The organism is Phocaeicola sp. RTP21359st1_B8_RTP21360_211022, from assembly GCF_040911965.1.
GTDB classification, from domain to species: domain Bacteria; phylum Bacteroidota; class Bacteroidia; order Bacteroidales; family Bacteroidaceae; genus Phocaeicola; species Phocaeicola vulgatus.
Genome location: NZ_JBDFXP010000029.1, coordinates 1 through 57,671 on the forward strand (window position 1 = coordinate 1; position 57,671 = coordinate 57,671).

44 protein-coding genes and 6 pseudogenes (1 of these 50 running past the window's edge) are annotated in these 57,671 nt (G+C 36.6%); 26 read left to right on the top strand and 24 right to left on the bottom strand.

All coding sequences use genetic code 11. The features are described from left to right. Window positions 1-434 (top strand): annotated as a pseudogene (locus tag AB5062_RS14785) (hypothetical protein); the annotation flags it as partial. Window positions 435-571: 137 nt separating this feature from the next. On the opposite strand, the gene AB5062_RS14790 reads toward AB5062_RS14785, so the two are convergent. The 6 genes and pseudogenes from AB5062_RS14790 to AB5062_RS14815 all read right to left on the bottom strand — a co-directional run bounded on the left by AB5062_RS14790 (window position 572) and on the right by AB5062_RS14815 (window position 5,292). Further along, window positions 572-976: a hypothetical protein gene (locus AB5062_RS14790; protein WP_044655277.1), complete on the bottom strand. Its 405-nt coding sequence runs from the start codon at window positions 974-976 to the stop codon at window positions 572-574. A 35-nt stretch (window positions 977-1,011) separates the two neighbouring features. Then, window positions 1,012-1,950 carry a relaxase/mobilization nuclease domain-containing protein gene (locus AB5062_RS14795; RefSeq protein ID WP_057280809.1) on the bottom strand — a complete coding sequence of 313 codons (939 nt, stop codon included), beginning with the start codon at window positions 1,948-1,950 and terminating at the stop codon, window positions 1,012-1,014. After that, entirely contained in the window at window positions 1,940-2,248 is a 309-nt protein-coding gene (locus tag AB5062_RS14800) for a MobC family plasmid mobilization relaxosome protein (RefSeq protein WP_057280808.1), read from the bottom strand. The genes AB5062_RS14795 and AB5062_RS14800 overlap by 11 nt, the downstream gene beginning before the upstream one ends. 139 nt (window positions 2,249-2,387) lie before the next feature. Continuing rightward, a complete protein-coding gene (locus AB5062_RS14805) occupies window positions 2,388-3,461 on the bottom strand; it encodes a DUF6371 domain-containing protein (protein ID WP_057280814.1) in 1,074 nt (357 codons plus the stop codon). Between the two features lie 83 nt (window positions 3,462-3,544). Continuing rightward, window positions 3,545-4,912 (bottom strand): annotated as a pseudogene (locus tag AB5062_RS14810) (DUF3987 domain-containing protein). A gap of 11 nt (window positions 4,913-4,923) precedes the next feature. After that, complete coding sequence (locus AB5062_RS14815) at window positions 4,924-5,292, bottom strand: helix-turn-helix domain-containing protein (protein ID WP_057280807.1); 369 nt, start codon at window positions 5,290-5,292, stop codon at window positions 4,924-4,926. A 251-nt stretch (window positions 5,293-5,543) separates the two neighbouring features. Here AB5062_RS14815 and AB5062_RS14820 point away from each other — a divergent pair, with 251 nt between their 5' ends. Then, complete coding sequence (locus tag AB5062_RS14820) at window positions 5,544-7,316, top strand: hypothetical protein (protein WP_057280806.1); 1,773 nt, start codon at window positions 5,544-5,546, stop codon at window positions 7,314-7,316. 19 nt (window positions 7,317-7,335) lie between these two features. On the opposite strand, the gene AB5062_RS14825 is transcribed toward AB5062_RS14820, so the two are convergent. Beyond that, window positions 7,336-8,112: a hypothetical protein gene (locus AB5062_RS14825; RefSeq protein ID WP_057280805.1), complete on the bottom strand. Its 777-nt coding sequence runs from the start codon at window positions 8,110-8,112 to the stop codon at window positions 7,336-7,338. 282 nt (window positions 8,113-8,394) lie between these two features. On the opposite strand from AB5062_RS14825, the gene AB5062_RS14830 reads away from it, so the two are divergent. Further along, complete coding sequence (locus AB5062_RS14830) at window positions 8,395-9,693, top strand: hypothetical protein (RefSeq protein ID WP_032952913.1); 1,299 nt, start codon at window positions 8,395-8,397, stop codon at window positions 9,691-9,693. Window positions 9,694-9,833: 140 nt separating this feature from the next. Beyond that, on the top strand, window positions 9,834-10,877 hold the full coding sequence (locus tag AB5062_RS14835; RefSeq protein WP_172685081.1) for a reverse transcriptase family protein: 1,044 nt from the start codon (window positions 9,834-9,836) through the stop codon (window positions 10,875-10,877). Between the two features lie 108 nt (window positions 10,878-10,985). Here AB5062_RS14835 and AB5062_RS14840 read toward each other — a convergent pair whose 3' ends face one another. Next, complete coding sequence (locus AB5062_RS14840; protein ID WP_032952915.1) at window positions 10,986-12,092, bottom strand: site-specific integrase; 1,107 nt, start codon at window positions 12,090-12,092, stop codon at window positions 10,986-10,988. A gap of 92 nt (window positions 12,093-12,184) precedes the next feature. Beyond that, the gene (locus AB5062_RS14845; RefSeq protein ID WP_032952926.1) at window positions 12,185-13,081 is read right to left on the bottom strand and encodes a helix-turn-helix domain-containing protein; all 897 of its coding nucleotides are present in this window, start codon (window positions 13,079-13,081) and stop codon (window positions 12,185-12,187) included. Between the two features lie 244 nt (window positions 13,082-13,325). Here AB5062_RS14845 and AB5062_RS14850 point away from each other — a divergent pair. From AB5062_RS14850 to AB5062_RS14945, 20 genes and pseudogenes are all read left to right on the top strand, one after another. Next, window positions 13,326-14,267: pseudogene (locus AB5062_RS14850) on the top strand (ATP/GTP-binding protein); the annotation flags it as partial. Window positions 14,268-14,314: 47 nt separating this feature from the next. Beyond that, window positions 14,315-14,734, top strand: coding sequence for a hypothetical protein (locus AB5062_RS14855; RefSeq protein ID WP_032952916.1), 420 nt, complete (start codon window positions 14,315-14,317; stop codon window positions 14,732-14,734). Next, window positions 14,727-15,632 carry a hypothetical protein gene (locus tag AB5062_RS14860; RefSeq protein WP_032952917.1) on the top strand — a complete coding sequence of 302 codons (906 nt, stop codon included), beginning with the start codon at window positions 14,727-14,729 and terminating at the stop codon, window positions 15,630-15,632. The genes AB5062_RS14855 and AB5062_RS14860 overlap by 8 nt, the downstream gene beginning before the upstream one ends. Window positions 15,633-15,669: 37 nt before the next feature. After that, window positions 15,670-16,644: a hypothetical protein gene (locus AB5062_RS14865; protein WP_227195579.1), complete on the top strand. Its 975-nt coding sequence runs from the start codon at window positions 15,670-15,672 to the stop codon at window positions 16,642-16,644. 4 nt (window positions 16,645-16,648) lie between these two features. After that, window positions 16,649-19,105 carry a hypothetical protein gene (locus tag AB5062_RS14870; protein WP_368326909.1) on the top strand — a complete coding sequence of 819 codons (2,457 nt, stop codon included), beginning with the start codon at window positions 16,649-16,651 and terminating at the stop codon, window positions 19,103-19,105. Then, on the top strand, window positions 19,032-20,177 hold the full coding sequence (locus AB5062_RS14875) for a hypothetical protein (RefSeq protein ID WP_368326910.1): 1,146 nt from the start codon (window positions 19,032-19,034) through the stop codon (window positions 20,175-20,177). Before AB5062_RS14870 ends, AB5062_RS14875 begins: the two co-directional genes overlap by 74 nt. Window positions 20,178-20,181: 4 nt before the next feature. Next, entirely contained in the window at window positions 20,182-21,708 is a 1,527-nt protein-coding gene (locus AB5062_RS14880; RefSeq protein ID WP_032952919.1) for a hypothetical protein, read from the top strand. A gap of 2 nt (window positions 21,709-21,710) precedes the next feature. Beyond that, window positions 21,711-23,456, top strand: a complete 1,746-nt coding sequence (locus AB5062_RS14885) for an AAA family ATPase (RefSeq protein ID WP_368326911.1) — start codon at window positions 21,711-21,713, stop codon at window positions 23,454-23,456. Next, on the top strand, window positions 23,446-25,191 hold the full coding sequence (locus AB5062_RS14890; protein WP_032952921.1) for a VWA domain-containing protein: 1,746 nt from the start codon (window positions 23,446-23,448) through the stop codon (window positions 25,189-25,191). The genes AB5062_RS14885 and AB5062_RS14890 overlap by 11 nt, the downstream gene beginning before the upstream one ends. Before the next feature lie 11 nt (window positions 25,192-25,202). Beyond that, window positions 25,203-25,680, top strand: a pseudogene (locus AB5062_RS14895) (O-acetyl-ADP-ribose deacetylase). A gap of 70 nt (window positions 25,681-25,750) precedes the next feature. Beyond that, window positions 25,751-25,927, top strand: coding sequence for a helix-turn-helix domain-containing protein (locus AB5062_RS14900; protein WP_227195545.1), 177 nt, complete (start codon window positions 25,751-25,753; stop codon window positions 25,925-25,927). 256 nt (window positions 25,928-26,183) lie between these two features. Continuing rightward, on the top strand, window positions 26,184-26,432 hold the full coding sequence (locus AB5062_RS14905) for a hypothetical protein (RefSeq protein ID WP_227195544.1): 249 nt from the start codon (window positions 26,184-26,186) through the stop codon (window positions 26,430-26,432). Between the two features lie 104 nt (window positions 26,433-26,536). Then, the gene (locus AB5062_RS14910; protein ID WP_007844365.1) at window positions 26,537-26,749 is read left to right on the top strand and encodes a helix-turn-helix transcriptional regulator; all 213 of its coding nucleotides are present in this window, start codon (window positions 26,537-26,539) and stop codon (window positions 26,747-26,749) included. 12 nt (window positions 26,750-26,761) lie between these two features. Beyond that, entirely contained in the window at window positions 26,762-28,321 is a 1,560-nt protein-coding gene (locus AB5062_RS14915) for an RNA-binding domain-containing protein (RefSeq protein ID WP_032952922.1), read from the top strand. Continuing rightward, the gene (locus AB5062_RS14920; RefSeq protein ID WP_080705347.1) at window positions 28,314-29,717 is read left to right on the top strand and encodes a hypothetical protein; all 1,404 of its coding nucleotides are present in this window, start codon (window positions 28,314-28,316) and stop codon (window positions 29,715-29,717) included. The genes AB5062_RS14915 and AB5062_RS14920 overlap by 8 nt, the downstream gene beginning before the upstream one ends. 26 nt (window positions 29,718-29,743) lie before the next feature. Beyond that, window positions 29,744-31,489, top strand: coding sequence for a nuclease-related domain-containing DEAD/DEAH box helicase (locus tag AB5062_RS14925; protein WP_032952923.1), 1,746 nt, complete (start codon window positions 29,744-29,746; stop codon window positions 31,487-31,489). Between the two features lies 1 nt (window position 31,490). Continuing rightward, window positions 31,491-33,917: a hypothetical protein gene (locus tag AB5062_RS14930; protein WP_057280802.1), complete on the top strand. Its 2,427-nt coding sequence runs from the start codon at window positions 31,491-31,493 to the stop codon at window positions 33,915-33,917. After that, the gene (locus AB5062_RS14935; protein ID WP_032952429.1) at window positions 33,904-37,986 is read left to right on the top strand and encodes a helicase-related protein; all 4,083 of its coding nucleotides are present in this window, start codon (window positions 33,904-33,906) and stop codon (window positions 37,984-37,986) included. The genes AB5062_RS14930 and AB5062_RS14935 overlap by 14 nt, the downstream gene beginning before the upstream one ends. A gap of 4 nt (window positions 37,987-37,990) precedes the next feature. Then, window positions 37,991-40,147 (top strand): DUF1998 domain-containing protein, encoded by a 2,157-nt coding sequence (gene drmB, locus AB5062_RS14940; RefSeq protein ID WP_057280801.1) that lies wholly within the window; start codon window positions 37,991-37,993, stop codon window positions 40,145-40,147. Window positions 40,148-40,636: 489 nt separating this feature from the next. Continuing rightward, window positions 40,637-41,743, top strand: a complete 1,107-nt coding sequence (locus AB5062_RS14945; RefSeq protein WP_032952428.1) for a competence protein CoiA family protein — start codon at window positions 40,637-40,639, stop codon at window positions 41,741-41,743. Window positions 41,744-42,021: 278 nt separating this feature from the next. On the opposite strand, the gene AB5062_RS14950 is transcribed toward AB5062_RS14945, so the two are convergent. The 14 genes and pseudogenes from AB5062_RS14950 to AB5062_RS15015 all read right to left on the bottom strand — a co-directional run bounded on the left by AB5062_RS14950 (window position 42,022) and on the right by AB5062_RS15015 (window position 55,934). Continuing rightward, on the bottom strand, window positions 42,022-42,549 hold the full coding sequence (locus AB5062_RS14950; protein WP_182431288.1) for a hypothetical protein: 528 nt from the start codon (window positions 42,547-42,549) through the stop codon (window positions 42,022-42,024). A 4-nt stretch (window positions 42,550-42,553) separates the two neighbouring features. Further along, window positions 42,554-43,762 (bottom strand): annotated as a pseudogene (locus AB5062_RS14955) (relaxase). Next, window positions 43,759-44,121 (bottom strand): annotated as a pseudogene (locus tag AB5062_RS14960) (metalloproteinase). The pseudogenes AB5062_RS14955 and AB5062_RS14960 overlap by 4 nt, the downstream one beginning before the upstream one ends. A 387-nt stretch (window positions 44,122-44,508) precedes the next feature. Beyond that, window positions 44,509-45,579, bottom strand: a complete 1,071-nt coding sequence (locus AB5062_RS14965; RefSeq protein WP_032952426.1) for an AAA family ATPase — start codon at window positions 45,577-45,579, stop codon at window positions 44,509-44,511. A 5-nt stretch (window positions 45,580-45,584) separates the two neighbouring features. Then, window positions 45,585-45,959 (bottom strand): helix-turn-helix domain-containing protein, encoded by a 375-nt coding sequence (locus AB5062_RS14970; protein ID WP_032952425.1) that lies wholly within the window; start codon window positions 45,957-45,959, stop codon window positions 45,585-45,587. A 93-nt stretch (window positions 45,960-46,052) separates the two neighbouring features. Then, window positions 46,053-46,775 carry a hypothetical protein gene (locus AB5062_RS14975; RefSeq protein ID WP_227238689.1) on the bottom strand — a complete coding sequence of 241 codons (723 nt, stop codon included), beginning with the start codon at window positions 46,773-46,775 and terminating at the stop codon, window positions 46,053-46,055. 455 nt (window positions 46,776-47,230) lie between these two features. Then, on the bottom strand, window positions 47,231-48,346 hold the full coding sequence (locus AB5062_RS14980) for a site-specific integrase (RefSeq protein ID WP_032952422.1): 1,116 nt from the start codon (window positions 48,344-48,346) through the stop codon (window positions 47,231-47,233). Between the two features lie 117 nt (window positions 48,347-48,463). Beyond that, on the bottom strand, window positions 48,464-49,339 hold the full coding sequence (locus tag AB5062_RS14985; protein WP_032952420.1) for a helix-turn-helix domain-containing protein: 876 nt from the start codon (window positions 49,337-49,339) through the stop codon (window positions 48,464-48,466). A 284-nt stretch (window positions 49,340-49,623) separates the two neighbouring features. Continuing rightward, entirely contained in the window at window positions 49,624-51,117 is a 1,494-nt protein-coding gene (gene mnmE / locus AB5062_RS14990; RefSeq protein WP_057280501.1) for a tRNA uridine-5-carboxymethylaminomethyl(34) synthesis GTPase MnmE, read from the bottom strand. A gap of 13 nt (window positions 51,118-51,130) precedes the next feature. Next, window positions 51,131-51,616 (bottom strand): GAF domain-containing protein, encoded by a 486-nt coding sequence (locus AB5062_RS14995; protein WP_012055800.1) that lies wholly within the window; start codon window positions 51,614-51,616, stop codon window positions 51,131-51,133. A 208-nt stretch (window positions 51,617-51,824) separates the two neighbouring features. Continuing rightward, window positions 51,825-52,703 (bottom strand): nucleoside phosphorylase, encoded by an 879-nt coding sequence (locus tag AB5062_RS15000; RefSeq protein ID WP_005839407.1) that lies wholly within the window; start codon window positions 52,701-52,703, stop codon window positions 51,825-51,827. A gap of 193 nt (window positions 52,704-52,896) precedes the next feature. Further along, on the bottom strand, window positions 52,897-53,895 hold the full coding sequence (gene floA / locus AB5062_RS15005; protein WP_005839405.1) for a flotillin-like protein FloA: 999 nt from the start codon (window positions 53,893-53,895) through the stop codon (window positions 52,897-52,899). Window positions 53,896-54,040: 145 nt separating this feature from the next. Beyond that, window positions 54,041-54,511, bottom strand: coding sequence for an NfeD family protein (locus tag AB5062_RS15010; RefSeq protein WP_005839403.1), 471 nt, complete (start codon window positions 54,509-54,511; stop codon window positions 54,041-54,043). 13 nt (window positions 54,512-54,524) lie between these two features. Then, the gene (locus AB5062_RS15015; RefSeq protein ID WP_012055799.1) at window positions 54,525-55,934 is read right to left on the bottom strand and encodes a tetratricopeptide repeat protein; all 1,410 of its coding nucleotides are present in this window, start codon (window positions 55,932-55,934) and stop codon (window positions 54,525-54,527) included. A gap of 143 nt (window positions 55,935-56,077) precedes the next feature. On the opposite strand from AB5062_RS15015, the gene AB5062_RS15020 reads away from it, so the two are divergent. Then, on the top strand, window positions 56,078-56,833 hold the full coding sequence (locus tag AB5062_RS15020; RefSeq protein ID WP_005839398.1) for an ATP-binding protein: 756 nt from the start codon (window positions 56,078-56,080) through the stop codon (window positions 56,831-56,833). Window positions 56,834-57,177: 344 nt separating this feature from the next. Further along, window positions 57,178-57,354, top strand: coding sequence for a hypothetical protein (locus tag AB5062_RS15025; RefSeq protein WP_005851777.1), 177 nt, complete (start codon window positions 57,178-57,180; stop codon window positions 57,352-57,354). Window positions 57,355-57,526: 172 nt separating this feature from the next. Here the strand turns inward: AB5062_RS15025 and AB5062_RS15030 are convergent, their stop codons facing one another. Next, on the bottom strand, window positions 57,527-57,671 hold the 3' portion of the coding sequence (locus AB5062_RS15030; protein ID WP_016270538.1) for a hypothetical protein. It continues 77 nt past the right edge of the window; the window shows 145 of its 222 coding nt (coding positions 78-222); its start codon lies off the right edge, out of view — the gene reads right to left on this strand; the stop codon is at window positions 57,527-57,529.

Genomic DNA, 57,671 nt, shown 5'->3' on the forward strand with positions numbered 1-57,671 from the left:
CAAAGGTCATTATACTTATCCTATGGTGGCGCAATTTTCAACTGGAATATTGGCGCACTTTTCAATTAGTATCTACACCTAGTAGCAACAAATGGATTAATTCAACCCATATTCCTTTAACAACTAAAGAAAATAAGATTAGAAATGCAAAAGATGAGATTATTGCAGATATACAGAAATTAGAAGAAGAATTACCTGAAAATTGTCAACAAAATAAAGACTATATATTTCCATTTGACGATGCTTTTATAAAAACAGATTGCGGAAATATCAAGATTAAAGAAATCAAGTTTGAATACGAGAATCATACAGAAATGAAACAATTTAAAATTGATGCACAAAACATAACCAAGGCAATACTTAAAAATACGATCAGTAAGGAGGTACAGTTAATAGGGAAGACATATATGGACTATAAGTCCCAAATGAAGTAGTTTGTTCTTTACTTTATGTAAAAATTCGGACTGGATAATATCGAATAACAACGATATTTTATCCCTCTATTAACGATAAGTAAAGGTTTACAAAATAAAAGGAGAGGATTTCCCTCTCCTCCATAAAAAAATCAATATTACACCTCCAACTCCTTCAACGGCAACCCATAATTATATTGTCTGAAAAATCCTCTGTGGATAAGTTTCAGACCAAGAGTCTGATAATACTTGTAGTCGTCATCTTCGGTGCAGAGGTATTTGTAACCATAGCGTGGGGCGTACTCCTTGAAGAATCTGGCAAGGTCCTTCAGATTTTCCTGTTGGTTTCGTTTGAAATTGCTGCGTACAATGATAATACTCCAGTCGGGGATGCTGCCAACACCACAACTGTATTCCCAGAAACGGATGTATAAATCCATTTCGCCTACATGGACAGAAACACAAATTCCGTTGGCGTTGTGCATAACGGAACAACAGTTTCTGTAACCGAATCTCTCACACAAATAGAGATTGAAATCGTAAATAAAATCGGAATAGTTCATAATAATTTGAATTTTGATGGTTAATAAAAAATTGATTATAGACTGAAACCTCGCTTGCGTTTCGGTTTCTTTTTCTTCTTTTTAAGCCGGTTGGCCTGTATTGCTTCCTCCGTATCATAATCCGTAGGAGAGGGCGTGAACAACCCCAGACTAACACCGGAATGATTCTCCTGCTGATATTCATGCCGAGGTTCCTCGCGTATGGTTTCTGCCTGTGGCTGACGCTGGTTCATGGTAGCAGAAAGAGCGTTATATCTCAATTCCTGGTCGATGTTCAGGAAACTGAACTGACGATCAATCTTGGAACCGCTAAAGGTCAGTTGGTTGCATGTGAACTTGACACCTTGCATCTCTCCGGTCGTGCGACTTAGCTTCCATTGCGTATCAATTCCATATCTCCGTAAAGCCAGTCGCAGTTCACTCCAGCTTCGGGCATTCGGAACTTTTCGTTTCAAGGCATGATAGATAAAGTACTTTACCTTGTCGTAACGACGCAACCGCATGAAATTGACATGCTCTTTTCCTTCGGCAAAATGCAAACGGTAACGGGCTGTCAGCATCTTGCAGACCTTTTCGTTCCGGTAACGGTCGTTCTTGTCGCTGATGGTGCGGCCGTCATTATCCACCCGGTTGTAAACGATGTGACAATGCGGATGGTCACGGTCGGTATGCCGGGCGATGATGAACTGCGTGTTCTCGATTCCCATCAGCTTCATATAGTCGTGGGCGATCTTCAGCATCAGCCCATCATCGTCACGGATACGGTCTCCGTCTTCTGCGGAGAAGCTCAATGATATATGACCGACCGTGTTCTTGACCTTGTCGTTCAGTAAAGTCTGCAACTCGAATTGCTCCGCTATTTCTTCGGGCGAGCCGTAGACACCAACCGCTTTCAGCAGGCGCGATTTATCTTCTTTCAGCACATAGTTTACGCATCCGGAAAACGACGTGCCCTTTACAATTTTACCTATCATCCTTGAGCTGTTTTATGAGTTGCGAAATCTCTTGGGCGACTGTCCGGCATTCATCGGCCACACGATAAAAACCGTAAGCGTTGGCTCGTTTGGCAAGCTGGTTCAGGTTTGTGCTTTCTCCAATCAGTTTTCGGATGATGTCAAGATTTTCTCTCGTAATCCGTTCGCGCACCGTACCGTGTTCGATGAGTGAACGCACTACTTCGCTTTGACTGCGTTTACTGCGTCGGCTGAGTGCTCTGAGCCAGCCGAACTGCTCGTCTGTAAGACGGATTGTTACTGTATTTTTCTTGTCCATAATATTTGCTTTTGAGATTAATAATTGTGACCATCGGGAGCTGTCTCACCTTCTTTTGAAGTGAGCAAGTGGCCGGGAAATGTAATACATCGGCATAAACTTGCTCCAGTGAAAAAGAAGTGAATCAGACATCTGAAAGTCATCGTTTGAAAAGTCCTTCCCGTGCATGTTGAACCGTTGCTGAAAACGGTGCTTTCTTCACATCGACGAGCTGCAAATCGAAAGTTTCGACCAGCGTTTTTAGGGCCGGATTCAACGTGATAAGACGATTAAGAATAGCTTCCTTTGTCTCTTCTCTCAGCAGAAAATCGGCAATGTCATAACCTGCATCCCGTTCTTCTTTTGTTGCGTTTCTTTCCATAAAATCGAAGAGAGAAACCTCTATTCCCAAGCTTCGGATCATCTCCATTTTACTGTTCCAATAGTCGGTTGCACCCAGATCGGGGAAGAGCAGAATACGTCGGTTTCTTAATACGCTCATGGCATCCCGATTGAACGCTCCGTTCTTTCCGCCCGAAGCAATCCATAGATATTGCGGCAGATAGAAGCTGGAAATCAAAGCGCTTTTCTCACTCTCCACAAGGGCAACCGGACGCTGCTGGTCGGAGGTCAAAAGATGCTCGCCAAACAAACATTGCCGGAGGTTGAAATTCTCTTTTTTCAAAAGGGAATGTACCCACGTGATGTAGTTGTGCGGCTCTTTAATCCGTCTCCCGTTTTCAGGATTGTAGAGCATCACTTTTCCGGTGCGTACCCGTCCGGAGATATCTACCTGCCAGAAGACCGTAGCTCCCGGCCAATGCTTCGATGTTCCCACATGGTAGCGCAACATCAGTTCTTCGGTAGCCTCCTGCCCGAAATGGAAACTCAGGAACTGAAACAGCTTGTTCGTGTGATACAGCTTCAGGGACTGCCTCATGATTTCCGGCTCAATGAAGGATGGTGCAGGAGGCAGACTGATGCGAGGCTTTGACACCGGCACAAACTCTTCGCTCAGTCGTTCCTTGGCCATCGGGTTCTCGTCAAAATACATTTTGGGCGTATAGTTGTAGCCGCACTTCTGTTCATGGTTGCATCGTCCTACATAATCGGGAAAGCTGATTTGCTTTTCCGTATCGATGTATTTGGCGAAACAACTTTTGCGGTGGCAGTTCGGGCATGTGTGCCGGGTGCTGACACCTTTGTATGGTTCTAATGTGAATCTGTAGTTCATTTTTCTTTCTGTTTGGATGTTACTATGCACATTTTCGCAACTTCACAAACCCCTCGGTTGCGAAAATGTGCATAGTAACAAGGTTATTTACTGTACTCTCCATGATTCTCTTTTCTGAATAATGTTCCGATGTGGCGTTTTAGAAACATCTTGAAAGCATGCTCCTTCATCCCGTAACTTTCAGCAATGCCAATACCTTCTGCCGTTGTAAATCTCTGAGGCAGATTCAGGTAGATGTTGCGGTGCAATTCACTCAACTGTTCCTGACTGACGGCAGTCTGCACTTTTACAGCTGTTGTCCGAAAATACTCGGCCAGCAGGATGGCACGGTTCACGCTTTCAAGGTCAATCGTATGCTTATCGCACTCTCCGCAAGTCCATCGGGCAAGCTGGATAATCAGACAAAACCGGATAATGTAGATTTCCAGTTTGCAGTAAATACCTACCAACGCATCGTTGGTTTCCATATCACATTGACGGGCATTTTCATGCTGCCAACCGTAAAGCCGTTACTTGGCGTCTTCATCAAATGGTAGGCATTGGGGCTGCAACTCATTCTTCTCATCGCGCGGACAATCCTGTGCGATGAGCTTGTCGATAATCTGTTGCCACTGGATTTCCAGTTCTTCAGGAGTTTCCCGGTCGTTCCATCTGCTTTTCAAGACAGATTCAGGCATCACGAAAAGAATACGGTCTATGAAACCGTTACTCGAACGCTCGCCCTTGACCAGTTCGCCCAGAATCTTCTTTTGGATGGTACCGATAACGGAGATGTAAGGACGTCTGATAAAAATGGAACTTTGCGTACTCTTGCGGTCGGAAATCGTGGGCTTGGCATTGAACACCGAAAGCCAGAACTGTTCTTCCGAACCATTATTATAGCGGTTGAAATTCTTGAACCAGGCAGACAGCTCGTCCGACCAAAGGCAGAGTCCTCTGGGATTCTGGGCATGTATCAGGCTCAATCCTTCGGGGGTAATATCCGAAACAAGAAAGCGTCTGCGCACGGGAGCTTTTGGAAACTCATCCAAACCGGCTTCCATGCGTTCCTTTTTGCTCATGGACATAGTACGTTCATACTCGGCATACAGTTTCTGATATTCCTGATTCTGACAATAGTCGTGCTCAATAAACGGCTGGAAAGCGAAACTCAACGGATGACTCTTATTAGCTCCGGGGCGACCAATCAATGCCATGTACAGAATGGGACTTTCCAACCAGTTGCGTTTCACCTGCACTAGATGGGAGTTGCCAATCCCCACGGCAATGGCCGCAAGGATAGCCGCAGCAACATAATCCACGGGATAGCCCTGACAATCGTGCAAACTGCTGATGATACGCTGAATCCTGATAGGAAAGACCTCTATCGGGAACTCACCGCCGGACATCCTGGCTCCGATGCGCACAGCCTCGCCGATAATACCTTCTGCTGTTAATTGGGAGGTTTCCATAGCCGTGCAGATCAAAAGTTATAGCCTCCCTTTGGTTTGCGTTTCGCCCCATGTACTATCTCCGCAGCCTGTTCTTGAAGCGACATGGCCTGCATCTGCTTGCGACCGGACTCAATCCATTGCAGCAACTCATCTTCATAGAAGTAGAGCTTCTTACCCCGTTTGTAAGCCGGAATCAGTCCTTTACGCGCAAGCGTGTAAATGGTAGGCTTTGCCTTTCGTGTGATTTTACAGGCTTCGTCAATTTCAACAAGACGATGCTTGTCAGAAGAAGTCTGCGGTTGCAGTGCCGCCACCATTTGACGGATTTGTTCCATCTGTTCTGTGAGATAACCTACCGCCTGCGGCAGCTTATCAAAAGTGATTTGTTCGTTTGCCATACGTACTCGTTTTTAATTGTTCGCTGGCAAAGGAAATTGGTGTTTTGATGGTGGAAAACATCACCGGAATATAACTGTGAGATAACTTTTGATGGTGGTTGAAGGTGAAAATATTTGACTTTATATATCTTTGCATAGTAATATCTTAACATATGTATTTGTCCAATACTTCAGTTAAATATTTCTATGTGTTTAGCAGTTTGTATGTGAATTTAATATGTTTTTATACTAAGATTTCGATATAATAATTTATGACAGATACTCTACTTAATAAGATTTCAAAATCTTCAAACAATACAATTATCACCGACGCCTGGAAAACAGGTCAGACTGGAGAAATCGTAGACATTAAAGGCGATTATGTTTTTCGATTCATTGACTTTATTGATAATGGAGAACTGCGTCATAAACATACGACAGAAGAGAGTAAACTCACTTGTCCTATTGTTGCTACTGGTTTAGTTGGTTTTTGGTTACATCGTAAAGATGATATTGGAATAAAAGACATATTTGAAGCTTATTTCAAATTTAGATTAGAACAATATGTGAGTGCACACAAAAATGATGATGATGCTTGGGAAAGGGATTTACAAAAAGAATTCATATGTCATCATCATATCCCTTCAGAAAAGAATTTGATTAAAGAGTCTAAAGCATTATTTGCATACATTACAGAAAGTGACCAGAAGAAATTAATGAGTGTTTCTTCTAACTATCTTAAGTTTGCACGTGCTAAGCGTAAGGAGCTATATCCTCCTAATCATCCTTCGAATAGAATCATTGAGGATACCTTTCTAGATGCATATCGTATGGGTGGTCCAGCATACGAGTGTATGGAATGGATGCGTATTGAGTACGACATGCCTAATATGGGACCGCATTGGCATAAAAGCGGTAAAACACGGAAGGAACTTCTAACTGGTAAATGGAAAAACCATCATGATAGTTTTATTCCTGAATATGTCGCAGAAGAATATGAGGACTTCAATGATGGAGTACTTATGTATACCGATGGTGGACTTATGGATGAAATTAATGAAAATCTTAAGAATTATTCGACTTATGACGATAGAGTTCGCTACATAATATCGCTACTTCAACCATTCAAGGAATTTGCTGCAGCATTTAATTCAAAAGAACAGACTGATGAAAGAAAACGTGCCATTGAGCGATGCAGAAATGAAATGAAATCATGGGAGAATGTTGCAGATGATGCTGTCAATGAACTTACTGGAGAACCATTAGAGGCATCTAAACAGATTGAAGCATGTAAAAGTTTCATAGATAAATACGAACAGGATATCAAATATTGGAAAACGGTTGAAGATGATTTCTTTTGGCTTGCGCAACATGGTCTTGGAGCTGGCAAATATAGGACTTTTAGATGCGAAGTAAATGACAAAATGTGTAAATGCCTTGGTAGATGGTGGAGTCTGATGATAACTTTTTCACGTCGTTTGGCAGCTGTAATTCTAACCTACGGTATAAAACTAATGGATATACAAGAGCAATGTGGAATATATCTTAATTGGCATTTTATGATTACAGACTACGTAGATCATAAATTTATAACATCAATCGATCATGCAAAAAAACTACTTACTGATATTGAGAATAATAAAAGGAAAGAAATAGGAGAAAAACTATTCAAATCTAATGAAGAATTTGATGCATGGAATTATACCTGTAGTTTGATTAGAAATGCGCAGAAACGAATTGTTCTTGTTGATGGATATATCGATGAACGTATTTTATCGCTCTTAACAAAAAGGGAAGCCAATGTCACTGCAACGATTTATTCTAGATATAATGAAACAATAAAAACAGATATTGAAAAGTATAATAAACAATATTCTCCTATCGAATATATTCAATTCTCGAAAGCGGTTCATGATCGTTTTCTAATTATTGATGATGTTGTTTATCATATGGGAGCAAGTGTGAAAGATATGGGAAAAAGCTTATGTGCAGTGACAAAGATGAATATAACACCCCAAGAAATCATAGATAATGTAACCAAGTAAAATCTATTTTCAAAATTAATTATATAATACTCCCTATTTCACCATTCAACTTAATCCTGCACTCGGATTCGGTATGTGACATTTTACGCTCAATAGTTGAAATTTCCAAGTTACGGAGGGCATGGGCAAAAACATTCTTGATGAATGTGGCTGTGTGAATACGCTTTTTGCCGAACGCTTTACCAATATTCCATCCAAAGTGCATAATATCAATGCTTTTAAGTTGTGAATCCACTTTTACGGGCGATATCTTTTGTAAGGTATCGCCTGAACTATATTCTACAATATATGCACATATACGATTGAGATCTTCTTCACTCATATAGGCAACCATTGTTTGCTTAGTATAATTGAGCACCTTTTCTAATTTGGTTTGAATAGCACGATTATTTTCTGTAATAGCATTGGTGCGCATAACTTCATATTCTGAAAGTTCGGAGATTGTTTCTTCAGTGGTAGAAGCAGGCTCAATGACATCGGGCGTAACCTGATTTGAATCCTCGACAGTTAGGGCTTCCGAAACAGAAACGGTGTAATTGTTATCTCTCATCTTTTGAAAAGCAGAGAAACGAAATAGAAAAGCTTCTATGCGTGGCAGCAGAAACTGATTGAAAGTTGTCTGTAAACTGGCATAGATCGCCATCAAGACAATTACTGTTGCAAAAAATACAACACTACTACTGAAATCATCAATACCTTTGGATAAAACAAACTGCCGAGCTAAAACGCCAACGACAAGAGTACCTACCAATACAAGGGAATAGAGTGCTATATGTTCTATACTTTTCTGACTCATAGTGATATTTGCTAATTGTTTGTGCGCAAATATATGTCATTTCATAGATACCATATTATAAATCCAAGAAAGTGGCAGCATTTGTCCTCGATATGGTATTTATTTCTATGCCACAATAGGATGTAAGTTGTACTTTAGGTAGATTAATATATGTGGAAATATTCAAATTCGAGAAAAAGTAGTACTTTTACAAATGAAACAAGACTTCGTGAATATTTAAGGATTAAGTTGAAATCATTAAGCTGTTTATAAGATAGGTGTAACCATAAAGTTATCAAGTGAATGAGAATACCATCAGAGGATTTGCAGAAAAGAATAGTAGATACTATTAGGTACAGATTTTACGATAGGTTAGACTTGTATGATGTGTACCGATGGCTCGACAACTTTCAAGATGACGAACAGGAAATGGCTGTATCTGTATTGGAAAAGTTGGAGTATTATCGTGAAGAAGATCTGTTGGGAATGTTATTGTCAAAACTTAATACTATCTTTAATGATCTGTGGGGCGAGATTCAAAAATCATTTCGTGTTTTGTTTATGCCACTGGGTAAACCTGGGAAAAGTGGACATGTCATTATGTATTTGGTAAAAAATCTGTTCAAAAATCAAACGCCTAAGAACATAAAAGGTATAATGTATTATAATCACCCCAAGGATATAGACGTTCAATCTTTGACAGATGAAGATGTTATAATATTCCTTGATGACATAATTGGCTCTGGAGATTCATTTGCAACAGACTGTAAACTAACGTTTGAGAAAGAAAAGAACGGAAAGATACTGCAAATAAATAATGAATGGACAATAGGTAATGTTGTAAAAGAAAATGCACCATATAAGATTGTTCTTTTGAGCTGTATCCTAATGGATAAAGGAAAGACTAGGTTAGAACGTGATTTCCCATACGTAAAACTGTATGGAGATGTCAGAGTTCATGCGTTTAGTAAAAATAAATCGCCTTTTGGAGGATATCTTAAGATGAAAAAAATCAGGGAGTTCTGCTATAAATATGGTCAACAGATATGTAGAGGGCGAGAATTAGGCTATTCCAATTCACAAGCTTTGGTTTTGTTCGCCCATGCTGTTCCTAACAATACACTACCAATAATATGGGTTGATAAGTATGAAGACAATGGTGTAAAATATTGGCAGCCTTTGATTGCACGGAATCAGCTGAAAAAACAAAACATGGCTTTTATTCAAAGGATGGACAATAATAGATGGGTTTTTAAATTGTCTCAGTTCTTTAGAGTTGATTTGGATAATCCGGACTGGAAGGGTATTATCCAAGATAAAAATGTAAAATTAACATATCTGTTGAGATGCTTAGAGAGAAAAATGCCAGAAGTGGTTATAGCCAATGAGATGGGATTGACTAATGATGATATGGCTTCTATATTTGAGGAAGGGGAGAAAATTGGCATGTGGGATAAAGACCATAAAGTTACATATGAGGCCCAGAAAGTACTAGCTGAAGCATCTAAGATATTTAGAATTGAGAATAAGGAAAAGGGATTTTTCTATGTGGATGATAGAGACTATATGTATATACCAGAGACTTTCAGGGGGAAGTCATAGAATTTTAGCTTTAAGTAAAGATGTAATACTCTTTACCTGTATGTCCCGGGGGCGTACAGAAATTAAAAAACAATTACACTGATAGTGCTGAACAAAGCTTGTCCAGCACTGTCACTAAAGTGACAATTACGTAAATGACTATGACAGATACTTGGGAGTCTCTTTTTAAAGAATGTGCCGTAGAAAACAACCATACGGAAAAATATTTGAAGGAATGTTTTGAATATGCAGGGAGTTTGCACCAGCGAAATCTCCCTGTGATATTTGATTTTGTTCATCTTGCCATGTATTTTGAATGTTGCGCAGAAACCCTCAAAGGAATGGTTGCCAATGTTGAGAAACATTATACAGAATACAAGATCAGGAAAAAGTCTGGTGGTAATAGATTAATAGAAGCACCTGATTATATGCTGAAAAATATGCAGCGATGGATTTATATAAATATACTTTGTAAAGATTTATCAATAAATGATTGCGTACATGGCTTTATACCTGCATTTAAGAATAGGGACAAAGTACGTGGTATTTTGACAAATGCTATACCTCATGCGGGGCATGACTGGTTGATTAATGTTGATTTGAAAGATTTTTTTCATACAATAAAACTAGATAGTGTGAATAATTATTTTCGTTCTCTAGGATACGAAGAAGAAGTTGTTAAAACATTAACTGCCTTATGTACATATAAATCACGACTACCACAAGGGGCGCCAACGAGTCCAATGTTATCAAATATCATAGCATCGAAAATGGATGAAATGATGTTAGAATATTGTAAAAAACGAGGAATAATTTATACACGTTATGCTGATGATCTAACATTTTCGGCTGATTCTGATGTTAAAGTTCCACCTATTGAAGACATCTATAAAATCGTATATTTGAATGGATTTAAAGTAAATCGGATGAAAACAAAAGTACGTTATAAAGGATGCAAGCAAGAGGTTACAGGTTTGACTGTAACAAATGGAGTACATGTATCGCAAAAGTATAAAAAGGAAATATTACGTGAATTGCATTTTTGTAAGAAGTTTGGAGTATATGAACATTATCAACATTTGAAAACGACAAAGGGATTGTACAAAGACTGGTTAAGGGGAAAGATAATGTTTGTAAGACAGATTGACCCTGCATGCGGAAATAAGATGTTAGAACAGTTTAATGAACTTAATTGGTTGGTATAATTTCGACTTGGCAATCAATAACCGCTTCCATTAATAATATTATTATATACAGGCCATATCCGGCAGATTTACCAGATATGGCCTGTTACAGATAAAAAAATGACTCTATTATTTCAGCGAAATCTTATTCGCCGTCTCGCGTTTCTTAGAATTAACCAAATCAGCATATATCTGTGTCGTGGTGACATTCTTATGCGTCAGCATCTTCGATACCGTGTAAATGTCTGTACCTAAAGAGATTTGGATGACGGCGTATGAATGACGAAAGCAGTGGAAGGTTATGTGTTTTCTGATTCCGGCTTCGGCGATCCACTGTTTCAAGGGATGATGAGTCATGGAGCGGGTTAAGCCTTTAAAGACTTTTCCGGTGCCCCATTCGCCACACAACTCCAGTGCTTCCTGACTGATGGGAAGGGTGGCCTCGGTTTCTGTCTTTTCGGTACAGATACGAATATAGTAGCCTTGATCTGGCCCGACTTCAAAATCACGCCAGTCCAGCTTCAGAATATCACTGATACGGAAACCGGTCATGCAAGCAAACAGGGATGCCTGTTTCAAGACAGGAATCTTGCAGGGCGTAGCTGCCAGTTTCTTGACTTCATCAAGTGTCAGATACTCTTTCTTAACCTCTTTCCATTCTATCTTTTCCAGAAAGTCGTTCAAGTTCTCACGCAGCATCTTCTCTTTATAGGCTATTTTCAATAAGGCACGGAACGTCGAATAATAACCGGCTGCCGAATTGCGTGAGATGTAAGCATTGGGATGATTGATCTGTTTACATTTGAGCAGGTAATCCCTGAACTTCTCGCACAATTCTACGGTGACATCACCAAAGGTGCATTTGCCACCGACAAATTTCTCGAAGTGATTGTAAACGCAATCCCATTTCTCATATTTTTCCCGTGCCTTTGTCCGGAAGTAGGCGAGGAAATCTACCTTTTGCTTGTTCTTGTCAAGGAACCCGAATTCTTCATTGATAAGCGACTGGACACGGATACAGCGGATTGCCTCTGCTTTGTTCAGCATGTCCTGATTGAACATTCTTTGCTGCTCGTTCTTGGGCTTGGCATATATGTAGATACCAAGGAATTCCCGGCGACTCATCTTCATCGTATAAGGATTGCGGATGGCCGGATAATAATCCAGATAAAGAGATATACGGTCGTTACGCAATGGCTTTTGTCTCAAAGTTACGTTGGTGCATGTAAGTGTCATAGCTATATTGTTTTTTGATTAATACTTGTTTTTGTTGCAAATAAAATAGGTGTTCTAATGGTGGTATTTATCACCGGAAAATAACTTTCAGCTTATTCTATCTTTGGAGGCTCAAAAAACTTGTCCAGCTCTGCCCGCAGGATCTTGGTATATTTACCGACCTTGATGCGGGGAATATTATGGTATTTCACATAATGGTAGAGTTGATCCCGTGTCAGATTGAATCGCTCCATCGCTTCGGCAATGGTGTAGTATTTAGGTTCTTTGGGAGCTATAAGGCCTTTGGCAATGTCCACATGTTTCTTGGAGTAGTACACCATGATGCCAACCTTCTTCTTGGGAATGGCATTCTTTGATACAAAAGAATAAATGGCCGTTAGCGTCATGCCGAACTTCTCCTGCATGTCTTGTGTGCTGTACCATTCCTTGATTTCAGGATCGGGAGCTTTCTTTGCAAAGTAATCATCAATATGCTTTTTGCTCCAATAGGTTTTTCCACGGTGAAAGGTTCGTGGAATATTATGTTCCTTAGCGATGTGAAATATCCAGGAATCCTTTACTCCATACTTTTCCTTTACTTCAGCTGTGGTGTAGAAATCTGATATTGGATTTTTCTCTTTGGGCTTATTCTCATTATTGGAAGCAATAATGTAATCAAACATCTTATCAATATCCGAACGCCGTACAAGAGTTTTCCCATCAAATCTGACCGCTTTGATTTCCGCGTTTTTAATATACCGATAAATTGAGGTACGGCCTACACCTAAAAATGCGGCAACTTCAGTAGGAGTTAAGAACTCTTTTTCAGAATTAGGTTTTAATTCTACATCATGTTTCAAGTGGAATTCTTGAATTCGTTTTTTTCTAACTCGATCTTTGTATGCGAGGTTTGCGCACCTGTGTGCACAGTATGCTGTAGTAATCTTGTGGGCGGTAAAAATGGTGCCACACCACTCGCATTTCTTTTGAATTTCAATGTTACTAGCCATTTTAATTATCTTTTTAGTTCGCCAAATCTGTTTCATTGCGTACCACAGCGTTCCAAGGCGTTCCAGGTTGTCCACCATCTGGCAGGCAGTAAACCCGACTTTGGGCTTGTGAGGTACACAGGAGGTACAAAAAATGGCGTAAAAAGGCTTAGCAACGATTATCAACGATACTTGAGCAACAAAAAAGGCGCCCGTAAAGAGCGCCATATTAATCGATTGTAATCAATTTAACTATTTGATAATCAGATACTTACTTTCCGATGCATTAACTGTGTATGAATCCATACGCCCTACAAAACTTTATAGCCGTAGCTATGATCCTTATACAGATTCTTCAGTTATAGAATTTGGAACAAACCTGAAAATGGCAAAGAAAAATCAGGATACCATAGCAGGAAACACAATAAATAACTGCAGTGTGCTTGCTGCTTTTGGAAACTGCAATGTAGGGAAGACCAAGCTAAATGATGTCTATGACTATTTTGCAAAGCAAGTAAAAGATGTTCTTGCTCCTGGAATGCTTTTGTTGGGATATGTGAAACGTCATTTGGATAAGGACAAGGATGGAAATCTGAAGAAATTTATTTTGAACTTTTTAAAGGATTCGGATTTTAATATTGAAGATGTTACTCTTCATGAAGAAGAAGAACTTATAACGCCTGAACTAGAACAACTGATTCAGAAAGCTCCAATTGCTGATGATGCAAAATCAGAAATGTTGAAAAAAGGTAAAATAACAAATACGGAATTGACATTCACTCATAGGACAGGGAATAGTTTATATGAATTATCTGAAGAGTATGAATCAAACGGTACTATGAGATTTTTAGGAATGGGCATAATACTGAATTTCCTTCTGAAAAATAACCAGTTTGTACCCATAGATGAAGTTGAAACAAGCATTCATTATGAATTGCTATCCTATTTTATAAAAGTATTCTTGGCTAATAGCAATCAGACTTCACAAATGCTATTGACTACTCACGACATTAACCTATTAAATGAGGAGTTTATACGACGTGATACAATATGGTTTACGGATAAAGATGAACAGGGAGAAACAAATGTGGTTCGTCTTTCAGCTTTAGGGCTACATAAGAATCTCTCGCCTTATAATGCATATAAACAAGGTAAATTAGTGAAACTGCCATTCTTGGGTAGCCAGTATTTTGATTTAAATGATTGATGCAAAGGAACGAACGGTAACAAAAAGTTTATAGATAGAACATTAAAATGATTAATTTACAATTATCCAATTGGAAGAGCATACTACAGGATATTTATTGTTCTGTAATAGGCTCTATATGGGTTGCTCCTAATGGTATTTGGGATAATCATTTTGCTCACAACAAGGACAAAGATGATTTTCATCCGTCTGTTGTTGGAAGAGTATTTGATGAAAACAAAAAATGCTGGATAATTCCAGGAACGTCCAAAGACTATAATAAGGGCACAAATGTCTTTAGGGTAAAGATCAATCCAAATGATCCCGATTGTCCTTACTCTTACTTCTTGATAAAACTTAGAATGACATATAATTCTAAGGATTTAACTAATTTGCAACGAGGTTGGAATGGAATAGACTCCTTAAGTGACAGCCAAATAGAAGAACTCAAATTACAAATCAAATTTAGCCTAGGAATCAATGTTTAAGGAAGAATATCTATTAGAGTTGCTCTCTGGAAAACTAACATCCAGAGGCTACGCAAACATACTTGGTACGATTACTTCGATGGTGAGGAAATACCAGTGGAAGAAAAGTATCATAGTATCGGATCATAATGACAATGATTGGCAAAGTGATGATATTAAGGAATTGAGTCACCAGTTCTTTGAGTGGATTATATCCAAAAATAAGATTAAGTATTTGTCAAAAGTGCCATTTGAATATTTGTCTTATTATTTTACACAAATGTTCATTTCTTTTGTTTCAAACAGAATTAAGGAAGAACAACAAAAGGTCGGTCTGAGTTTTCAAAAGTGTCAGGAACTTGTTCAAGAAATATGCCAAGAAGACTATGATGAAGAAACTCACGAACATAGTGCTTATGTTAAAAGTTCAATGTCCGATGGTAATAATTGGATAGATAAGTTAGATGATGTCGTTAAGTATCTTGCTCATTATCCAATAAATGAAGATACTAAACATTTTAAGCCAATTGTTAAACTGGCAATAGAAGATATTCTTTTGTCGGCTGATGGTTATGTATCGGTTTCTTCTTTGGCTAAAGCTGTCTTTGAATTATTAGATCAGTCAGTCTTCAAGACAAATATGTCAGAAAATCAAATTGTTTATAATCAACTTGACGATGAGCAAACCAAAGCAATAAAGACAATAATCGAAGACGTAGGTCAAGTAGATTCACGTATATTCTTAGAGTACATATTTCAGAATACAGGTGGTATATCATTATCATCCATCGCTGATAAGTATAACCTTCCGAAAAGCTCTGTCCATCGCAAGATAGAAGATTTTAAGAAAAAATTTTCTCTACTTATGTGCCTAATAATGAAGAGGAAGGTATTTCTTTCTTGCAAAATATTGCTTTAGCTTTGGACAAAATATCAGAAACGGGAGTATTACCATTATGACAAACGTAGAATATATGAACATCATAAATGATTTCCTCAAGAACCCGATAATTCCTGAGGTGAAAGAAGACATTATAGTATCAGATAAAGAATTGGCCAGCATTAACGACTTATTCGCTTCGAATGATGTGCCTGTCAATTATTTGCATCTACGTCCTAAAATCAAAGAGAATCAGATATGGACAATTAAAAGAAGTTATATGGATTACGAAGGAATACTCCAGTCGGCTGCTGCTCCTATTATGGTTTTATTGGTTTCTCAAGAAGAAATGATAGGAGAAGATGGAATGTTTGTTAGAGTATGTCCTATATCTCCATTTGTTGAAATGGCTTCTGAGAATGATCAAATTTGTGAAGAGGAATCAATAACAGGTTTTCCTTTCTTTATAGAGAGATGGAATGAGCAGCCAATTCTTACTGAAATTCTGGATAAATACGTAGGTGATTATTATTGGGATAGCTCTTCCAAAGACTGTAAGTTGACAAATGACCAAGAAGAATTCAGAGAAATAGAAATATCAAATGCTCGATTCTTAAACCATTCTGTGATTGCGTTTATGAATAATCTTGAAAGGTCTGAGAATTTTTCATTCTCTGTAGATGTTAACTATGAGGATTATTCTAAGACAAAACACATGCCTCAAATGAATGTCCTTAAGCCAAGATTGATTCCTCTTAATGGACATGAAGAATATGCGATGGCTGCCAGAACCAATAATATTGTTTCTGAGAATGATTGCATTGAGTTCAATTATGAGCATATGCCTTTCTTTATTGAGGTCAGGAAAAAGAAAGCAGAGTTCATTTTAACTATTATTCCAAAAGTAGAAGTAGTACTGCGGAATCTAGAAAACAAACAAATAGAAGGTACCTCAAATTCTGAGAGAATAGTATATGGAGGTTTGCGAAAAGGTTTATACCAAATAGAATCTCCACTTCTGAATAAAACGATAACAATTAGATTAAAGTAATAATATGGCAGGAACTTACATCCCACTCATAAAAAGAACTAAATGGGTTGATCTTAGTAACGAACATAAAAAACTAAGAGAAACTGTAGAGTCTGATCTAAAAGAAGGCTGTAACAAAGGCAATATCCAACCAATAATGTTACAGGGGGCTTTTGGTATTGGTAAATCAACAACATTATACTATCTATTCCATTACGGTTGGGAAGTGCTAAAAACGCCTACCTTCTACATGCCTTTGGCTAAGATTGTTGATGCTGTAAAGAAGGAAGCAGAGTCATTGGAATCTGGTAAGGTTCAAAATAACCAACTTAGCAGAATTATCAATAGTATCATTAAAGAGCAGATCGACAAATTGAGAAACTCTAATTGGAATGATATAAGCGATATTGATTTCCCTGATTTTAAGTCTGGTGATGATTCTGAGAATCCAAGCTTAAACCAGTATTTGGAAGATTTCATTCCTGTCACATTGGATTCAAATAATACCAAAGAATCAGAAATTAGCAAACTTGTTTTTTCCGAAGAAGTTATCCGCCAAGCATTAGAAAGCACTACACCTCCTATACTCCTTGTGGATGAATTTGAGTCAAAATTCTATGAACTCAAACGTTATGTTGAATCATCTGGGGGTGGTATCCTTCGTGAATTGTTTGATCAAGTTGTTCAGACAAAACCTTTCTTATTAGTTATTGGCAATGGACCAGCTTCTGGCTATGAAGTAGCAAAAGAAAAGGGAACAGATGGAAATAATGATAGCGAAACAGCTGCTAATAGAAGACTGAAGACAATTCAGATTCCATTTCCAACGGTAGCCTTACTTAAACGTAAGTTTATGAAGGAGTGCGCTAATGGATATGTGAATTTTATATGGTGGATGTCTCGTTGTCGTCCAGGTCATATACAGAAATTGTGGGATGCCATTGATTATAGTATTTATAAGGAATATGATGCAACAGAATTCCTTGTAAAGGACATTTTCAATGAGCCAATAGATGAAAGTGGTGAAGAAGTAAAATACCTAAAGGTTTCTTATTTCAATCAAATGAATAGTTACATTCGTCCGATTGTTGGTAGACTTTTACTAGATTTTGAACCACAATCCATTAAGATTGAGGATTCATACAGAGAGGCAATGAAGGATAGTGCAGAAGATTTCTTCTGTACAGATGAGTTAGTATCTGTAGTAAAAGAACTCAATCCTGCAATTAGTGATGATTTTTCTGCATATCTTGAAAAGTGTAAAGAACAAGGGAAATACACAAGCGTTGATTATATAAGAAATGTTGGTAAGTATTTTAGCTATATTCTCTCTGCTTGTTCTAATTCTGACGGTAAAATTGCTTTTTCAACTGCATGCAGAAATAACAAAGAGAAAGCACTTGCTACAACTTTCTTGATTCCATTACTAGAGTTAACATACGACTTTATTAGTCAGTATGAGGATAATGAGGACCAAGTAACACGAGAGACAAAAGATTTTATCTTAGATTCTATCAAATTTATTGAATCTTCTGTCGAAGAGGAAACAATTGATGATAACTTTGAGAATCTTAATAGTATTTTTGAAACTTGCAAAATTAAATCAGGAAATGAGATTTATATGCAGTATTCATTACGTGCCATTAGGGAAATCATTGAACAGCCTATTGGCTCTCCGAAGTTGAAATATAAGGATATGAGTTTGGATAAAAAACTTGAATCCTCAAATTTCAGACAGAGTGTCCTTTTGACTTCTCGTAGTAGTGACAATACAATTATCTTTGTACCTATTTTAGAGGATGAACCTTTAAAAAAGTATATCCTCAGGCTTAAAGACTATATCAAATCACAAAAGAATGACTTGCATACCAATGCAAGTAAAACTATTAGAATAGTATATCTCCAAGAACATGAATATATAAGCCAACTGAAAGAAGAAGTATGTAAGGATGGTTCAGGTAACCTTCTGCCAATCTGTAAAATGAAAAAGTTGGTTTTTGAGGATTACAATCACTATCAGTTCAATTTTGGGGGACAAATAGCAGATTTTATTGACTCTGTGGCAAAAATTGTCATAGTAGCTGGATCTTGCAATGATATTGTTTTGATTGACGACAATCGTACATACGACTTCCATACAGCCATTGACGTTATTAAAAATAGAGAATGGACAAAGCAAAAGGAGGCTATTAGAACAATTGAACACTATTCCAGACTTGTATTGGAAGGGGATAGTTGTGTTATTAACACAATTTCTCTTGCGCAGAAAAAAGACCATGAGTCAGCAATGGAAAACCTAATCTGCGAAAAGAGGGATTATGAAGACAATATTCTTTGGGATTTTACCAGTCTTGAATCTGCAGATATAACTGATACAAAAAGTAAGTATCTTGCAATGTACTATATACTTGGAGAATGCAAAGAAGCCTACATCAAGTTATCAATCATTATTAAAGATCCTTCAAGAAGTAGGAAACTTTAGAAATGCTTTGTATCTGCCCCCAATTGAAGATAGGATTAACGAATCCTTATTCTTTGATCAAATATTAAATATTTTATCAAGAGAAACTGCCAGTAAATTGATGAGTTCTTATGATAATGAAGACTACATCATTAAACATCTGTGTTCTTTCACAGCTATGATGAATAATGAGAGATCTGTAAGTAAGTTGGACGAACTGCTGACTTTTATGAAGGATTCTCTAAATGATCATTGGATAGCTTCATATAATAATGATATGTCTTATGGATTTAGCAAGGGGCGTACATTGATAAAATTGCTATATCTTAAAGCGTATATCGAAAAGATTGATTTCTCTTTGTTGCGTAGTCAGTTGAATACAAGAATTGAAGAAAAGCAAACAGAGCTTGTTTCAACAATATCGAATTCAACTCAACACATAGCAGCTATAACAGATTTGTTGTATTCTAAGAATTATGCGAAAGCGAATCCAGAGAAAATGCCTTTCCAAGGATATGTATCTGAATTACAATTGGTATCTAGATTACTGTCAAACTGTAAGAGAATCGTATTAGAAGACAAGGATGGTGTATCAATATTTGCAATAATTTCATCAATCGTATGGAGAATCTCAAATATAGTTTCACAAGCCAAAGTTGTTGAACATCAAATTAATGGTATTTTGATATCCTTAAAGAATAAGAAGGAACTTATCGAGAAAGAATATCAGTTACCTATCAATACAATATATCAGGATTCATTGACATCAAAACTTATTAACCTTTCTGATCTTAAGCCTAATGGTCAGCCACAAAGATATGATGGTGATTGGTGTTGGACACAGTATGCTAGATATTTGACGCCAAGATCAGAAGTTCAAAATGTCATTGATGCAAAATTGCATCCTGCAAAAGAAACTTCAATTGACGAGTCTGATATTCATAAGTTCAAGGCCTTGCTTCAAACAAGTTTGACTAATTCTACATATAAAGTTCGAATGGACGAAACCTTAAAGTTCTGTAGAGATTGTCAGGCAGAAGCATTGAGTTATACCAAGGTTTATGAATATATCAAAGATTTATTAAAAGAGTAACCATATGAATATTGATAAAATTACAAAGCAATACAATAAGGCTCTTGAGATAAAAAAAGGTGATAAATATGCCGAAACTCTTAAATTAGAGCTTAGCAAGCAAGAGTGGCAAGATGAGCTTAACGCAATTGAGGAAAGGATTTCAAACATCCTTACCAAAAAAGATTTTGAAAAATGCACAAAGCAACTTGAACAGTTATTTGATTCTTTGTATGAAAAAATGACAGCTCCAGGGTTAGATGCATTTGTGTCATGGGTTGAGGAACATACAAAGAATAACGAAAATAATATTGCTAAATTGCGAGATTTCCTAAAAGGTAATTATGAAACATATTCTTCTAGAATTGATTCAATATTAAGTACACTTGCAAACATTTCTTTTGATGATGACAAGTGTATATTTAATAAAATCATCTCTGAATTTAATAAAAAGTTGAAATCAGATGTCTCAGCATTTGTTAATAAGCCAGATGAATTTGAGAATAATATTGATGGATTCTTGACAGATTTAGAGGATGAATTTGTTGGTTTAGCAGACATTTCTGAATTGGCTTATACAAAGGTAGAAGATCTATATACGGAAGAACAAAAGAATGATGAGACAATATCATTCTATTCCGAAATAATTAAGCAGTCTATAAAAAATGGACAGAATCTTACAGCACTTAATGAGTCCGAAAATAAGTCAAAACTATACTTGCGAGTAAGAAACAGAATCGCGTCTATTAAGAAAGTAATAACCATACTTTCTGATACTGGCATCTCAAGTAATTCGGATGATACACTTAAGCAACTTTTCAAGAAGTTCGATGACACCATGTTGGCAACAAAAGGAGATGTAGCTGAATGCTTGAATAATTTTATTAAGAATACTTGGAATGATATTGAAGCCAAGTACATTGACATAAAAGAATTCTATGCAGAAGATGAATTGTCGTTTAATAAAACTTGGGATGGATTCGAAAAAGAAGGTGAGATAGATCTGCTCATAAAGAATTACAAGACAGTAAGAAACGCTAATGTACTACCACAGATACTTACTGTGAAATTTGAGGAAATCGTTCCAAAACTAAACAAATGTCATAATGAAATTGCAAAGCTCCATAGTTCAGGAATAAAGATTTTTGACGAAGTAAAAGACTGCTTTGATGAATTCTTGGCAAACTATAACAAGACCAAAAAAGCTATGTTGGAAAAGATTGCAAAAACTCATCCAGAATTACAAAATGATATTGACTCAATATATGATTCTGAAAATGGAACTCTGGCAACAATTGTGAATGGTTTAGGGCCACTCTCTGATTTTATGAATTCTATTTCTGATGAAACTTTAGATACAATGCTTGAGGATAAGAATAAAACTCAGCAGATATTTGAAGACATCATGAAAAAATCTGGATTGGAAACAGAGATAAACTGGCTTCAACAAAAAGAGTCTTTAGAGTTAACGCCATCTGATTTAGATCATGACTATCTCCGAAAACTATTGGAGTGTGGACTTATTAAATTATCATATACAAAAGAATACTAATAATGACAAATATTGATATAATTCAGGCATTGGATAACATACGAATAAACAATTTGTATGTGCACAATTCAGAACTTGAAGGTGCAAAGTTCTCGAACGAGAAGTTGAAAGATCGAAAAGTGTATTTGGTAGAAACGCTTGCTGTAATCAATGCACTTGTTGAGCGTGGCACAATGATGTTGTATGGAGGACATGGCGGAGGAAAAACCACCTTGTCTAAGTATTTAGGTCAGTTGTTTTGCCATCTTACCAAGGAAAAGATTGAAGATTGTATATTGAGAGGACATCCACAATTGACAGAAGAAAAAATCCTTGGTAGTTTAGATTTTGCTCAAATGACAGGAAACAAACCACTTGATAATGGTAAGTTGTCAGTGGTCTGGAACGAATTTGTCACATCAAGATGGAAAATCATTGATGAGATAAATCGTTTATCTCCATACGCACAAAATATTCTATTGTCATTGCTCGCAGAAGGGTCAGTAAAATATCATGATCAGAGTATGATTGTTCCTGCTTTCACCCTGTTTGCAACCTTGAACCCAAAGGACAATGCGAACACAGAATTGTCTTTGCCATTCAAGGATAGATTTGCTCTTGCACTTCCGATAACCATGCCTGATTATGACAGTTTCAGTACTATTGGAAAACGAGATAAATCATCTTATAATGATCGTATTGAGGAATATCTTCAGGATGTTAATCTAGAAGAACTTCAAGAAATTGTTAAGAATATTCCATATACAGAAGAAGCCGAATTGTTTATCAACTACATAATTGCTTCATATCGCCTATGTGAAAGAGCCTTTAAGGAGTCTAATGATAACTTGTCTGTTGACAAGATTCTTTGTGAGAATTGTCAGATGTGTGCACCAGAAAAAGTGTGCTCAAAAATCAAGTTACCACTAAGCGTCAGAGTAAAAGAAGACCTGTACAGATATGGAAAAGCTCTTGCATGGTTCCTTGGAAACAGAGAAGTCAATGTAAATCATATTGAGGTTTTAGCCCCATATATGATTTGGCATAGAGCTGTTCTGAGCAAAAAGTATGTGTCAACTTTAACTGAACATTGGAAAAATACAAATTCAGGGAAGCAAACATCCATTTTTATAACAAATATTGATTTAGATGGAACTCGAAATATCATACAAATGATCAAAAATGAGTTTGATGGTATTAAAGATCTTCTTATGGGTTTTGAAAGAGTTAAGACAGGAACACTTTCAGTTCCAGAATTCAATGAGTATCTTAAAGAAATAAGAGACTCATCATATAATTCTCTTGTAATATCTGCAGAGATTGTTCCAGTCTTAAATGAAAAATATGCTCCAGTTTATGATAAGATTGTGTCCTATAACAACCAGATAGATAACTCAAAAGGTGACATTTCGAAGCTTAAGGCTATAAAATCAGAATTAGCATTTAGATATGATATTCCCAATCGACAGTACATTTCAGAGCGAGTTAACCGTTCTATCAAAAAGATAGAAATAAAGGAATATACATTTAAGCTCGAAAAAGATTCAATAATATCGAATCCTCAACTGTCATCTCTTATTCAAGCGGTTATTCCTGGTACCGATCTTGCAAATGGTGACATACAAAAAGTAAAACCATTTAAGTTGTTGGATATTACACGAGATGCATGCGACTTGTCAGTTAAGAGATTGAAAAAATATATCTTTACCTACCAAGGGGACGAAGATTCTGAATTATTCAAATACTTACAAGCAAACAATGTCAATTGATATTGAAACATATAGATTGAAAGCCCAAGAAGCAATTGAGTATGTATTCGTCAAGGAGTATCACAATTCCTTGGGGATTCCTATGCCTATTGTCAAAATGCTTTTGCCGGATGATGCTAATTATTCAACTGGGCAATACTATATTACTATAGATAAGACTTGGCAGATTCATCTTAATTTCGGAAAACTTCCTATAAGTTATCATGAGTTTCAGAATGAAGTAAAAGTACTTACAAGACATGAAATAGAGCACTATATGTGTTGCCCATTTGATGTAATTACTCATTTTAGAATGCTAAAAAGAATTAGAGATGTTTATTATAAGCATTTCTCTCATCTTGGTATAAATATCGAGTATGCGTGTGGAGCAATTTCAAATCAAGCAGCTGATATTATTGTTGATACAAAAAACTATTATAGACATAGTAAAGAAACTTTAAAGAGTGAAATCGATTGGATAAAAATAGGTGCAAATATCAGTGCTTGTCCAAGGCATTGCAAATTAATGTTTCTAACAAAAGAGGCAATTTGGAAAGAAGATCTTGGTATAAATGAAACTGATCCTGAATTTTTAAAAATTGTCCATCAATTAGCTGATTCATTCACGAAAAACGGCATAGAAGATAAATCGTCATTTTTAGATAAAGTTGAAGAATATGCAGAAATATTCTTTAAACTATATGTTGAAGACCAAAAGAATCCCCAGCAGAGTAGTCAACAAGGATCTCAGCAACAGAACGGTCAACAGGGATCACAGCAACAGAGCGGTCAGCAGGGACCACAGCAACAGAGCGGTCAACAGGGATCACAGCAACAGAGCGGTCAATGGGGTGTTGGTAGACCTAAAGATGGCGATGAACACGGAAATGCTTTTGTTTTTGCGGATCCTGATAAAGTCAAAGAAGCAATAGAAGTACTCGCAGAAGAAACCTCTGTAGAAGAGTTCATCGACCTATTAGCAATTGCTGGTATTATAGGTATGTCTGATAAGCAGAAGGGAGTTCTTTGGTTTAATGTTCAAAGTGCTAATATCATACCAATTGTTGAATTTTCGAATACAGGAAACAAGTCTTCATATACATATCCCTCTGTATGGAGAATTGGTGACCCAATAGAGGAGCTGGATTTAATGTTAACATATATGACATCTCCACGACTTATTCCTGGAATGACTACAAAAAAGTGGGGATATGTATCTAATGATGATAATGGTACTGAAAGCAAACAAATGGATTTGTTGTTGGTCGTTGATACATCCGGTAGTATGGGGTCTGCGATGAAGGAATCTGCTAATATGCATCAGGCTGTTCTTGCATCATATGGTATTTTATCATACTTTGAATCAACAAAAAGCAAGGTTGCATTTATAGGATTTAGTGATAAAATTGATGCATACGTTGATTGGAGTGATAAATATGATGACGTAAGGGAGCGTCTATTAACAAATGGTCACGGTGGAACTAAGTTTCCAATTTCAAGAATTAAATCAACGTTAGACGTAAGATCTAGAGATCTAGTTACCGTGTTGATTACAAATGGTGACTTAGGCAATATCAATGAATCTGTAAGCTATTTCCGTGATTATTTGAATGATGATAATAAGTTATATATATTTTTACTTGGTGGTTCAAAATCTCTACATAGCTATGAACCATTAAAGAATATTGGCGCTAAAATTTATAATGCAAATAATGCAAACGAATTTTGCGATATGGTTTTAACCGATATGGAATAAGAGGTAAGTATATGAAACAGATAGAACTCGTCGTTGGTGGCATAACCAAGCTGGCAGTTGATGCAATCGTTAATGCAGCTAACCGCTCGTTGTTAGATGGTGGAGGAGTGGATGGTGCTATTCATCGTGCTGCAGGTCGCGAACTCTTGAAGGAGTGCATGACTCTTGCGGTTGCGAAACTGGTCAGAGTAAGATAACAGGGGCATATAACTTGCCTTGCAAGTATGTAATCCATACCGTCGGACCTGTTTTTATGGTAATGGTGACGAGTCTCAGTTGCTGGTTTCATGCTATAAGACTGCACTTGACATTGCTAAGGAAAAGAGCATTAAGAGTATCGCTTTCCCTTGTATTAGTACTGGTGTGTATGGCTATCCAAAGGCAGAGGCTGCTTAGATTGCGTTGAAGGCAATCCATGAGAGTGACTTTGATGGTAAAGTAATCATCTGTTGTTTCTGTGAGTCAGATGCTACATATTATAAAATATAAAGGGGAATCGTTATGTTCGATAGAACTCTAAACATTTAAATAAATAGTAGGTCAATACGTTATATATAAAATGGAAGTACTAGACATTCACCAACTGATAGGCGGGGTAACAAAATATGATAAGAAGGGGGCTCTGGAGGTGAAGAAACCGAAAAGTTGGTGTAAGAGTGTGAGCACCTTTGCCAATGGTATTGGTGGCAGACTCATTTGGGGTATTGCTAATGATAAAACTATCGGTCGGTCTTGATGACGTAAAAGATGATGCGGAGAAGATCAGCAAAGCTATCAAGTCTCACATTGATCCAATACCTGATTCAACCTCTCGTTCGCAAAGGCTGAAGACAAGGAGTTCGTTGTACTCACAGTGATGCCTGGTGCTCAGATATCTTATTATAACATAGATGATGGACCGATGTAGGCATTTGTTCGTGTTGGTAACTAGAGTGTAGTAGCTAGTATCTTGAAGCACAAAGAACTGGTGCTGAAGGGTAGTAACATGTCGTATGAGCCTTGTGTATTGTTGGAAGTTCGTGGATATGGTATTTACCGTGCTTCGTGCCACATACTTTAAGCGCACTAAACGTTTGTTTGAGAATAGCGACTATGAATCATTCGGCATTATCAACGAGAAGTGTGAACTGATTAATACTGGTGCTCTGCTCGCAGACTATCCTCCTGTTCGCCACTCACATTTGTTCTGTACTCGCTGGAATGAACTTGACAAGGCTAATGGTATGGTGGTTAATTTTTGAATAAAATTATCATTGAAAGATATTTTACCAAAATAAATTGAACAATATTAGCTTTTCACATTGAATTTTGATATATTTGCATTAAACTACAAATTATTTCAATTATGAAGCAATTGAATAGGATTAAAATAGTCCTTGTTGAAAAGAATAAAACGGCTAAATGGCTCTCTGAGCAAGTTGGTAGGAATGTGACATCTGTTTCTCGTTGGTGTACTAATGCTTCACAACCAGATTTGGAAACATTATTTCGCATAGCGGAACTTTTGGATGTTGATGTAAGAGAATTGCTTCATGTAGAAAAGGATAAATCTAAATAAGTATATCAAGATATGGCTATTCCGGTAAACATAGAAGACTTGCTTCATAAGCGTAAAATAGAATCCACCCGTATTGAGTTTAAAACAGGATGGAATCCAGATAAAATTTATCGCACCATTTGTGCTTTCGCTAATGATTTTGATAACATTGGCGGAGGATACATCATCGTAGGTGTTCAAGAAGAAGAAAACACAGGTATCGCAAAACGGCCAGTGACAGGTATTCCTATAGAGGAACTTGATAAGATACAACGTGATATGGTTGGGTTCAATCATAAGATTGAGCCATTCTATTTGCCACGAATCGACATGCAGGAGATTGACGGGAAATACGTTTTGCTTATTTGGGTGCCAGCTGGAGTGAACCGTCCTTATAATGTACGTGAACGAGTTACAGCAAGTAATCAGTCGCCATGTAAGTGGTATGTTCGTAGTGGAACCAATACTATTGAGGCGAGAGGTGAAGTCTTAGATGAATTGCGTGAGATGGCGAATCGTACTCCATTTGATGAAAGGGGTAATGAGAGTATAGAGATAACAGATATTTCAAGAGCCTTGGTTCTGGATTACTTGCAAACAGTCAACAGTCGTTTGGTTGCTGATTTCGAAAAGCTGTCCCTGTTCGAGTTGTTGTCGCAAATGGACCTGCTGGTAGGGCCCGTTGAACGTCAACTAGTCAAGAATGTGGCCGCTATGATGTTCTGTAAGAATCCTGCCAAATTTTTCCCGACAACACAAGTAGATATTGTTATCTTTCCCGAGGGCTGCATTAAGAATCCCAATAACATGATTGAGGTTCCAAAGATTGTTGGCCCTGTTCCCGATATGATAAAACAGGCATTGGACTATATCAAAACGAATGTTATCAAGAAACGTATCATTAAGCAGAAAGACAAGGCTGAATCTATAATCTTCTTCAACTATCCTTATCAAGCAATTGAAGAGGCAGTCGTTAATGCTTTGTATCATAGAGATTATCAAGAACGAGAACCGGTTGAGATTACGATTGAGCCAGAAAAGATTTCCATTCTTAGTTATGCCGGTCCGGACCGTTCCATCAGCATTGATGCTATCCAAAAGGCTGAACGTCTGAAGTCACGCCGCTACCGTAATCGTCGTTTGGGCGATTATCTCAAAGAGCTTCAGTTGTCCGAAGGTAGAGGAACCGGTATCCCAACCATACAAGACGAATTAAGAAGAAATGGCTCTGCTCCTGCTGTGATTGAGACAAATGAAGAGAGAAGTTATTTCTTGATTGAGATTCCTTGTAGAGAAGGTTTTGGTGATAGAGTCTTGATTGGGGATGATTTTATTTCCTCAGATGGTGATAAGATAAATGATAAGATAAATGATAAGATAAAAAGTGTCCTGTTAAAGATTTCAGAACTAGGAATAGCTAAAAGAAAAGACTTGCATGATGCAATAAAAATATCAATGCCTACTATTGATAGAATCCTTAAGCAACTTATTTCAGAAGATCTTAATTTGATTGAGTATCAAGGTTCGCGTAAAACAGGCGGTTATGTATTGACAGAGAAAGGCAAAGCCTTTATAAAATCAATGAATGAATAATATGTCAAAAAAACAAGAAATAATAGGACTAATTGATGCGGATCTACTTGATAATGGTACGCGTCACCCAAATCTTGTATTACTAAAATTGGCAGGATTTTTCCAAGATAATGGAATTCCATTTGAATTAATTCTTGATCCTCAGGCAAATACTTTACATTATACAAGAATATATTTGTCTTGTGTCTTTACGTTTACCAAATTACCAGAACTATATATACGATCAAAAGGAACACCGGAAGAAAAGAAGTTTAAATGTGGAGGAACTGGATTTTATGCCAATGAAGTAAGTGTAATGGAATATCGTAGAAAACGTGAACAAGATATGAACCAATTAGAACATGATGAATTCCTAAATACTCTTAGAAACTTTCATGGAGGTAAAGAGTATGGGATTAGCATGTCTCGTCAGATGCCTTACTATCATTTATATGATCAATTTATTAATCAACAAGTTAAGAAAGGTTTTAAACGAGAAAAATTTAAAGATTATCAAAAATATTCAATAGGTTTTTTAACCCGTGGTTGTGTAAGACATTGTCCATTCTGTGTTAATAAACTAGAGAATTGTATATTACCATATTCTAAATTACAATGGTTCTTGGATGATGAGAAAGATAAAAACGGAAAACTTGTTCGGCCATATATCTATTTATGGGATGACAATTTTCTTGCTTCTGACCCATCTATTTGGAGACCACTACTGAAGCAACTTATAGAGACTAAACGCCCATTTCAATTCCGGCAAGGTCTTGATGAACGCATGTTAGCAGAAAGTCCTTATGGCGAAGAAATGGCAGAAATGTTATCACGGTCGCGTTATCATGGTGATTTTATTTTTGCTTTTGATAATTGGAAAGATCATGATATAATTGAAAAATCACTTAAAATCTGGAAACGTTACAATCCAAAGAAAGGTACAAAGTTCTATTTGTTTTGTGGTTTTAAACAGTCTCCAACAAAAGTAGATATATTTTATAAAGACATTTGGGAATTATTTCAAAGAATTAAAATACTCATGCAATATGGATGTGTTGGATATGTGATGAGGCATGAAGACTATCATAATGCCCCAGTATCAAATTTTTATGTACAAATTGCCAGATGGTGTAACCAGCAGCAGTTTTACAAAAAAATGTCTTTTTGGCAATTTTGTTATAGAAATCAATCTTATTGGGAAGAAAAGACATTAAAAATAACTACACGGCCAAAGCTAAAAACATTCGATGAATTTGAACAAGATATAAGAGATGGATATTACGATAGAGTCAAAATGTGTTTATCATTAAAGTCTCTAATAAAAGTTCTAGAAATGTTTCCTAATCATAGGGCAGAATTGATAGACATGTTTAACTATTCAATGTCCGAACTTGTAGACGAAAATCTTTGGAAGTAATCAAATTATAAATAACTCACAACAATATGGCAATCATTATTAAATCTCATAAAGATACTCTTCTAATTGACTCTACTATTGGTATTAATTACAATAGTGGTAATGTACTTCAGGGAGAAAAAGATATGTATGAACGTATTGTACGAGATTGTGAAGCAAGTTCTTTGACATGGTATATGTGGTATGATAAAACTTTCAACATACCATATGGAGGTCAAAATGAAATACAGATTGATTTTCTCCTTATATGCCAAGAAGGTGCAATTATTGTTGAAGTTAAAGGTGGTATAATTGAGTTGATAAGGGGGTTCTTTTATTATAGCTATAAAGGGGTCTTAAGGGAAATGAGTAGAACACCATTTAAGCAAGCTCATGATTATAAATGGGCATTGTTAAATAATGGGATATTAAATAAGGATCAAATATTTGTTGATTATGTATGTGCTTTCCCTCATAGTACTCTTGACATATCACGTGACTCTTCTCAAATCAACCTTTCTCATAAACTTTGGAATAAGTTAGATCAAGATAGTGATAATTCTTTTGCAGACTTCTGTTTAAGTGTAATTCGTAAAAATAAACGTTCTAAACGTATAATATCAAAGACAGAATTACAGTCTATTGTAAACTCACTTGCTCCATCAATTGAAGATCGTTATAAATATTCACTAACTTCGCTTCGCGAAGTTTTGGATTGGTTACAGATTGACAATCTAAGTATTCTAGAAGGTTTGAGAAAAAATCCTAGAATATTAATTGAGGGTGGACCAGGAAAAACCACTATGGCTAAAGCATTTATTAAAAGACATAGTGGTCTTAAGGGGTTATATCTATGTTGGACAGGACTGCTAGCAAGTAAGGTTCGGCTTGATTTAGATAAAGAACGATTAAGTTCATGTACTGTCAAAACATTCAATAATTATATCAAGGAAATAACAAATATAGAACTTAATATTAAAAGTGATAATAGTCAATATGATGTTTACAAACTTTTAAGCAAAGAACTCAGTAAAATTACTAAGGTAGATTATGACTATATTATTATTGATGAAGCACAAGATGTCATTGATAAAGGTGTTGATATTGTGCTCAATGAACTATTAAGTTCACAACACAATGGTCTTAAACAAGGACGATATCTAGTATTTTATGATCTTGAACAAGGATATAATAATGTTAGTCGAAATTTGAATGAAAATATTAATAAAATAGCAAAATACGCAGCATGCTTCATACTTGATGAGAACAAACGTGTTCCTACAAATAAACTTATTGTAGAATATGCCAATAAAGTATTGTCAGTTGAACATTGCCAGGAAGCTTTTGAGTTATATTTAGATTCTCTTAAAGGAAATGATATAGCAGGACTTACAATATCTTTCCATGATAATGTAAGAGAAGTAAAAAAAACTATTAAAGAACACACCAAACATCTATTTCAATATTGCGGAGAAATTTCTTCTACAACATTGCTGATACATTCTGATTTTAAATATAAAGAAAATGAAGATGATGATTCAGTATATGATATAATAGCAGAAATGGAGTCATTTCTTGAAGTTTTATCTGAAAAAACTATAGAAAGGAAGTCTAAGGAATTGTTAGCCTTTACAACGATACTTAAATATAAGGGTTTAGAGGATAACAATATAATACTTGTCATCCCAGCTTCAAAGATCAAGAGTTCATGGGATAATTTTCTATTCGAAATTTATGTCGGTATGACACGGGCAATCATGAATTTGGACATTATTATTCTTAAATCTAATTAATATGTTACACGACAACTTTATAAAAACAGCAAAACAGGAAAGCCATGAATTCAAGGCTCTTTTGAATATACTATCTTCTCTTAATTTACATACTAAAGAAGGTAGAAAGTTGTTGTGTGTTCTGAATAATATTATTGATTATTACATTAACAGAGAAGTGGAATATAGTGATGATGTCAAAATGCCTATAGTATATTTCCCATTATGTGAAGATTGGGCTCAGATGTTATGTGAGGAATTTGTTGCATTAAAGATGTCGTTACTTTGGGGTAAAAGCACTCGTACAAATATACTTTCCTCATATAAGTCAAAGCCATTTATATATTTGCCAGAAAAAGTTAATAAAAAGGAGCGTGAAGCATGTTCTAAACATTTTAGATTTAAACGGGATGTTGCAAAATACTTAACAGATGACATTTTAGATATGCCTTCCAACGCAAATGAGAAATGTTTCTTTTATAGTCGTACTTTATCTGATGAATATAAGCTCTCATTAAAGACTAAAGGACATTATCATTTTATTCAAGATGTAGTTGGAGATTCTTTTTCAACAGAAAAATCTCTAATCATTTTAAATGGAGATGAGGATGAAGTATATAAAAAAATAGAACAAAATGATGGGAGGTTTAAAATCCCCCATATATTCCTTTTTCTTCAGAAAAATATTGATGGGCGTAACATTCAATTATGTATGAAAATGCAACGCTCAACAATTAAAGAATATAATGAAGACTATGATGCTGGTATTCATAATGTTATAGCATTTTTATTTTCGCAAAAACCTTATAGACTACAGAGGATATACGAAAATAAACACAGTTTAGTAGAACGCTGGCAACGTGAAAAATTTGCTGAAACGCGTGATTTTATATCATTCACAAAAGTAGAAATGGATTACTTATTTGAACGTCAAGAACCATGTATTGATTTCTATGAATTAGGATGTGAAATAAATGCAGAAGAATACCAAATAAAGAATACATTTGATTTTATGATTCAAGATATTGCTCATGAAGTAAAACTACGGAATGAATTGGCGATTTGTTTTACAGATCAAAGTTTATCAAAGATAAAAGAGGAGATTCTAAACCTTAATTCTGAGGTAAATGAAGAGTATACAGATTATTTTTTACAACTTATTCATAATAAATACAAAACAGAACTTACAGAAATCTTATATAACTGGATAAAATTCCATGAGATTGCAGTAGTTTTGGATTACAACATAGATGTGTATTATAAAAAACAATTAAAATTCTTCTTACAGTCTAAATGTGGTGCATCTTCGGTTAATTTTTATACATTTAAGAATTTTAAAGCTCATAAAGATGGCTTAGTTTTCTTAAATTCAATACATGAACAAAAGATCCTTGTTCTATCAATGCTTAATCATTGTACGGGACGGAGTTGGGCAATATATCCAAACTCTTTTGATCAGTATCATCTTAATCCTGGACAAAGTGTTCTACAAATAAATAATAAGATTGTATTTGATCCTCGTTATAGTTGGTATTCTTATCGCTATGAAGAACAATTAAGATTACTTCTAAATTCAAACTATCGTGTTAGATACGTGAAAAACGGTATACAGCTTCCTGATAAACCGATAAAAATAGGTATTGAGCCCAAAGAAGATGAAGATGAACAAAATGTTCGTGACAGGCAATCAGGAGTTGAACAAAACAGAGTGAAAGTTTCATTTGGACCACGTCAGCATAAAGTGTTAGATGAATATGATTTTGTTTTATGTAAATATATGGATGAAATTTCAATTTGTACAATTCTAGATGTTTTACGTGATTTTGAAGACCCAACAGTTATTTCAATTCAACCATTGACAGATTTTTATCAACCACTTGAAGATCTTCTTGATAATGAGGAGCGTAGAGCAGGTGAAGGTGAATTAATGATACGAAATAATCCAAAGTATTGCTTAACTGATGAAGAGAAACTATCAAGCCGAGAAATGTGGAAGATCCTTTTAGGGCATCGAGTAGCACAATATGGAGAACAAGTTGTTTATAATGATATAATGAAACCACTTCTTCCAGCTGAAAGGATACAATTTATTTCATTTAAACGATGGTTAGACACATCTGAAAATTCAGTACTTCCTCGTAGTAGACGTATGCAAAAGAGAGTGATTGAAGAATATCTTCAAATAGAGGGATTATATACTCGAATGTTAAGACATAGAAAGTCAAGAATAAGTACAAATACTGAAGGTAAAAATATAATTTTCAGGACATTTTTAATTCACTGTTTACTTGAAACAGACATGAAGAAAGCCTATAAAGAGTTAAGTAATGAAGTTCTTGATTATCTTAATATTGGTAGTGAAAATGATATTAAGATTATTTTAGATCTTATAAAAGACGGCACTATAAATTTTAGACTAATTAAATCCATAAGTTATGATCAAAGATAAAAGAAATTCATTGGAATCTTTCATTAAGGAACAGTTAATAGGTCCAGGTGGTTGCGGAAATAATTTTGGAGTATATGTTTCTAATGAAAATGAGAAAGAACTTGTATGTGAAGTACTTAATACAACGCCAGGCTCTATTTATAGTACAGGCATTCTTTTCCCACGAAAAGATAATCAGTCATTATTTATGTCTGATCTAAAATACGAAATGAACGACGATGAAAATATTGGTGATGAAAATTTATCAGATGAGGATTCGGACGAACAAGGAGATGACATGAGGGATTTAGGAAATCAAGAAGAGGATGAAGATATTAATTCGCTAAGTCGTAGATTCCCTGATAGAATAGGTATATCTTGTTGTGTTAAAAACATTAAATCTTTAACTTCGAGTACTAAAATAACAATTTCAGGACGTTATTATAAAAAATTATCTGAGAAAACACGTTTATATGTAAATATAGAAGATTATGATTTTTTTGAGAAAGTATATTCTATAGAAAAATGTAAAGATTTATTTTCTCAGTATTTCAGATACCAAGACAAAAAACTAAGTTTGTTAAAAGTTATAAATAAAGCACAGGACTTGAAGGATTTTCGCGATAAAATGCGAGAACTTAATAAATATTTTTGTTCAATTATAGCTAAAAATCCTAATGGAGAATATGATTCAATTTATACAGATAGCTCTTTCCAAGATAAAAACAAATTTTTAAGTGCATATAAAGAACGACTATTTAAATCCCTAAAATACGTAAACAGAGAAGGTGAATATTTGAGTCCGGATAAGGTTGCAGAACATAAAGTTCGTATTGCAAAAATAGAACAATATGAAACTTTTTTATCTTATTTTGAAGATATACTATCCATATGTGATTCTAAAGGATTCGGGTTCTGGGTAGGAACAAACTTTTGTAAAGAAATTGATTTATCAGCATTTGCTTTTGATTTTGAATCAGGGAAGAGAAAGATCATAATCCCCCCTAAAGAAGGTGTTACAAAAGGAATAGTAAAGTATACTCTTACTCCTGAAGTCGAAGCTTCTTTGTCCATATGGTTACAGATTTATAAGGGAATCAATGGTAAGACATATTTAAAAGTAATGCTTGCTAATGACTCTACTAAGGTTAAGGTTGATACTAAGTATTACTATTCTATTGTTGCAGAGAAGATTAATGAGTTAACATTTTTTGGAGTTAAAATTGACGTCTCGAGTTCTGAAATTATACCATATAGAAACGAAATAAATCCAGAACTTGATGATTGTGAAGTAAGCAGTTTGCAGTATCTTTATCGTAATATTGAAGATTATGCTATTGGCCACATCTGTTCTGCAAATTGGTACTATGATAATAATGGAATTATACACGTTTGTTCAGAGTTTATGCCGTCTGTTGAAACACCTGATGTAGAACCAGAACCACGAGATAAGACTAAACACATTTTTGATGAAAAGACTAACAAATTCTTACCAAAGAAATATGTAGAAGATAATCAATATCTTCAATTTAAGTGGCTTTCTGTCCTTTCTTCTAATACAGATACTGAGATTGTTGAAGGCCTTCGTAAATTTGCTGATTCATATCAAATATGGATAAAGCAATTAGATGCTGCTGGCAACTCGATTGGACGAGAGAATATTACTAAATGTGAGAAGGACTATCAGAGAATAAAGAATAATATTGATGAATTCTTGACAAATCCTGATAAGATGAAGATTTTTCGATTAATGAATACTGCTATGTTTATGCAGCTTTGGCATAGTAAAAGTAATAATCAAGAACAAGTCTTAAAGGATGAAAAAATTTTAAGTTTTGAATATTATAAAGATAAAGCGCTAGATACTACAATTTTTCCTGGAGTTGTAGCTGCATGGCGACCTTTCCAGCTTGCGTTTATTTTGCTTAATCTTGATGGAATTTTCCAAAGTAAGTGTGATCCAAAATGGGAAAAACGCAATGAATTAGTAGATCTTGTATGGTTTCCAACCGGTGGAGGTAAGACTGAGTCTTATTTGGGTATAATTGCATTAGTCATAATAAATCGTAGATTGTTGCTTAAAAATGGAGCTGGCGATGGCGTTGCTGCAATAATGCGTTATACATTACGCTTACTTACAACTCAACAATTTCAACGTGCGTTACGACTTATTCTTGCATTAGAACAGATTAGGAAATGGGATAAATACAATTTAGGAGATAAAGAAATTTCTATTGGTCTATTTGTTGGAGAAAGTTCATTGCCTAATCATTATAAAAATCTAGCTGAAGAAATTCGAAAAAACTGGGTTTCTGATGGAGGACATGGACAAATACCACTAGATCGTTGTCCTTGGTGTGGTTCTTTGCTTAGAGATAAAGAAGTATCTGTTGATCATTATTATTTTGGATGTAGTAACAAAAAATGTACATATGGAAAACGAAACTATCTGCCTATCAGACTTTGTGATGACCATGTATATGAAGAGCCGCCAACATTACTATTTGGGACTGTAGATAAATTTGCTCAACTTGCACGCCGAGTTAATGTAAATGAAGCGTGTGCAGATTCTAGACGTTTATTTGGAAATGGTACAGGATGCAATCCACCAGATTTGATTATTCAAGATGAATTACATTTGTTATTAGGTCCATTGGGTTCTGCAGTAAGTTTGTTTGAAGCAGCTATTGATCAGTTGTGTTCATACAAAAGGCAGGATGGGCTTGTGATTCGTCCTAAGATTATATCATCAACAGCTACCACACGTAATACCAGTTTTCAAGTGCGAGCTCTATATGATCGGGATATTTGTATCTTTCCTAAAAATGGAACAGATTATGATGACTCGTTTTTTGCTTTCTATAAAAGGGATAAACAAGGAGAAAATGATAATTGGTCGTACGTTTCTAAACGCAAATATATTGGTATAATGCCTACTGGACGTACTCAGATGACTACTCAAATGCGTTTAGCTGCAATTTTATTTGTACATCGAGCACTGTATGAACGTAAAAATAAAGCATTGTTAGAGATTAATGATAAGTCATTTATAGAGGCTGCAGACTATTATTATTCGATAATTTCTTATTTCAACTCATTAAAAGAGGTAGGAAAAACTGATGCTCAATTCTATCTTGAATTTACTAAGTATACTCGTCGTTTATTTAAACGAGTACTTCGATTTACTGATATGTTGGAATGTTTTTATGCATATAACGAAATATTCTCTAAGACTGAGTTGACTGGTCGTTTATCTGGTGGTGATGCAGTAAAAGAATTAACAAAAGTACAAACAATAAAATGGGATCCTAATAAACGATTGCCATATTTAAAAGAAGGTGAAACAAATATATATAATAGTGCAATTCTTCCAGCTGATTATATTTTAGCAACAAATATGATATCAGTGGGACTTGATGTAAGCCGTTTTAATACAATCATAATTAATTCTATGCCTAGAAATATCGCTGAGTACATTCAAGCAAGCTCTCGTGTCGCACGTGATAAAGAAGGATTAGTCTTAACGTTACATAATCCTTTTCGTTCTCGAGATATGTCTCATTTTGAAAGGTTTAGAGAATTTCATGAAAAGTTATATTATTATGTTGAGCCAATCTCCATTACTCCTTTTTCACCAAAGGCTGTAGAAAAGTATATGCCTTTATATATGGCTACTATAATTAGACATTTATACAAGAATCTTGCTGATCGCAAAGATGCAAATAAAATGTCCATTCCAATCGCAACAGAATTAAAATCTGAGCTGAAAAAGTATTTTGAGAATCGTTACGCAAGGACTCAGGCTCTTGATTCTACATTACATGCACTAGAGCGCGAAATCATAACAAAAGAGCAATTATCTTACATATATGAATGGATAGATGTAAGTCTTGACCAATGGGTAAATAAAGCAGAACAATATGGTGATTCTCTAGTCTATTATGCAGCTGGGCGAAAAGGTGCTGAAGAGGTATCTTTGTTAGTTTCTACAGATGATTATTCGGAGCAAAAAGCTGCTAGCAAGTGGATAGTACCATCCGCATTAAGATTAGTTGAACCTGAAGCTGTCCTTCACATTTTAAATAAATAATATTATGGATATACGTAAAGAGAATCAATATAATCAATCTATGGGCAAGTATAAAATCTTGTCTACTGCTGCAGGTGTAGGATCTATTATTACTACCAAGTGGGGTGGTTTTATTATGCCATTAAGTATTAATAACTGGAAATTTGTGGAGGTGGTATCAAATAAAATAAAGGAGATACAATCACAAACATTAAATATCCCAAAAATTCAAGAAGAATGTGGTGTTGAATTGATTGAAGATCCGCGTTTTGTGGATTTTTTAAATGTGAAAAAAAGGTTTACCCAATTAAAATGTTTTGTTGCAATACCTCATATTCTACTGAATTCATTTAATCAAATACAACGTAAAGGTAATCCACTTTATGAATCTATTAAAGCGCGATTTGGAACTGAATTAGGCGAAGATATGTTTTATATCCCTGCTATTAATTTTCCTCAGTGGTTTATTTCTGCTAATTCTGAAATCAAACCTCTTAATGAGTGGCGTAAAGAATGGCAAATTCGTAAATGTAATGATGGGAAAATGACATATTTTGTTCCTCCACGCGATCCTAATAAGAAAACTTATAGAAAAATAAAGGCTGAAGTTTTACATGATGATGTAGAATATGGTCTATTAAAACCAGTTCCACTTATTCTTATTTGCCCAAATGGTCATATATCAGATATCCCATGGTATAAGTTCTTCTGTGCGTCTCTTAAACATGAGAAAATGGATGATGATGCAGGTTTCGAATTGTTTGGTTACGACTGTGAAGATTGTAGTTGTGGAGGTAAGCATAATATTAAATGGCTTAATTCTCGTAACCAAGCAGAATCGTGGGGCACACTAAAATGTTCAAAATGCGGTTATTCTGTTTCATTAGCTGGTATAATGAATATTAAACCTTATTGTCGAGGTGAACGTCCATGGGTTAACAAAGATAATGCATATGAACGATGCTTGTCTACTGGCCAAAAGACTAAGATGCAAGTAGCAATGGTAACTAGTAATAGCATATACTATGCAAGTGGTTTTAGTAGTTTATATATTCCTAAAGATTTTATTCCATTAAAGCCTGGGCAGTTGAATGATCAGGCTCGTATGGTGTTAAGTAAAGTAACTGAGAAATATAATACAATGGTTACTAGAAGGCCAGAAATGACTCAAGAAGAATTTTGGAAAAAAAAGTATAATGCTTGTGATGAATTTATTGAGGATGCAAATCTTAACTGGCAGTGTAGTCTGACAGATTTTGATTATGAAAATATCAAAAATATGTTTCTTGGATTAATTGTAGAAGACGAAGATAATGATCCTGTTGCAACATATCGATTAACAGAATTTGAAGTTCTCACTGATATTCATGAACCCAATCGAAAATCTAAAGGATTAGAGTTTAATGAAATTATTATTCCTAACTCTTTACAGCCATATTTTAAAACAATTAAACAAGTGAATACAGTTTCTCTTACAAATACACAGTTAGGCTTTGGTCGAGTAAACATGCCAACATCTAAACTTGATGATAGTGGGAAGATTGTGGCACCAGGTGATGAGATGAAGCCCATTTTTGATGGAATACCGTCTGACATATATGTATTACCTGCTAATCAAATATATGGTGAAGGCTTGTTTTTTGCATTTGATATGGCTACTATTGAAAGGTGGGCTGAAGAAAATGATTTAAATGATCATTATAAATGTCAACTTGATAATGGGGCATTAGGAGAATTTTTATATCAGGAGATTTCTCTTTACGGAAGAGCTAAATTTTATCTACTTCATACATTTAGCCATGTGTTAATGAAAGAACTTGAATTTACTTGTGGTTACCCTACTGCAAGTTTGAGTGAGCGGCTATATTACTCAGACAAAATGTGTGGCGTGCTTATTTATACAGCAGATGGAGCAGAAGGCAGTATGGGAGGCCTTGTATGGCAAGGACAGCCTCGACTTATTAGTAGTATTATTGAATCTGCAATGAAACGTGCAGTAAATTGTTCTTCAGATCCTTTATGTTGGGAAAATGAAGATAGCTTAAATAGAGCATCATGTTTTGGTTGTACCATGGTTTCTGAGACTTCGTGTGAATATCAGAATATGGGACTAGACAGACGAGCTCTAGTAGATGAAGAATACGGATTCTTTAAGAATCTAGTAGGACTAGATAGTATATAATAATGATTTATTAAAATGCTTTATTGGCTATATTATATAAAAACGGATAGTGCAGTAAGGGTATTATAAGTAAAAATATTAATAAAATCCTACAAGTGTATATTGTTTGAGTAGTAGAATGTTCTAAATGAAATTTAACGGCTATAGATACAGAGAAAAGAATTAATAATGATTGAAACATGAAACTCTTGATGTTGGCTAAAACACAAGTTGAAAATTTATGTAGTCCAACTCGTGAGTAATGCTTGCGAGTTGAACTCTATGATACCAGATAGTAAGAAAAAGTAGGATATCTTATGATAAGGAATATATTCAAACTTTATACTACTTTTGGGGATTAGAATAGCCACTAAATATTTATTATGAAGGTATAAAATAAAGAACTCCATCTATATAATTAACGATCACAAAATATTCATTAAAATCTGTGATTACCTATACAATTATTAGCATAATAATTTAATAAAAGGTTTAGAGGAAGTACTGCTTATGCATCAGAAAGGTTTACTAACATACGCATTAAACTTAATTGGTAATCTTGTCTATATAGACGAAGTTGACACAGGGCAGCTTTGCAATTGTTATTGTCCATCATGTAAGGAAAAATTGGTAGCGAAAAATGGTGGAATGAAACGTGTCCATCATTTTGCTCATGCTTCTGGAGTAGATTGTGAAAATGCATATGAGACTATGTTGCATCAGTTGGCAAAATTAAGAGTTCAAGAGGCATTTCTATCTAAAGAAGTATTTAATGTTGGTTTTGAGTATCGTTCATATTGCCCACATGTAAAGACATGTGCATTCGTTAGATATGGAAATTGTTATATATCAACTCATAAAAGATTCAATTTAAAAGAGTTTTATGACTCATATGAACAAGAAATACAGTATGATTCAATTAACAGACGCTCTGATTTGAAAATATTTTCGTCTAAGAAGCCTCAATTGGCGCCTATATATATTGAATTTTTTGTTACTCATGCAAGTGATGTATCTAAATTGCATAATGGTGGTAAAATTATTGAAGTTAAGATTGAATCTGAAAATGACATTCAAAGAATTGTCGATGATGGTTTCATTGAATCCTCTAAATGTGATAGCAGGCTCCTAGAAGGAATAGAATCTGAAAATATAAGTGAAACAACGTTTTGGGGATTCAAGTCGGAGGACTATGATGCTAAAAATATTACACAAGAGATAGAATTTTCTCGTTATATTCTATATGCATCCGGTAAGTCACAATGTTATCAAGACACATCTTTGTGTAAGAATATAGCTAAAGTTAGGAAACAATCTCTTTTGGAAATATGCATTCATACACCTGTTGCTTTTGGAGTATATGAAATGGTTAAATATCAAGGATATAAAAGATTTGGTATTAAGAATTGTTTATACTGTAAAAATTTTGTTGACAGCTATGACGGCTCAGGAAAACTATGCCGCTTGTATAAATATTTAGGAATAGACCGGTTTGAGCAACATGATACTGCAAGAGCAAAATCTTGTCCTTCTTTCTTGATAAATCAAGATGAAATGAATAGGGAACTTGAACATTTTGATTCTTTGAATAATAGGGAATATACCGAGCTTGAATAATTTCCAACCACATAATATTATCTGCAAGTCAAAACTTTTCTTTTCCCGCTAATTTGAGTTTTTCGTGTAGGATTTAGTTCATTATAATTCTAATGTAGGCATAAAGTATTTATAATTAATAAAGTACTCGATTTGAAATTTTGTTAATGCTTGCTATGCTTGAAATGAAGAGTTAAAAATAAATAATAAATAAAATGTGTGACAAGAGTTACAGCTTGAAAACTATAATTCTTGTCACATTTTTTTAGAACAGAAAGCTATTGTTTAATATTTTTTCATCAGGTTTTATTTCCAAGTAACTTATGAACTACTATCACCATCGTAATTCCCAAGATCGCTATAAGCCCACATGCAGCAACCATCCTCCAAATTAACCAGGAATGCAAAAATTCTACATTCGCCACGATCATACAGATCAAAAAAGAGGATAGGGTAATTAGAATGACAATCAAAATATAAAATGCCTTATATGATAAATAAATGCGATTATCCATTTGAGCAATCCTTTGTTCTGCCTCAGTGCATTTGATCTCAATTTGGTTAATAAACCGGCCAAGAACGGTATTACCAAATTTAACAGCCTGATCTTGCGTATCCTGAGTAATAGACAGTTTGTATTTTCCTAATAAATCTACCAATGCGGTAAGATCCGTCCTCAATCCATACACATTGTCATTCAACTCGGCAAGTTCTTTTACGTTTATACCAAGCAGACGTTTTTCCTCCTCAAGATATTCATTTTGAGGAGTACTTTTGGTAACCTGCACTTCCTTCATTTCAGCGGTAAAATCAAATTTCTTTTTCATAAGCTCATCGTTTTAATCCAGTTTTCGGTTTCTTTCCTAAGGTACGAATGGCAGCACGGGCACATCTTTTTGCCCATAAGAGATCATCCTCGTCCTTATCTCTCCATGGCAATTCGCTTTGTGAACCACCGCCACCTCCGGTTGGTGCATTGGGAACTTCCAGCAATCCGACAAATATTGCTACTGCCATATCGGTTAACTCCTGTGAATTGGAAACGAAACGATAATCAAATTCATCGTTAAAATGGTTGAGTACCTTTTCTGGAATGTAGAACCGATGTTCCTGGCCTTCGTGACTCAATGTATAGGGAACCGTATTCGGATTGTAGATCTTATATTTGGTATAATCAGCGGATGCCGATGGCTTCTGAATCTGTTTCGAATCAGTGTCTTTAGGTTTGTTGTTTGCTGCAATGCCTGACCTATAATGAAGTTTCTCCCATGTGGCAGGAAGTTTTGAAACCATCAGGTTTTTACCAATACCCAGATCGGAAGCTTTGTATTTCGTCTTTCCTTTCATGATAGCATATCCGTGAAGAATACCATCATCGTCCTTTCGCTCATGTATGGTGTATCCTTTCTTTGTCAATGCTGCTTTGTATTCATCCCATGACCATGATGACATGGATTTAAGTACATTTATACAATCTCGTGTAATCAATATCATGTTGATATTTCTTACCTGTTCTGCTGTTGTCCATCCACGTTTCTTTGCCACTCTTTCTGCTGCCCACTGGGCACGAAGGTGTATATTGTGGTCGTTGTTAATCTTTCCGTCTTCATCCATCCGGCAGACAGCAGCATGAAGATGCGGAACTCCGCTATTGGATTCCATATGGAGCCAGACTGTGTATTTGCTGTTGGCCAGATTGGTCGGACAGTTTCGTACTTTCTCGTCCTTGTCTTTGAACACCTGTTTGTCAAACTCTTTAGCGAAATCCTGTCAAAGTTTTTGCCAGTCTTCAATGGTGAAGTCCTTGGTATGTTTGGGTGACGGACTAAGTTCAATTCTGATGACTGAGTTCTTCACCGGACGGAAGCGGGAAAGAGTAAATTGCATGGAATTCCAGACACCCATTGCATCTAGTTCCGATGGCATCATATTGTCCAATACCCGATAGATTTTTTCCGGATGTTTTTTATTATGTGATTCGCCTGTTATATAACGGATGTCGTTTATGCCATGCGATATTGCTTTAGCCTTTGCGATCATGATTCTTCAGTTTTATTATTGGTTGGAATACTGTTCGGCTCTTTTACGGAATTTAGGAACTGGCAGACATTTTCTGCCACATAGCCAAGCTCCTTCAGCCAGTTCACCATAAATGGAATCTAGTTGAACATCATGTGCCGTTGGCTTGCACTCATTCCATGAAGGGCTGATGTGTATTTCACCAGGTCAGCACGGCAGCTGTCCAGATTCTGCAGCAGTGCAGCTTCTTCTTTGGAGAGTCTTGCCTTTGGCTTATAATTATATGCCCGCGCAAGCAGATAATCGCTTACGGTCATTCCGCATTGTTCGGCCAGTGACTTGATATGTTCTTTCTGTCGGGGGCTGACTTTGGCCCCGATAAATACGGTCCTCCTGTTGTCCGGAGTCTAGTTCTGTTCTGTTTGTTTTATTATTTCTTTTTCCATGAAAATCTAATATTATAACGGGTTAAGGTGCGAGCCTGCGAGTATCGCACCGGCGAAGTGACTGAGCCGGCGAGAGCGCCAATGTACAACCATAATGGAGTGGAGGTTATACCTTAGCATATCTCGCAACAGATACCTGTTGAAACTGCACGGCAAGCCGTGTCGTATATACAAATGAAATTGGCATTTCGACTGCTACCATAAACGATATAAGTATTTTGATTATCCAATAAAAGGGGAGAAGATGAATATTCCCTATAACGTCTTTATGACTTTGCTTTATTCTAATATGTACACCCTGCCAATAAAGTAAAGCCGGATTCAATAATGGCTATCTGGGTTGATTTTATATTTCTTTCCCTCTTTTATGACCATCCTTTTGTTACTGAGGAAGGTGGCAACTTTAACCGCTTTGTTATGTCTCAGCTTAATATCCTGCAGGGCATATCCTTCCTTCAGCCGTTCTAGATAATCGTCATAACTGGTAATACAGACGTTTGTAAAAGCTGCGTCCAGAGCTGCCCGATGCACGCTCTCGGAAATTTCCTTGTACGGATCAAACGGTTCTTTTACAGGTCTTCCGATTTTCTTTTCCTGGGGTTGATAGGAATCCAGCAGTTCAGGTAAGACTTCATCGTTTATACGGAAAGCAAACGGTTCAAATGCCCGGTCACGGATATGAATGGCTTCTACTACGCTCACTGTTCTGTCCATTTTGTCCACTTCTACCTGCATGACTGTTTCTGCCTTGTTATTCAGTTCCGTGCCGATGTGACCACGGGCATTCTCGTCATTCTTGTTCTGATGGAGAATGGTATGAATGTGAATCTGGCGGTCATCCGTCCATTGCATGAATCTGGAAATAATATCGGTCGCTTCACTGGGGGAATTGATATCATAAAGAAAGTCTCGGATGCCATCTATAATCACCAGTCCGAGATCGGGGATTGTGCCGATAGCCTGTTCGACTATAGCCAGACGTATCGGAGGGGCGTACTTGCGCAAAGCCAGCATAATCAGATTGTCTGGATTCTTGTCCTCCGGGAGTCCGGCAAGGCGCAGGATTCTTTTCAATACCTTTTGGCAATGATGGCGTCCCTGTTCTGTATCAATGTACAACACAGTTCGCTTATCCTTTGGAAATGATGAACGGTATTTCAGCACAGTACCGTTTTTCAATGCCGATGCTGCAATGGCAGTAACGTTAAAAGTTTTCTTGCTTTTGGCCTTGCCTATAGAGGCACTGAAGTTCCCCAGTGTACCGATTGCGGCATCATCTACCATCAATACAACCGGTGACTGTTCATAAGCTCCGTTTGCACTTACAGCAGATTCCTCCATATAAGCGGTCAATTCCTCGTCAGTAGGAATTCTAATGTCTGTCTTGTCCATAGGCTTTACACGTTTTTAGGGTTAGCCTTACGACGGGTGACAGCAAGCATCTGTGTCTGTTCTTCTTCAAAAGTCAGTGGAACCTGTACCTTTCTTCCGGTCTCAAGCCATTTGTCCAGTTCATCACGATAGACAAAAAGATGTTTACCTTGTTTGATTACAGGAATGCCCCCATGCTTGACCTTATAATAAAATGAGGATTTGGATATGCCAAGGTAGGTACATACTTCATCCACCGTCATAGGAACGTGATGGTTCTCTTTGACCTTGTTTTGGACTGCCAGACTGTTTTTCAATACAGTTTCCAGATTTTCAATTCTCTTACATAATTCACCTACGACTGTAGGTAAATCGTTAAAGGTTAAATTTTTAAAATGCATAATGTCTTTATTTGTTGTGTTTAAATACGCCACAAACTAAATCAATGACATTATGCAGAAAAATAGGAGACGAGAATCATTTTCCGGTCTGTATTAATTCATTTTTTTCTCACATTGCGCTTTGTTTATAAGAGTATAATCAAATTTAAAATCATCATATTTTGGACTGTCAATAGGAATCTGACTGTGTATGGTATCTTTGAGATTCTTGACAAGGTATCCCAAAGTTGCATTTTTTAATTCATTAGGAAATATGGTTTTTATGAAATTGGCTCTTTCTGATAATGATATGCCTAACCGTTCGCCTATATTCCAGACAAAATGTCGTAATGAAGGTGATGTAAGAGGAGTTTCCATTTTTGAACGAATGGGTTTATACAAATCTGATTGCCCACTTGCCAAATGGTCTATGTTTTCATGTAGTATAAGCAGATTCTCTTTGGTAAGAAATTTTGCGGTAGAATAGGTGGTATATTCATGAATAGCATTTATAATCATTATTTTTCTCTCTAATTCTTCCTTCTGAATTTCTTCCATACGGCTTTCGAATCCCTGGAGATATGAAAAAGCTTCGGGTTTAACTTCTGAAGTAGGTTGTTGCTCCAAAACTTTGATTTCTTTCGAATCATCATGCTGTTCTGATATTGTAATGGATGTAACGATTTCAGAGCTGACAGCTTTATTTTCAGTCGTATCAGTATTCTTTGTCTTTTCCGGTAACTCAATCATTGAAATAACTTCTGTTGCATTGCTAACTTCAATCATTTCTATATCTGAAACTTCTACAGTTGGTTCACTGCATTCTTCAATTATCATATCTGGTTTGGGAATAACCTTGTCAGGTATAGAATTTCTTTGATTATCAGAAAAGATCTGCGGACATTCATCCGTAAGGAATATATAGAATACACGTTGTAATCCTCCGCACGTTATGATTATTACAACGGTTCCTAATATTATAGGTGTTGTATACCTGGTCAGATCTATCTGGTGATTAATGTACAGATATGTTGCAATTACTGAAAAAAGGATACAACTTACTGCAAGTATGAAACTTGTCTTTCGTGCCGATAATTTAATATTGTTTGTCATGTTCTGTAATTATATGTACTAGTTTTTATGGCAAATATATTTTCTATTTCCAAATAGTTGTAATTAGTGACAGATAATCGTTGAGATTTTAAGAAAAATAAGCCTAAAGTACGAAAATCATACTCTAAATCATACTATAATCATACTTTAGGCATATTATTTATATAGGATACAGACTGCTATTCTTTCCTTTTTAGGGTAATCTTATTGCTCGCTTCACGCTTGTTGCTGTCCACTACTTTCATGTATCTTTGAGTCGTGGTTATGCTCTTATGAGCCATCATACTTTGTATGGTACGGATGTCGGTCCCAGCCGCTCCTTGCAGGGTTGCGAATGTTCTACGATACGAATGGAATGTTATATTCTTGGTGATTCCGGCAGAGCGAATCCATTCCTTCATGGGAACCTGGGTCCAGCATCTTTTCAGACCTTTGAATACCAACCCCTTCTTCTCAGGTGAGTATTCTATTAACTTCAGAGCTTCATCACTAATGGGAATGATGTCTTCCGTCTTTGTCTTCTGTGTGATGGTGTGTACACATTTTCCTCCTGCTGCAAAATCAACAATTTCCTCCCAGCAGAGAGTAAGTATGTCACTGAGTCTCAAACTGGTCAGGCACGAAAAGAGGGAAGCGGTTTTTAGAACTGGTATCTTGCATGGTGTTTCAGCCAGACAGTACAATTCCTCAACACTCAGATAGTCCTTTACCACATCTTCCGGTTCAATCTTTTCCAGAAAATCATTTATGTTTGCCTTGATCAGCCGATTGCGATAGAGAATCTTCAGGAATCCTCTGAATGTGGACCAGTAGCCGGACGCTGAGTTTCGTGTAATATATCCATCCCGTTTTAGCTGTCTGGCATTGAGCAGATATTCACGAAACTTGTTACACAGCTCCACATCAATTTCTTCGAAAGTACATTTGCCATGTACGAAGTTATAGAAGTGCTGATAAACGAATTCCCATTTCTGGTCGTGCTTGGGAAGTTGCTTACGGTAGTATTCCAGAAAGTCTGCCTTATATTTCCTCTTGTCGAAGAAATCATATCGTTCGTTTACGATAGCTTCAAAGCGACGGCATCGGATGGCTTCTGCTTTCTCTGACATGGTTGCATTGAAGTCACGTTCCCGCTGATTCTTCGGATTTGCATAGATATAAATGTTCAAACCTTCGTGACGGATAGTCTTCATTGTTTCCTGGTCACGGTAGCCCGGATAATAGTCTAGATAGAAGGAAAGCATACCATTTTTTAACGGGCGGGTTCTTAAAGTTACAGTTTTACATTCTGACATAGTTACAAATGTTATTAGTTGACTTAAATTTTGCGGTGAAGATGCACAATGACTTTATGCAGACCGCATTCAGCATAAAATCATTTTCCAGTCTGTATATCTGTCTGTACAGATTCATTATCTGGCGCCCATAATGTGGTCAAATTCCACTTTCAGGAATCTCACAAAGCGCCCTTTCTTCTCCCGTTTTATTTCGTGGAATTGCAGAATGCCGTAAACAGAATCCCGTGTGAGACTATACTTCTTCATGGCTTCCTGTACGGTATAGTATTCTGAAGAATCATCTTCGGTTGTCTTCTTGGACAGATCGAAGTGAAGTTTTGAGTAGAATATCTGGCCGTGCTCTTTCTTTGAAGGGATGTTGTTGCGATAGACATGTGAACGGATGGCTACACGTGTCATCCCATAGTTTTTCTCGATTTCTTCCGGAGTGTACCATTCGGTCAAGGCATCATCCGTTTTATATTTGGCAAATGCCGCATCTATGTGCTTTTTACTGTAATAATTGAACTGGCGGATTCTGACTTTGGGAACATTGTTTTGCCGGGTATAGGTCCACACCCATTTGGTGTTGACTTTGTACTTTTCCGCAATCTGTTCAGCGGTATAATACTCGGTAACGTCAAATTCATCTTTTGGTCTGAGAACTTCATAAGGTTTTGTTTTCAGCATAAGTTCGATGTCGGCTCTTCTGATGAGCGACATTCTTGAACTTAACCTTGATGCACGAAGTTTGTCCTCTTTTACCAGTTTATAGACATACTGGCGAGAAACGCCCATTAGTCTGGCTGCTTGAGAAAAGGTAAAGTATTCCTGGCTCTCCAGTTTGTTCTTTACCTCCAGCATTTCTTGAAATTCGCGCATTTCCATTCTACGTTCCTTCATCCGGTGTTTATAACCTCTTTTGGAACATTGCGGACTACAATAATTGGTAGTGGTCTTTTTTGCCATGAAAGGCTTGCCGCACCACTGGCAGATTCTTTTTACTTCCATTTTTGTTATTCTCCATATTTTAGTGAAACATGAGCTTTTTACAGCTCGGATAATTTCCCTTTTTGTCTACTCACGTAAACCATTGTCAACACACGTCAACAAATGCGTCAGTGTGACATCGGGCAAAAGCCCTTAATTGTTCCGCGGTAGAAATACGGTAGAAAAATATGGTGAACAACAGTATCCAACTGTTTATAGCTGGATTTTTGGCAAATAAAAAAGCCGCTGAAAATCAGCGACTTCATTATAGTTGATTCTAATTTGTTGCAGTTGATTACAATATCTTACTTGCCGATGCAAAAGTTTTGAAATATATTTTGCAATGTTTCTTCCGAGGTTATACCTCCTTCTGCAACAATCTCACTTAGTTCGTGGATACATTGTCTTAAATCCTCACTTACCAAATCTCCTGATAATTCCAATTGCAATCCTTCCTGTACTCTATGAATAGAATCCAATGCTCGTGTTAATGCTTCGTAATGGCGTACATTTGTAATGATAATATCGTTTTGGTTGACTTCCGGTAAGGCAGCTGCCTGTACTAACTTCTTTTCCAGAATCGTTATATTTTCCCTTTTCTTTGCTGAGATAAATAGTTTTTCCACTTTCATGTCAGCAAATATGGCTGACAACTCTTCTTTTTGTGTTGCTAGTAACAGATCTGACTTATTAAATAAAATAATCATCTTTTTCCCTTCGCAGTGTGGAAGAATGTCGGCTTTTAATTCTTCGAACCGCCTTTGGGCATCTGTAGAGTCTATCATCCATAAAATGACATATGCTTGGTCCATCTTTTGGAAAGTACGTTCTATCCCTAGATTTTCTATTGCATCGTTCGTTTGGCGGATTCCAGCTGTATCAATAAATCGGAATGTGACACCTTGTAAATTGATCGTATCCTCTATTACGTCACGGGTCGTTCCATGGATATCACTGACAATGGCTTTTTCTTCATTCAGCAACGCATTCAGTAAGGTAGATTTTCCGGCATTTGTTTCTCCGATAATTGCTACAGGAATGCCATTCTTGATTGCGTTTCCTACACTGAAAGAATGAGCTAGCCGGGCAATAACTTGTTCGATATGGGTAGCTAGACTGCTCAGTTCGTCACGATTGGCGAATTCTAGTTCTTCATGATCACTGAAATCCAGTTCTAATTCCATTAACGAAGTGAAATGAAGTAATTGGTTACGCAGGTTAGAAAGTTCTTTACTGAATCCTCCGCGCATCTGGCTCATGGCTAGGCGATGGGTGGAGGCAGACGATGAGGCTATCAGATCGGCCACAGCTTCGGCTTGGCTCAAGTCCATTTTTCCGTTTAGAAAAGCACGTTGGGTGTATTCACCTGGTAGAGCGGCACGACATCCATTATAGATCAGGAGTTGTATAACTTGCTGCAGGATATAAGATGAACCGTGACACATGATTTCCGTACTGTCTTCACCGGTATAAGAATGGGGGGCGCGGAACAAGGAAATTAAAACTTCGTCAATTACTTCTTCTGCAGAAGAAGTAATTGACGAAGTTTTTTGTAACGTTTCACTTTTTTCTTGCGGAATTTCACTTGTTTGTTGGAAAAGTGTATTATTAATTTTTCGCTTTGGGGAACAAATCTTTCCGAAAGTAAGAGTATATGGTGCCCGTTCTGTCAGTGGCTTGCCTGTGGCGGGTGTAAATATGCGTGACGTTATTTCAATCGCTTTTGGGCCAGATACACGAATTATTCCGATGGCTCCTCCCTGGGCGGTGGCAATGGCACAGATTGTATCTTGGTTTATCATTTTCATTTGGTTAATAATATAATGTTTTAGCTACAATGGCTGTTACTTCTTCTAAATAACGGCGGTCTGTTTCATCAAAAAAGTTTAATAGATTACTGTCAATATCCAATACTCCCTTTACTTGTCCATTAGCAAGAATAGGAACAACAATTTCAGAGCGGGAAAGAGAACTGCAGGCTATATGTCCGGGGAATTGTTCTACATTGGGCACTATCAAGGTTCGGGCTTCTGCCCATGAGGTCCCACATACTCCCTTTCCTTTATGGATGCGATAACAGGCGGTGCTTCCCTGAAAAGGTCCTAAAATAAGTTGGTCGTCTTTAACCAGATAGAAACCTACCCAAAAAAAGCCGAAGGCTTCCCGAAGAGCAGCAGCAGTATTGGCCAAAACACTTATTTCTTCTTTTTCATCTGATATTAAAAGTTCAAACTGAGGGAGGAAAAGACGGTAACGTTCTACTTTATTACTAGTTGTTTGTTTGAAACTGGTTTCCATATTTTTATTTGTTTTATGAGGGGACATCTTGTTGTTTTTTACAAAAAATGGTCTTCTATGAAGCGATGTCCCCTGTTAGGTAAAAAGAGTTGGCTTATTCTGTAAAAAATCTGTTTATGCCAATCTTCTTCTGGATGATAATAAGAATAAGTATTGATAGATGATCCGGTGAATCTTATCCATATTATATAGACACCTAAATTGGGAATTATATTCTTTCCAAGACTTTTTCTATCAAACCATCAATAGAGTTTTTATAGCCGGTATTGGCTTCCTTTATTAGTCGGTTGGCAATCACCATACATACAGTCATGGCTTTGTGTCCCATCAGGCGTGCTAATCCGGCAAGGGCGGAACTTTCCATTTCAAAGTTAGTGATGCGATAGTCATTGTATTCAAATTTCTCAATCTTTTCATTCTGTTTAGGATCGGCCAATGGGATACGGAGTTCTCGTCCTTGCGGACCAAAAAAACCTCCTGCGGCGATAGTTACGCCACGGACCATATCATTTTGCGCAATGCGGTCTATTAATTCCCGGTCGGCATCAATAACGTATGGGTGGGCGATGCATACATTACCTTCCCACCCCATGTAATCTATAAAAGCTTGTTCTAATTTCAGATCGCAAACCTCATTGCGTCCGGCGTAGAAATTAAGCAGTCCGTCAAAACCGATAGACTTTTCAGAACAAACATAGGTACCAACAGGAGTATAAGGCTGTAATCCGCCACATGTACCGATACGTACTAATTCCAATTGGCGCAAGTGGTCTTTTTCATAACGGGTATTGAAATCAATATTGGCCAAAGCATCTAATTCATTCATCACAATGTCTATATTGTCACAACCTATACCGGTGGAAACTACGGTGAGACGTTTTCCTTTATAAGTACCGGTAATGGTCTTGAACTCACGGCTTTCTATTTCACATTCTTTAGTATCGAAATGAGAAGCTACTAATGCTACACGCCCGGGGTCACCTACTAGAATTATTTTATTTGCCAACTGTTCAGGTTTGATATGAAGGTGGAAGATAGAGCCGTCGGGATTGATAATCAACTCAGATTCTGCATAATATTTTTTCATAATCTTTATTTTTGTGGTTAATGGCCAGTATAATTAATGTTATATTTCTTGTCTTTTTAATGAGTATGCAAACAGATTATTTCCTAGATGTAGATGTTACGGATTTATAAACTTTCATTGATATTAGCATTATCAAGAGAAAAACAGTTCCATTCGCATCCAAGAAAAATATATTAATCGTTGAATACTAGTTTTATTTACTTAATGGCTCATTACCGAAAGTTGTTTCGGGTTTTGCAATATTTTCACGCATGGAGGTATCTGCTTGTATATTCTTCATGCGGTAATAGTCCATAATACCTAGGTTGCCACTACGGAATGCTTCCGCCATGGCCTTGGGCACTTCGGCCTCTGCCTGAATTACATTCGCGCGTGCCTCTTCTGCTTTGGCTTTCATTTCCTGTTCCAAGGCGACGGCCATTGCACGGCGTTCTTCTGCTTTGGCTTGTGCAATATTCTTGTCGGCATTGGCCTGGTCTATTTGTAAAGCAGCTCCAATATTTCTGCCTATATCAATATCAGCTATATCAATAGACAGGATTTCGAAAGCCGTACCGGCATCTAAGCCCTTGCGGAGTACTAATTTAGAGATAGAATCAGGATTTTCCAATACGGATTTGTGATTTTCGGACGATCCGATAGAGGACACGATACCTTCACCAACACGTGCTAGAATCGTGTCTTCTCCAGCACCTCCTACTAATTGGCGGATATTGGCGCGTACGGTGACACGAGCTTTAGCTATAAGCTGTATGCCGTCTTTGGCTACAGCGGTAACGGGAGGGGTGTCAATAACCTTAGGGTTCACTGACATTTGCACGGCTTCGAATACGTCACGACCGGCTAGGTCAATACCAGTTGCCATTTGGAAAGACAGTTCGATATTGGCTTTGGACGCGGATACTAGTGCGTGCACTACTTTTTCCACATGCCCGCCTGCCATATAATGAGCTTCCAATTCATCTCGGGTTATGTTGCTTAAGCCGGCTTTGTGTGCTTCAATCATTGCCGGGACAATGACATAAGGAGGGACATTACGGATGCGCATTAAGAATAATTGCACCAATGAGATGCGTACCCCCGAAACTTTGGCAGACAGCCAGAGGAAAAATGGTACATAATGAAAGAATAGTACCACGAAAATAATTCCACCTCCTATAAGGATGAAAGGAAGATAGTTGGGTTCGATCATAATAATCAGTTGTTTAAAAGTAAATATTTATATTTGAACAGCTCAATATCAAGTTTTTGCTGTTTTCACTATTGTCTAAAATATGCTTGAATGAGAATGTCAATCAAGAAACCTGATAAATTCGTATTTGTAAGTCATTTCTCTATCATTGGTTGAATTTGCGTACAATCACCGTTCCTTCAACCATTCTTTCTACATAAATGGGAGTATTCTCATCAATCAAACCATCGGCAGAGCGCACTTCGATGATGTGTCCGTTAAAGTTTGCATTGCCTATCAGTGCAAGGCGGGTTATTGCTATACCTTTGTCTCCGATGCGGATATGGGTTCCTTTTAGGGGATCGATTTTATAATCCAGTGTTTTCTTCAAAGAAAGCTTGTCCATGGTTTTTGAGTGCATAAACCAAACGATAATGGCTATGCAACTTAGGACGGATGCTATCAAAGTAATGAATCCTGCTATCGGTCCTAATGTGTCGAAAGCGTAATAGTTGGCATATAGCAGGCAGATGGCTGATGCTATTCCGGCTATACTGATGCCGGGAATAAGGAAAACCTCTACAATAAAGAGAAGTAGTCCTGCCAAGATGAGCGATACGATAATAAATACTTCCATAAATATCTTTGTATTAGTGTTTCAACTTCTTTATTTCTTCGTTGCGGACACTGATATCCAGTTGGGCCATTTCTTTCAGAAGTTGTTCAGTACGTTTTTCCAATTCCAAAATGGCGGGTGTCAGATTCTTCTTTCGTGCACTGTTCCCTTGGGCATATTGTTCGCGCTTGTCATCCAAATTTTTCTTCAGGTTGTCATAATCCTTCTGCTTTTGTATTCTTTGCTGGTAAAGTTTGCGTGCTTCGGCAGAGCGGAAGTCGTTCAATGTGTGGTAAACGGCAGAATCATCTATTATCAAGGTGAAGTCTTTTTGTTGTTCTCCGGATTCTTTGGCATACATTATGGCTGCCAGGCGTTGCTTGCCGGTTCGTACTTTCTCTTCATCTTTCCAAGTGGTATGGATAGAGCGCAGGCTGGCTGCATTTATGATGATCTGTTCGTCTGTACTTTCATAATTGTATACTTCTTTTGAAGAGTTCGGTACAAACACATAGATACAGACTTTGTTATCAGGCTGATAGCGGTCTGAAGCAAACCAGCCGATATTGTTGAATTCATCAATGGCATACATATAGTCATTGGCGGGAGAGTTAAATGGCATTCCTATATTATCGGGACGAAGATAATTGCTATTTTCCGAATCATAGCGAGTTACAAAAATATCGTATCCTCCCAAAGAGCCTTCTCCATCCGATGCATAATACAAGGTAATGCCATCTGACATTAAGAAGGGATAGTTTACATTTCCCTGTTCATTAAGGGACGTGAGGGGTTCGGGCTCGCTCCAGCCGTCCAACAGACGGATACGGGAGTACAGTTGCATCTTGCCGTCTGTGCTTTGGTTTCCGTAGAGTACTTTATTGCCCATTTCGGTCTGATAGACAGTCCCGGATATCGCAGGATCGTGATAGAGTGCCCCCGACTCTCTACTGATTTTATATGCTTTTAGAAAATCATTTTTATCGACTACAAAGCTGTCTATTACAGTAATGTTTTCCACTCCTTTTATCATACGGGCTGCTTGCTTTATTTGTTCCAGCTCTGCTTCAGCCATTTCGGTAGGGCGTTTTTTCTTTTCCAACCATTCTATGTGTTGTTCGTAGTTATCTACGGCATCGTCAAACCGATAGATGTCATAATATAGTTTTCCTAAGTAGCGGTATGCGTCAATGACTTTGCGGGCGGCGCTTTTTTCAAGGTAGGGCTGTGCTTCTTTTTTTTCTCCTGTTTCATAACAACATGCGCCATACCAATAATTATAATTGGCGTTAGAAGGGGCTTGTTTTACCAGCTTTTGGAAAGCAGGTTTGGCTTGTTCAAATTCTCCGTTCAGGAAAAGTTGTTTGGCTTGCGCCAAGCTTTGTGCCGCAGCATTGCCTGCGCAGCATAAAGTAAATAAACCAATGATATATTTTTTGTACATAGTTAGTTTATAATCCGTATTATTTAGATTCAAAAATACAAATATTAATTGGAATTCTCATGCTTCACATAATTCTATTTTGTTAAATCTTCCATAAATCATTCTTTTCATGTACTTTTGTGCCCTATTTTTAAAGAAGATGTATGGCACAATTTACGGAAGACGAGAAAATAATGCGAAGGTTGGAGCAACGCTTTAACAAGGGGGTGGTAAAGTATCGCTTGATTGAGGATGGTGATAAAATTTTGATAGGTCTTTCTGGTGGGAAGGATTCTTTGGCTCTGTTGGAGCTATTGGCAAGGCGTTCACGTATTTTGAAACCGAAATTTACAGTGATAGCTGTGCATGTAGGCATGACAAATATTCCTTATCAATCTGATTTGGAATATCTGAAAGGCTACTCAGAGGATTTAGGGGTGCCGTTTGTGCATTATGAAACTTTTTTTGATCCGAGTACCGACACTCGGAAGTCTCCTTGTTTCCTTTGTTCTTGGAATCGGAGAAAAGCTTTGTTCACGGTGGCAAAGGAGCAGGGGTGCAATAAGATTGCTTTAGGACATCATATGGATGATATCTTGGAAACTTTGTTGATGAATATTACTTTTCAGGGAGCCTTCAGTACAATGCCTCCTAAATTAGTGATGCGTAAATTTGAGATGACAATTATTCGTCCGATGTGCTTGGTACATGAAGCGGATTTAATTGAAATGGCACGTATCCGCGGTTTTCGTAAACAGATCAAAGATTGTCCTTATGAAAGTTTGTCGAATCGTTCAAATATGAAAGAGGTTTTATATTCTCTAGAAAAAATGAATCCTGAAGCACGGTATAGTTTGTGGAAATGCATGACAAATATTCAGGAAGAATTGTTGCCTGGGATGAATGAACACGATTTATAGTGGATATGGTTGTTTTGTTATTAGGGGATATAACGAAACTGCTTATAGTTAGTTGTTTGTACTTGTGTGCAGCTTAACCAACTATCAATATTATTAATGTATTTAGATGAGGAAGAATGTTATAAAGTTATCCTTCCTGTTGTTTGTTGTGCCGGATACAAGGTGATGTACATGTCTGGTTTGTTGGGGAAAGTGTAGAAATATTCTACAATGAAAATGTGGATCTTTTTCTTTGAAAATAGCTTATTCTTAATGTATTTAATTGATAATCAAAGCCTGTCTTGTTTTGGCATAGGCTTTGTTTTCTCTTTGTCATAAGAATAACCATTTAAATATATTAGGATATGAGAAAGTTTTTTGTTGTGTTAGTATGGGTAATGGGATTAGGACTTGCAGCGTTGTTTGCAAAAGATATAGTACGTGGAGTGAAGAATGTGATTGCGATAAATCATTTTACCCCTGTTGAGGTGAATAATGCTCCAACAGGATGGCATCAAGACTTGTGTTGTTATCTTAATTAATTTGCCGTCATAGAGATTTTGTTCATAATTGAAATTGGAAACAACTGTTTTTTATGGCAGCTGTTTCCAATTTATTTGTATTCAGTTGTCCTTATACTCTTTTCGCCAAGTGATTTTTGTACACTAGCCTAGGACAAATGTAAAATAGTAAAGGGGATTGGATGAATAGTTATTAATGAATGTTTTTAATGTCATCCTGTACTATCTGATCCATTTCTTTCATTAGTTTTTTGGGATTCTTTTTAGGGGAGAGTCCTTTATCTTTTTCTTCATGCAAAAGATCTGTTTCAGTTATGTTCTCACTCCAGTCTTCGAAC

Bases quoted from the DNA above. Each gene is read 5' to 3' on its own strand.
- AB5062_RS14930 (WP_057280802.1), top strand. From the start codon at position 31,491: ATGTTACACGACAACTTTATAAAAACAGCAAAACAGGAAAGCCATGAA.
- AB5062_RS14980 (WP_032952422.1), bottom strand. From the start codon at position 48,346: ATGTCAGAATGTAAAACTGTAACTTTAAGAACCCGCCCGTTAAAAAAT.
- AB5062_RS14830 (WP_032952913.1), top strand. From the start codon at position 8,395: ATGAGAATACCATCAGAGGATTTGCAGAAAAGAATAGTAGATACTATT.
- AB5062_RS14880 (WP_032952919.1), top strand. From the start codon at position 20,182: ATGAATATTGATAAAATTACAAAGCAATACAATAAGGCTCTTGAGATA.
- AB5062_RS14795 (WP_057280809.1), bottom strand. From the start codon at position 1,950: ATGATAGGTAAAATTGTAAAGGGCACGTCGTTTTCCGGATGCGTAAAC.
- AB5062_RS14975 (WP_227238689.1), bottom strand. From the start codon at position 46,775: ATGATAATTGAAGAATGCAGTGAACCAACTGTAGAAGTTTCAGATATA.
- floA (WP_005839405.1), bottom strand. From the start codon at position 53,895: ATGATCGAACCCAACTATCTTCCTTTCATCCTTATAGGAGGTGGAATT.
- AB5062_RS14945 (WP_032952428.1), top strand. From the start codon at position 40,637: ATGCATCAGAAAGGTTTACTAACATACGCATTAAACTTAATTGGTAAT.
- AB5062_RS14845 (WP_032952926.1), bottom strand. From the start codon at position 13,081: ATGGCTAGTAACATTGAAATTCAAAAGAAATGCGAGTGGTGTGGCACC.
- AB5062_RS14950 (WP_182431288.1), bottom strand. From the start codon at position 42,549: ATGAAAAAGAAATTTGATTTTACCGCTGAAATGAAGGAAGTGCAGGTT.
- AB5062_RS14985 (WP_032952420.1), bottom strand. From the start codon at position 49,339: ATGGAAGTAAAAAGAATCTGCCAGTGGTGCGGCAAGCCTTTCATGGCA.
- AB5062_RS15015 (WP_012055799.1), bottom strand. From the start codon at position 55,934: ATGTACAAAAAATATATCATTGGTTTATTTACTTTATGCTGCGCAGGC.
- AB5062_RS14820 (WP_057280806.1), top strand. From the start codon at position 5,544: ATGACAGATACTCTACTTAATAAGATTTCAAAATCTTCAAACAATACA.
- AB5062_RS14800 (WP_057280808.1), bottom strand. From the start codon at position 2,248: ATGGACAAGAAAAATACAGTAACAATCCGTCTTACAGACGAGCAGTTC.
- AB5062_RS14860 (WP_032952917.1), top strand. From the start codon at position 14,727: ATGTTTAAGGAAGAATATCTATTAGAGTTGCTCTCTGGAAAACTAACA.
- AB5062_RS14870 (WP_368326909.1), top strand. From the start codon at position 16,649: ATGGCAGGAACTTACATCCCACTCATAAAAAGAACTAAATGGGTTGAT.
- AB5062_RS15010 (WP_005839403.1), bottom strand. From the start codon at position 54,511: ATGGAAGTATTTATTATCGTATCGCTCATCTTGGCAGGACTACTTCTC.
- AB5062_RS14995 (WP_012055800.1), bottom strand. From the start codon at position 51,616: ATGGAAACCAGTTTCAAACAAACAACTAGTAATAAAGTAGAACGTTAC.
- AB5062_RS14965 (WP_032952426.1), bottom strand. From the start codon at position 45,579: ATGGACAAGACAGACATTAGAATTCCTACTGACGAGGAATTGACCGCT.
- AB5062_RS14855 (WP_032952916.1), top strand. From the start codon at position 14,315: ATGATTAATTTACAATTATCCAATTGGAAGAGCATACTACAGGATATT.
- AB5062_RS14920 (WP_080705347.1), top strand. From the start codon at position 28,314: ATGAATAATATGTCAAAAAAACAAGAAATAATAGGACTAATTGATGCG.
- AB5062_RS14890 (WP_032952921.1), top strand. From the start codon at position 23,446: ATGTCAATTGATATTGAAACATATAGATTGAAAGCCCAAGAAGCAATT.
- AB5062_RS14835 (WP_172685081.1), top strand. From the start codon at position 9,834: ATGACAGATACTTGGGAGTCTCTTTTTAAAGAATGTGCCGTAGAAAAC.
- AB5062_RS14905 (WP_227195544.1), top strand. From the start codon at position 26,184: ATGAGCCTTGTGTATTGTTGGAAGTTCGTGGATATGGTATTTACCGTG.
- AB5062_RS14805 (WP_057280814.1), bottom strand. From the start codon at position 3,461: ATGAACTACAGATTCACATTAGAACCATACAAAGGTGTCAGCACCCGG.
- AB5062_RS14825 (WP_057280805.1), bottom strand. From the start codon at position 8,112: ATGAGTCAGAAAAGTATAGAACATATAGCACTCTATTCCCTTGTATTG.
- AB5062_RS14840 (WP_032952915.1), bottom strand. From the start codon at position 12,092: ATGACACTTACATGCACCAACGTAACTTTGAGACAAAAGCCATTGCGT.
- AB5062_RS14935 (WP_032952429.1), top strand. From the start codon at position 33,904: ATGATCAAAGATAAAAGAAATTCATTGGAATCTTTCATTAAGGAACAG.
- AB5062_RS15000 (WP_005839407.1), bottom strand. From the start codon at position 52,703: ATGAAAAAATATTATGCAGAATCTGAGTTGATTATCAATCCCGACGGC.
- AB5062_RS14815 (WP_057280807.1), bottom strand. From the start codon at position 5,292: ATGGCAAACGAACAAATCACTTTTGATAAGCTGCCGCAGGCGGTAGGT.
- AB5062_RS15025 (WP_005851777.1), top strand. From the start codon at position 57,178: ATGAGAAAGTTTTTTGTTGTGTTAGTATGGGTAATGGGATTAGGACTT.
- AB5062_RS14865 (WP_227195579.1), top strand. From the start codon at position 15,670: ATGACAAACGTAGAATATATGAACATCATAAATGATTTCCTCAAGAAC.
- AB5062_RS14915 (WP_032952922.1), top strand. From the start codon at position 26,762: ATGGCTATTCCGGTAAACATAGAAGACTTGCTTCATAAGCGTAAAATA.
- AB5062_RS14970 (WP_032952425.1), bottom strand. From the start codon at position 45,959: ATGCATTTTAAAAATTTAACCTTTAACGATTTACCTACAGTCGTAGGT.
- AB5062_RS14900 (WP_227195545.1), top strand. From the start codon at position 25,751: ATGGAAGTACTAGACATTCACCAACTGATAGGCGGGGTAACAAAATAT.
- AB5062_RS14925 (WP_032952923.1), top strand. From the start codon at position 29,744: ATGGCAATCATTATTAAATCTCATAAAGATACTCTTCTAATTGACTCT.
- AB5062_RS15020 (WP_005839398.1), top strand. From the start codon at position 56,078: ATGGCACAATTTACGGAAGACGAGAAAATAATGCGAAGGTTGGAGCAA.
- drmB (WP_057280801.1), top strand. From the start codon at position 37,991: ATGGATATACGTAAAGAGAATCAATATAATCAATCTATGGGCAAGTAT.
- AB5062_RS14790 (WP_044655277.1), bottom strand. From the start codon at position 976: ATGAACTATTCCGATTTTATTTACGATTTCAATCTCTATTTGTGTGAG.
- AB5062_RS14885 (WP_368326911.1), top strand. From the start codon at position 21,711: ATGACAAATATTGATATAATTCAGGCATTGGATAACATACGAATAAAC.
- AB5062_RS14910 (WP_007844365.1), top strand. From the start codon at position 26,537: ATGAAGCAATTGAATAGGATTAAAATAGTCCTTGTTGAAAAGAATAAA.